The following is a 55,475-nucleotide window of genomic DNA, read 5'->3' as shown; positions in this document are numbered from 1 at the left end:
CGCCCGGTATCACCCACTTCCTCGTTGACGACGATCTTACGAATATTCTTCGCCCAAAAGATATCATCCCGATTGATTAGGTTGTGATGCCAGTAGCGGAAGAACATGATGATGAACGACGCGAACATCACCACCCCAACAAACGGGTGCAGAATACGCGCTAACTGCGGCGTACCCAGAATGTGCATCAGCCAGTTAAAGGACGGGAAGAAAAAGCCCAGCCCGCTCACCGCCGCCAGCACGAAGCAGAAGGCGGTGACCCAATGGTTGATGCGTTCCGGCGCCGTGTAGCGCACGATGGTGTCACGTCTTTTCATTTGCGCACCTCGTCTTTTTCTTCATGCAGATTGTCGTCTTCTTCCTCTGCGCGGTTTGGACCGACACCGACGTAGTGGAAGATACTGGCTGCAAATGTCGCTGCAAAACCCACAGCGGCCAGCGGCTTCCAGATACCTTTCCAGAACTTCACGGTTGCGCTGATTTCCGGGTTTTCCGGCAGGCCGTGATACAGATTCGGCTTGTCGGCATGGTGCAGTACGTACATGACGTGTGTACCACCAACGCCGGCCGGATCGTACAGGCCCGCATTGTCATAACCCCGAGTTTTCAGCTCCGCCACGCGTTCGCCTGCCAGCGTTTTCATATCCTCTTTGCTACCAAAGTGGATAGCGCCGGTCGGGCACGTTTTCACGCAGGCCGGTTCCTGACCGACGGTAACGCGGTCTACGCACAGCGTACATTTGTAGACGCGGTTGTCTTCCGGGTTCAGGCGCGGCACGTTGAACGGGCAGCCTGCAATGCAGTAGCCGCAGCCAATACACTGTTCAGACTGGAAGTCGACAATCCCGTTGGCATACTGAATGATAGCCCCTTCTGAGGGACATGCCTTCAGACAACCCGGATCGGCACAGTGCATGCAGCCGTCTTTGCGGATAAGCCATTCCAGTTTGTCGTTCTGCTCCACTTCGGAAAAACGCATAACTGTCCATGACTTAGCGGTCAGGTCAGCCGGGTTATCGTAAACCCCGACGTTATGTCCCACTTCATCACGAATATCGTTCCACTCCGAGCAGGCTACCTGACAGGCTTTACACCCAATACAGGTGGTGACGTCGATAAGCTTCGCCACCTCCTGCTGGTGATCCCGCGCCTGTGGCGCGGGGGTAAAACCGTTAGTGGCGGAACGACGGATAATATCTTGAGATTGGTAAGCCATAATTCGTCTCCGCTATACCTTTTCCACATTCACCAGGAAGGCCTTAAACTCCGGCGTCTGGGTGTTTGCGTCACCGACAAACGGGGTAAGGGTGTTCGCGATAAAGCCTTTCTTCGCCACGCCTTCATAACCCCAGTGAATGGGAATACCGATGGTATCCACCTCTTTGCCGTGTACGTTCAGCGTGCGAATACGCTTGGTCACCACAGCCTTGGCTTTGATATAGCCGCGGTTGGAGGAGACTTTCACGGTATCGCCCTGGACGATCCCCAGCTTGCCCGCCAGCTTTTCACCGATTTCCACAAACTGCTCCGGCTGTGCGATCGCGTTCAGCAATGCGTGCTTGGTCCAGTAGTGGAAGTGTTCGGTCAGGCGGTAAGTGGTGCCGACATACGGGAATTTATCCGCTTTACCCATCGCGGCCATGTCGTCTTTAAAGACGCGCGCGGCCGGGTTAGAGACCACATTCGGGTGCAGCGGGTTAGTGCCCAGCGGTGTTTCAAACGGCTCGTAATGTTCCGGGAACGGCCCTTCCGCCATCTTATCGATAGCGAACAGGCGGCCCATCCCTTCCGGCTGCATGATAAACGGCCCCACATCGCTGCCCGGTGCTGCAGTGCTGTAGTCCGGGATATCCGCGCCGCCCCATTTCGCGCCGTCCCATTTCAGGATCTGGCGTTTCGGATCCCACGGTTTACCCTGCGGGTCAGCGGAGGCGCGGTTATACAGGATGCGACGGTTAAGCGGCCACGCCCATGCCCAGCCGAGCGTATTGCCAAGGCCTGACGGGTCGGCATTATCGCGTTTGGCCATCTGGTTGCCGTCCGGCGTCCAGCTACCGGCGAAAATCCAGCAGCCGCTGGAGGTGGTACCGTCGTCACGTAACTGGGCGAACGAACTGAGCTGCTGACCTTTTTTCACGAGGACCGTATTGGTAACCGGATCGATAATATCCGCCAGCGCCTTGCCGTTACTCTCCATTGCCACCTCTTCCGAAGCCGGTTCGTGTGGTGTGGAGTAGTTCCAGGTCATGCTTAGCACCTGTTCAGGGTTAGCACCGCCCTCTTCGGCGTACATTTTGCGCAGGCGCAGGAAGATGCCTGCCAGAATCTCACCGTCGGTGACCGCTTCCCCCGGTGCATCCTGACCTTTCCAGTGCCATTGCAGCCAGCGGCCGGAGTTCACGATGGAGCCGTTCTCTTCGGCAAAGCAGGTGCAGGGCAGGCGGAACACTTCGGTCTGGATTTTCGATGAATCAACATCGTTCGACTCGCCGTGGTTCTGCCAGAACGTGGAGGTTTCCGTGTTCAGCGGGTCGATGGTCACCAGGAATTTCAGTTTCGACAGTGCCGCCACAACTTTGTTTTTGTTCGGGAACGATGCGACCGGGTTGAAACCCTGGCAGATATAACCGTTCACCTGACCTTTAAACATCATGTCGAAATACTGCAGGACGTCGTAACTCTTATCCCACTTCGGCAGCAAGTCGAAGCCCCAACTGTTTTCTTTCGTCGCTTTTTCGCCATAGAAGGCTTTCATCATTGAGACGAAGAATTTCGAGTAGTTGCCCCAGTAGTTCACCTGACCCTGCAACAACGGTTTTGGCGTGTTTGCCGTCAGGTAGGTTTGCAGATCCGTCTGTTTCTCGCTTGGCAGCGTCATATAACCCGGCAGGCTTTGCGACAGCAGGCCTAAGTCGGTCAGCCCCTGAATATTGGAGTGGCCGCGCAGGGCGTTAACACCGCCGCCCGCCATCCCCATATTGCCGAGCAGCAATTGGATCATCGCCATGGTACGGATGTTCTGCGCACCAACAGAGTGTTGCGTCCAGCCCAGCGCGTACAGGAAGGACGCAGTTTTGTCGTGTGCACTCGTTTCCGCGATGTATTCACAGACTTTCAGGAAGTCCGCTTTTGGCGTACCGCAGATGTTTTCCACGACCTCTGGCGTATAGCGAGAAACGTGTTGTTTCAGTAAATTCCACACGCAGCGTGGATGGGTAAGGGTGGTATCGCGCTTAGCGAAGCCCTGTTCATCCAGCTCATAGTTCCAGCTTGAACGGTCATATTTGCGTTTTTCCGCGTCATAGCCGGTAAACAGGCCATCTTCGAAGCCGAAGTCCTCACGCACGATCAGGCTGGCGTTGGTGTAGGCTTCGGTGTATTCGCGGTTGTATTTTTCATTTGTCAGCAGATACAGCAGAACCCCGGAGAGGAAAGCGATATCCGTCCCGGAACGAATGGGCGTGTAAAAGTCCGCGACCGAAGCGGTACGCGTAAATCGAGGATCGATAACGATTAATTTGGCGCCATTATGGATTTTTGCTTCCATCGCCCAGCGGAATCCCACCGGATGCGCTTCAGCAGCGTTCCCTCCCATCACGATGATGAGATTGGCGTTTTTCATATCTACCCAGTGGTTGGTCATCGCACCGCGACCAAATGTTGGAGCAAGACTTGCTACCGTTGGTCCGTGTCAGACACGCGCCTGGTTATCCACGGCGAGCATGCCGAGGGCGCGGGTAAATTTCTGGGTTAAATAACCGGTTTCGTTACTGGATGCGGAGGCGCACAGCATACCGGTGGAGAGCCAACGGTTGACGGTGGTGCCTTCGGCGTTTTGCGCGATGTAGTTGGCATCGCGGTCTTTTTTGATCAGTTTTGCGATGCGATCAAACGCGTCATCCCAGGTGATTTGTTGCCATTTGTCGGAGCCTGGCGCACGGTATTCTGGATATTTCAGGCGGCTTTCTGAATGAATAAAATCCACCAGACCTGCACCTTTCGGGCAGAGCGCGCCACGGTTGACTGGGTGATCCGGGTCGCCTTCGATATGGAAAATAGATGCTTTGGCGTTTTTCGCGCCGTCGCCGAGGCTATACATTAAAAGCCCACAGCCGACAGAACAGTATGTGCAGGTATTTCGCGTTTCACGGGTGCGCAGTAATTTGTATTGCCGCGTCTCCGCCAGTGCTACGCTTGGGGCAAAGCCCAGCGCCGCTGCCGTTGTACCTGCCATACCGCCAGCGCAGATCTTAAAGAACTGCCTTCTGCTGACCTGCATGGTTTGCTCCTTGTTTCGACATTGTCACGAGGTTTTTTTTACTTTGCGGTCGTCGCCGCAAAGGTACAAAATTGCTGAAAATCCCCTGGCCCAAAAGGGGTATGACTCAGAATACCACATTGCGGTTACGCCTGTTTTAATTCGGTTAATACAACGTGAACAAAATCCATACTGAACAATACGAAGTTGCTACTCAGATCACAGGTTCCCGCCAGGTCGCACTCTGGAAGCGAGATGATCTGCAACATTCTCATCCCGATGTGTTAGCGGAGGAAGTGCCCGTTGCGCTGGTTTATAACGGCATTTCTCATGTGGTGATGATGGCCTCCCCCAAAGACCTGGAGTGGTTTGCCGTCGGTTTTTCCCTTTCCGAAGGGATTATCGAAACCCGCCAGGAAATTTTTGGTATGGAGGTGGTGCCGTCCTGCAATGGTCTGGAAGTGCAGATTGAGCTTTCCAGCCGTCGGTTTATAGGTCTAAAAGAGCGTCGTCGCGCGCTGGCCGGGCGGACAGGGTGTGGCGTGTGCGGCGTTGAGCAACTGAACGACATTGGCAAACCCGTCGCACCACTGCCGTTTACGCAGACATTTGATCTGGCAAATTTGGACCAGGCGCTGGCGCATCTCACCGATTTCCAGCCGATTGGCAAACTTACGGGCTGTACCCATGCGGCCGCCTGGATGCTACCTTCCGGGCAACTTGTGGGTGGGCATGAGGACGTGGGGCGTCACGTGGCGCTGGATAAGCTGCTTGGTCATCGCGCCCATGAAGGGGCGTCCTGGCAGACGGGAGCGGCGCTGGTCTCCAGCCGCGCGAGCTATGAAATGGTGCAGAAATCCGCCATGTGCGGCGTGGAAATTCTGTTTGCCGTTTCCGCTGCGACCACGTTGGCCGTTGAGGTTGCTGAGCGCTGCAACCTCACGCTGGTGGGTTTTTGCAAGCCGGGAAGGGCAACGATTTATACCCATCCGCAGCGTTTGATTGCGGGTTAAGATATAAATCAGTTTTTTTGAATGTTGAGAGCAAATTCTTCCGCTTTTTGTTGATGAGGTTCAGGTCTAGTATTTATTTCATCGAGGCACAACGCCTCACCTCAACAAACATTCAGAAGGGTTTATATCATGAAAAGCATCAAAACTTTTGTCGCAGTTATCGCTCTGGCTTCTTCTTTCGGTTCATTCGCTGCACAGACAGTGACCGCAACCTCCTCCACAATGGACGGTGCAGAAGCGAAAATCGCCGCTCAGGCTCAGCAGGCTGGTGCCTCTTCTTACCACATCACCGAAGCTTTCACCGGTGACCGCGTGCACATGACCGCAGAACTGACCAAATAAGCGTAACACTGTCGAAAGAGCGCCTACGGGCGCTTTTTTCGTTTCTGGTGTTTTATTGCACGTCAGGCATCAATTGTTTTCAACGTATTGATGATGTCAGGTTGTTGTTCGAGCAGGCGTAACATTTTTAACGCAATGCCCGAGGGAAACCTGCGTTGCTGCTCCCAACTGCGCACAAGATCCACGCTCAAACCAATTGTATTGGCAAATTCCGCTTGTTTCATTCCAGCGTTTTTACGAATTGCTTTCACGTCAGGTAATGGATGACGATGGACGTGCTCAGGCGCAGGAGTACGGCGGCCTTCCTCTATCTCGACCATCTCCTGTAAGCTGTTAACCAATTGGGTAAACAATGCTTTATCCATAAACCTCTCCTCTTAAGGTTAATGACAAATTGTTATGACCACTGCTGAGACAATGTTTTTAAAAGGATTTTCTCTGACTCAGTAAGGTCATCTTTGACATTTTTCGGGTAAATGAGAACCAGATAGACTCTACCGCTGGCGAGCTTGATGTAGTAAATCACTCTAACACCACCTCGTTTTCCCATGCCCTGCCGACTCCAGCGGATCTTTTTGCATCCGCCAGTGTGGCTGATAGTGTCGCCATATTCATGGTTGTCGAGTAGAAAGCTTTGCAGCTCCTGAAATTCATCATCATCCATAAGTGCCCGACGGGCCTTACTGAATGTCGGCGTCTCAATAAACTCCATGTACTCCATTTGTTGCCTCCCTGGCGCTCGCCCCTTTATTTTATTCGTACCGCGTACTAAAAACCATTTTTATTGGTACCTGGTACTTTTTTTGTAAACGCTGCTGCATATTTTCTGGTGTTACCCGCCCACCGCCATACCTCTCTTTAGCCGCCAGTACGAAACCAATGTACTCAGCATAAACGTGCCTTCCATGACTATCGCCATGGGTGAACCTGCCAGAACATTATTGATAAGCCAGCACAGGCTGCCGCCCAGGGTGATCAGCCGTAACCCCGCTGCCGTTGGCTGAAATGCGGCAATCGTCATGAGTAAACTGCCTGCTAGCGGGAAGATATCTGTCGGATGTTGCCAGGTCAGTCCGCTGCATAGCACCGACGCACAGAGAAATCCCCCTTTCACTCTTTGGCTTGTGGTGACGATTGCCAGCAGGTATCGGCTGGCGGCCAGCGCCATCAACCCACAGGCACTGCTTTCACCGAGCAACCAAAAATGGAACGCCAGCAGGCTGGTAGAACAGGCGAGCGTCAACAGAGAACACTGTCGACGGATAAACTGAAAGGCCAGCAAATCCAGGCCAAACGACAGGCCCGCCAGGATCTGTGAGAGGAAAAATGGGGTCATCGCATTGCCCGCAGAGAGAACGAGGGGGCAGCATAAGACGGGCGGGCGTGTCGGTCGTTAACCTTTGTTAAGACGTGCGCGAATTCGCGACAAACTCACCGGGGAGATGCCAATGTAACTGGCGAGATCTTTTTGCGTGAGCTGTTGCTCCCAGTCCGGAAAATTGGCCTGCACGTATTGCCAGCGCTGTTCGGGATTATTGAGCAAAAACATCTGCTCTTTCTTTTCTTTGTAGATCACCTGTTGGCTGAGCAGAGCCAACCGCGCAGTAAGGTGCTCGGGTTTATCGAGCAGACGCAGCGGGATTTCACAAAGCCTGCCTGGGGTCAGCATTTGCAGGCTGTAATCCGCCACCGATCCGGTAAGCCAGCTCAGGTAGAGAAAACAGCATTCACCGGCGAAATAGAACTCTTTCACTTTTTCCTGGCCCTGTGCGGAGTGATATACCGCCCGGGCAGTCCCTTCCTGTAACCAAAACAGACTGTGTTGTGGCTCCCCTTGCCGTTGCAGAGTCTCCATTGTCGACATGCTGCGCATGCGTCCAAATTGCTGCAAGGCGGTGAGCCAGTCTGTGGTCATTTTCCTCTCTCTTTTCATGTTCAGATAATTTGAAAGATAAATGCAAATCATTCCGCTGTCTGTTGATGGGGTTAAAGTCTATTATTTATTTCATCGAGGTGAAGCGCCTCATCCCAACAAACATTCAGAAGGGTTTATATCATGAAAAGCATCAAAACTTTTGTCGCAGTTATCGCTCTGGCTTCTTCTTTCGGTTCTTTTGCTGCTCAGACAGTAACCGCAACTGACTCTACACTGTCTGGTGCAGAAGCGAAAATTGCCGCTCAGGCACAACAGGCTGGCGCCTCTTCATACCAGATTACCGAAGCTTTCAGCGGTAACCAGGTTCATATGACCGCTGAACTGACAAAATAAGTTTTCCCGCATTGCCGCTGTCCCTGACTCTTCGGAGCGGGGACAGGTTATTTCCCTGCTGTTTTTGCTCTCCCTTTTCTGAATCTTCCTCCCGTATGCCTCTTTTACGTTAAAAAATGAGGTTGCAATCACAAAATTACCATCCTTCTAAAAGCCTTAATGGCAGCTTTATTTCTCCGAAATATTTCAAATCGCTTTCTTTTATAACTTAATGATTGGAAAGGAATTAATAAAAATACTGTGAGTTGAATCTCACTGTGTTTTTGTGATTAAAGTCGCAAATAAAAGCCATTTAACATATGTGTCAATGGTTGGTTGACGGAAAATTATCGATAAAATGTGACTTTCATTGCAAATATACCTCTTGAAGTCAGGGAAAAATATTCCCACGGGAAGTCAACGGGGAATTTGCGATGAGAATCGGTGTAGTCATTAGCGGTGGTGATGTATCGGGAATAAATAACTTTATTTTCCAGATCGCAAGACTGATGCAGGCAGACATTACTCTGTTCAATGGCGGAATACCTGGTTTACTTGAAAAGAAGCATAACGAAATCGCCTGGCGCGATTTGGTGGATTTCTCTATTGCCTCAATCCCCATTATTACCTCGGGTCGTACAACCCGAAAATTAGTACGAAGCGAATATGAAATAATTGCAAAAAAGTTAAGGTCGCTACGTATTGATGTACTGGTTATGGCGGGCGGTGATGGATCGCTGCAATTTTTGAATACGCTGAGCGAATTTGATGTGAATTGCTTTGGTGTCGGCATGACAATTGATAACGATGTCTATGGCAGTGATTATTCCATTGGATTTTCTACCGCCTGCGAACAAATTATTAAGGAAGTTTCCCGACTCAGGAATACCGGTCGGGCGTTACCCGGCCGTGTCTTTATGGTAGAGGTCCTGGGAGGATACTGTGGGGAGCTGACGCTGCAATCAGCGATAAAAAGCAATGCGGATATTGCCCTTATACCGGAGTGCCAGATCCCAATTGATGAGTTATCTCAACGCATTACAGACCGTCTTGCCAGCCAGAACAGTGTCGTTATTTTATGTTCAGAAGGTTATACCAGAGAGTACACGCCGGGCTTTCAGGGCGCTATCGACACCATGATCAAGCAGCTCGAACCGCGAATTGGCGTGCGTATTCGTAAAACGATTATTGGTTATGGTTTACGTAACGGTGACCCTACCTGCGAGGAGATTTATCAGGGCACTATCATGGCCAGTGAAGTGGTTCGTTGTATTCAATCTGGTATGAAGAATAAAGCCATTATTATCAATTCGAGTAATAAACCTATCCCTATTGATCTTATTAGTATGAAAAAACGTCTGGTAGACACAGAAGGACATCATTACAAACTGGCCAAACAACTCAATATTATTTGAGGAGATTTACATGCTTAAAGTTCTTTGCGTATGTGGCTGCGGCCTCGGCTCCAGCTTTGCGATCGAAATGAGCGCAAAAGCAGTGCTGAAAAAATTAGAAATTCCGGCAAAAGTTGAACACACAACCGTTTCTGAAGCTGGTGCATTTAAGTCCGATATGATTTTGACGCAAAAAGTCTTTGCCGACATTTTAACGGCGGATGCCAGTGAAGAAGAAATCAGCCGTGTCGTTGTACTTAATAAATTGACCGATAAAGAGGAAATCGAGCAGAAGATTATCGCATTCTTAAAAATGCATAACATGAAGGTAACTGACCATGAATAGCTTCATTGAATTTATCGTCAAAGATCTACTCGGGCAGGCGTCAATATTAATTGCCTTTATCGCCATGCTCGGTTTGATCTTACAAAAGAAATCACCGGGAAAAATTGCCGAGGGGACATTTAAAACGCTGCTCGGTTTCTTAATCATGATGGCCGGTATCAATATCATCGTCGCCACATTGACCTTCCTGAATGATATTTTCACCCACAGTTTTGGGATGAAAGGCTACATCACCGATGTGGCGGCCATCGCCGGGCTGGCGAACCGCGAACTGGGTTCAGAAGTGGCGCTGACGCTGATGGTCATTTTCGCAGTCAATATCATCATTGCCCGCCTGACACCGCTGAAATACATCTTCCTCACCGGACAAGCATTGCTATGGATGGCAACTATCGGGGCGGTTATTGGCTATAAAGCCGGTCTGACCGGGCTGCCGCTGATCCTCACGGGCGGTATTTTTGGCGGCGCGATGGCGGTACTGATGCCTGCGCTGGCACAACCGGTGGTCAGACGCATTACCGGTTCTGATGATGTGGCGCTGGGACACTTCTGTACCATCGGCTACCTGGTGCAGGCAGCAGTGGCGAAAGTGGTCGGTAAAGGCTCCCGCTCAACGGAAGATCTGCAACTGCCGGATAACTTTAAATTCCTGCAGGATACCTATCTGGCCATGGCGGTGGTGATGGTACCAATGTACCTGATCCCGGCCGTGGCTGCGGGGCCGGAATACATCTCTCAGTTCTCCCATGGCGTGAACTTCCTGATGTACGCCTTCATGCAATCCATCCAGTTTGTTGCCGGGGTATTCGTTCTTTACAGCGGTGTTCGTCTGCTGTTGAACGAACTGGTGCCCGCTTTCCGTGGTATCGCCATGCGCATCGTCCCGGACGCCAAACCGGCGCTCGATTGCCCGGTGCTGTTTCCCTACGCCCCGAACGCGGTCATTGTCGGTTTCCTGGCCACCACCGTCGGTTCGATTATTGGCATGTTGGTCTTTCCGATGTTTGGTCTGGCGATGATTCTGCCAGGACTGCTGACCAACTTCTTTGCGGGCGGCACGGCGGGCGTCTTTGGTAACGCACTGGGTGGCCGTCGTGGCGCGGTTATCGGCGGCGTTGTCCATGGTTTGTTTATTACCTTCCTGCCCGCCATCCTGGTGCCAATGCTGGAAAGTTACGGTTTCACCGGGGTGACGTTCAGTGACTCTGATGTCATCAGTTCTGGTCTGGTGCTGGGGCATGCCTTCCAGAATAACTGGCTGTTTGTCGGTCTGTTTATTGTCTTTGTCGCGTTCCTTGCCTGGTTCGTTAATGGCAACTCAGCTAAACCAAAAGGGGAGAAAGTTCATGAGTCTGCATAATTTCACTGCGTTGTTAGAAATTGCCAAAGCACGTCAATTTAAAGCTGTCGGTTCCTTTAATTTACACTGTCTGGAAATGCTGCCTGCTTTTTTTAAAGCGGCAAAGCAAACGAACAGCCCGTTAATGATTCAGATATCAACCGGAACGGCGCAATATCTGGGATATCAATTACTGGTTGATTCCGTGCGCTCATTATCAGCAAGTGAAAATGTGCCTACCTGTTTGCACCTGGATCACTGTTCGGATATTAACGCGATTCAAACGGCGATTGATGCCGGATTCAGTTCAATAATGTATGACGGTTCGCATCTGGATATTGATGAGAATATTGCCAGGACCCGTATTGTGGTGGAGATGGCGCGACCACGTGATATTTCGGTCGAAGCCGAATTAGGCGCAATTGGCGGTTCGGAAGACGGTAAAGCCGTTGCCGAAGAGGATATCTGCTTCACCACCGTGGAAGACGCGAAGCGTTTTGTCGAGGAAACCCACGTGGACATGCTGGCGGTTTCGGTCGGCACGGTGCATGGGCTATATACCGGTAAGGCGCAGATCCAGCATCAGCGTTTGCAGGAGATAAGCGCCGCCACAGGGACGCCGCTGGTGCTGCATGGCGGGACCGGTGTGAGCGACGAGGATATGCGCAAAGCCGTAACCGAAGGGATCAATAAAGTGAATGTCGGCACGGAGATGAATGTGCAGTGGGTTGGCCAGTGCAAATCGACCTTTGAAAAAGGAAAGGTGAATGACAGCGTGCGGAAGTTTTTGATTCCGGCAAACGACGCCGTCACCCAGGTGCTGGTCGAGAAAATGAATTTATTTAAATAATCCTCCATTACCACGTTAATTTTATTCCATAACCCTGGTGCTCCGGCACACGTCGGGGCGGGAGTGAGCCATGTTTGAATCATTGAAGTCGTTGTGGAAAAAAGATGATACGACGCTGGAAGAATATGACAAGCAGGCACAATTGCTGGCTGTCGATATAAAATCACTCGAAGGTAATCTGGCGGAGGATCCGCGAAATAGCGATGTCCAAAAACAATTAATGCTGCTATATAACCGGGCATTAAATGTCTTTGTTAAAAGTAAACAATATCGCCATGAAGTGGATTCTCTCTTTATTCGTATCGACGAGTTGCGCAATATTATTCGGCGTAATATTTAGGGAGAACAGATGACGATTAAAGATCTTCTTATCGAAGCGGATGCGATTCAGGTTGGCGTAACGGAAAAAGACTGGCGGCAGGTGATTCGGCTTGCCGCCCGCCCGCTGATTGACGGGGGCTATCTGGAGGCACGCTACGGCGAGGCAGTGATCGACAGCACGCTGGAGCATGGCGCGTATTATGTCTTTGATGAGGGCATCGCCATGCCGCATGCTCGTCCGGAATGCGGCGTGAAACGGGACTGCTTTAGCCTGGTATTGTTGCAGGAACCGATTCGCTTTGGCGAAAGTGAAGCGGCGGATATTGTTATTATGTTCGGGGCGCGCGACAGCAATGCGCACATTGAAGAAGGTATTCGCGCCATTGTGCATCTGCTGGACAGTGATGACACGATGGCGGCGCTCCGGGCGGCACGGACAAGGGAGGAGGTGGTAGCGCTGCTATGACTACGCAAATAAAAACGGTCGTACTGGTCAACGGTGTACCGGCATCGGGCAAAACCACGGTAACACGTCAGTTGTCGGAACGGTTTTCGCTGCCGGTTCTGACCATCGATGGCATCAAAGAGCCATTTATGGCGCAGTTTAGTGAAATAGACCGGGCGTTTAACCGCAAGCTGGGCTGCGCGGCCTATGACGTCATCTGGTCAATTATTCGTAATGCGCCAGCAGGCTGCCCGTTTCTTGTCGACGCCTGGTTTGGTTTTCAGCCGAAGGAGAAGCTGGTTGAGTATCTGGAGAAGGCCGGGGTGACACGGATCCTCGAAGTCTGGAACGCGGTCGCCCCTGACGTGGCCGTCGCGCGTTATGCACAGCGTCTTGGCGAGCGTCGGGTTGGTCATCCTGGCGAAGAGTACCTGCCGGAGCTGTCGGTACTGGCCGCCAAAGCCGAACCGATGGCGCTCGGCCCGGTGTTTCGCTTTGAACAGGGAAGTGAAGAGGGGTACACCCGCCTGTTTGCCTGGATGGGCGAGCATTTGCGGGCCTGAGGGGAAAATAACCGCTACCGTCGAAAGAGCGCCATCTGGCGCTTTTTTTGTGTCTTTCCGTTTTTAATGTATTGAAAATAATCATAAAAAATTGGTGGCGTGATTATTGCAGCGGCTTAGACAGATAAAAAGGAGCCATAGCATGCCGTTACACTATCAAAACCCTGTTATTCACGCCGATTACGCCGATCCTGATGTTATTCGGGTAGAAAATGATTTCTGGATGGTTTCATCCAGCTTTAATCAGCTCCCCGCTTTACCGATACTCCACTCACGCGACCTGATTCACTGGCGCATCGTTAACCATGCCGTTAAGCGGCTCCCGTCACCAGAATATGATGCTGTCCAGCACGGGAAGGGGGTCTGGGCACCGTCAATTCGCTATCACGATGGGCAGTTCTGGATTTTCTACAGCCTGCCGGATGACGGTATTTTTGTTACCCATACCCGTGACCCGCTTGGCGAATGGAGCACGCCGCGCTGCCTGAAAAAAGCGCCTGGCTGGATTGATCCCTGCCCGTTCTGGGACGACGATGGAAGGGCGTGGCTGGTGCATGCTTTTGCGTATAGTCGCTGCGGCATTAAAAATAAGCTGCAACTGATTGAAATGGCTCCGGATGCTTCCCGCCTGCTTGATGACGGACGGATTATTTTCGATGGCACGCCCTCACACCCGACGCTGGAAGGGCCAAAGCTCTATAAACATGCCAATGAATACTGGATTTTTGCGCCCGCGGGCGGCGTTAAACGCGGCTGGCAAACGGTATTACGCGCCGCACAGCTTTCGGGTCCGTGGCAGCACCGGGATGTGTTGCATCAGGGCGATACGGCGATTAATGGCCCACACCAGGGGGCATGGGTAGCGCTGGAGAATGGGGAACACTGGTTTTTCCATTTTCAGGACAAGGGCGTCTATGGCCGGGTCGTGCATTTGCAGCCCCTGCGCTGGCAGGAAGATGGCTGGCCCGCCATCGGTGAACCGCTGGGTAATGCGGGCAAAGGGCAGCCCGTCATCCTTCATCCCCGGCCTTCCTTACCGGTAATGCCTTGCTCACCACAAACCAGCGATGACTTCCCCGAAGGTAAGCCGGGCCTGCAATGGCAGTGGCAGGCTAACCCTCAGTCGCAGTGGCTTGAGGCCAGCACAGCGGGCCTGGCGCTGCGCTGTGCGCCCCATACCGGTAGCCTCTATACCTTGCCGCAGATGCTGTTGCAAAAATTTCCCGCTGAACGCTTTGTGGTTACCCTTTCACTGGAGAGCCGGTTCAGCCAGTTGGGGGATGAAGCGGGCCTGATTATCTATGGCGAGCGCTTTGCCGCGCTGTGCCTGGTGCGCGAAGCCTCTGGCGTGCGGTTACTGTTGCGCCATGGCTGGAACAGCGATAGGGGGGAACTGAGTGAATCCGTGTTGCCCATTTGCGACGACATGTCAGGGAACCCTGAACTAGGTTTCCATGTTGATTACGATGGTATCAGCCGTTTTTGCTACCGCGTTGCCGGTGAAGCGTGGCGGGAAGTAACTCCGGGTTTCTCTGCAGGGGCGGGGAAATGGGTTGGGGCCAGATTTGGCCTTTATGCCTGTGGGCAGGGGAGTGAGACGCAGGGGATGGCGCTGTTTTCGCACGTTGTGGTGCGCGAGGCATAAAAAACCGGGGCAGCACGCCTGCCCCGGCGGATAATGCGTTTAGTTGATGTAATAGCGGATACCGATACGGAATCGAACCTGGTCGTCATGGTTCTGATCCTGGTCCAGCCAGGCCACTTCGGCGTACGGCATCCAGTTTTTATCCAGCCGATAGCGCGCCACAATGCTCGGTTCCCAGTGGGTTTTCTGTCCGTTTGAGGCGTTGAAATCGTTGGCGTTGACGAAAAACTCCGGGTTTAACTGTAACCAGAGTTTATCCGTGGCCTGGTAGTTGAAGAACAGGTCAAACTGATGGCTATCGTTGTAGTTCATGTTGCCGTTGTAATCATGCTCTTTGTGGGTCATGTGGTTATAACGGTAGCGACTGCCAATACTGAAAACTTTGCTGACTTTATAATCCAGGCCTAAATACGGGGCGATTTTTGTGCCGTTACTGTCGATATCGGACAGTCCACCCGGCGTGAGCGTCCATTTATCGTTCAACGGAACAGGATACCACCCTTCATATTCCTGAAAGGTACTGCGCATCTGATCAAAATTTTGACCTAAATCGTACATCGCCGAAACCAGAATACCGGCACCGTTATCAAAAATATGTCCTGCGCCAATTTTATACTGATTTTTCTCAGAGGCAGTGGTATGCGCGTAACGATTATCTACCCAGGTAGCGGCAGAGAAAGCGTTCATGGTAAATAAGGTCAGCGGTAAGGCAATGGTAAAATAAGTTGATTTTTTCATGGTTTATCCATTTATTTATTAACAAGCATGGTTTTAACGCGCATTTGTAGCGTTTTTTTTGAATTTAAAATACGGGTGCGGCGTGAGTCGTTATTATTTATCTGTGCCTCGATTGTGTTGATGGTTGCAAAGATAAGTGCAAGCCACGTGCCAAATATTAACATCATGAAATTTCAACAATTTATTTGCGTGCTTTCATTAGCATTCGACACAATAAAGAATGTTGGAAATTGCTAAACACTAGTTTTGACCGTGTTCACATAAATTAAGGTTATTTTTATGCGTGTTGGAAATTAAAATATTACCCGATGCTGTAGCGGTTCATTGTCCATCCAGCGTTTAAATTCAGCGATAATAAGATCGCCAAGCCTGCGCGTTTCATTATTTAGTGCGCCAGCAATATGGCTGGTCAGTAGAATATTGGGTAGCTGATAGAGCGGTGAGTTGAAAGCCGGTGGCTCCGGGGACGTCACATCCAGTAAGGCTGTCAGATCGGGGCGTTGCTGCATGACGGTGATAAGCTCTGCCTCGTTAACCTGCATCCCTCTGCCGGTATTAATAAACACCGCGCCGGGGCGCATTCGGCGAAATAAATCGCCATTGAGAATGTGTTTGTTGTCATCGCGATTGGGTAAATGGTTACTTACCACCAGCGCGGTTTCAAAGGCGGCTTCCAGACTTAAGGTTCGCTTCCCGGCGCGCGAAGGAACAGTGATCACCTCCAGTGCAAAGGGGTGAAGAAGTTGGGCCAGCGTCTGTGAAATAGCCCCTGCACCAATTAATGCGACACGCTCATCATAGACACCGGGCGCGGGGTGCTGATAGTGTAACGGCGTAAAATCTGCGGGTGTCTGGTATTCTCGCTGATTACGAAAATACCCTTTGCAGGCCAGTAAGATCTGTGCGAGACAAAATTCCGCCACCGGTACGGCATTAGCGCGCCAGGCGCTGACGACGATAATGCCGCGTTTAATAAGCGTGCTGGCGAAAGCATCCGTTTTCCCGGCGGCATAAAACAGAATTTTTAAATTTGGCAAGGCATCAAGCTGGGATTCATTAAGGGGAAACATGCCCCAGCTCGAAAATATCACCTCAGTTTTTGCAAGCTCAGGAAGTCGTGCTGAAATATTTTGCTCGGTGATCGTCTGCGGATAAAACTGACACCAGTTGGAGAGTTGTTGTAAGCGCCCTGCGGAGAAAACCTGATTAAATTTTTCTGGTTGGTTGGTAAAACAGGCGGCGTATAACGTCATTATCAGTCCTGTTATGCCCCTCTTTTCTCAAGAGGGGCACGTAAATTAAATAATGCCGATACCTGCGGCAGCGAAGCCAAATATAATCAGGAATATAAGAATCTTATTTGGGCTGACCTTTTTATTGAGCATACGCAGGCACACCAGTACCAACAGCAGGGGAATAAGCCCAACGCAAATTTTGTCGAGAATATCCTGCAGCACGAAGGGCTGCCCGGCGATGGTCGTTTTAAAGGTGGTGGTAAATTTCACCATGCTGGCGCTCATTGCCCCGACCATCATTAGCCCCATTATCGCCGAGGCTTTGGTGACGCAACTTAACAACCCAGACTGTGTCGCTTCGGCAATATATTTCGACCCCAGCCGGTAGCCCATCACCCCGCCGTAATAGCGAATCAGGTAGCTTGGAATGTTATAAATCAGCAGGAACAGCAATGGCCCGAGCGGGTTGCCCTGAGACGCCAGGCCGATGGCGATACCGGTGGCGATAATGCGCAGAACGCCATAAAAGAAGGAGTCACCCACGCCTGCAAACGGCCCCATCAAGGCGACTTTGATACCGTTAATGCTGGACGTATCAAAGTTAGGGTTCGCCGCGTTCTCTTTTTCCATCGACAGCGTCAGGCCCATGATAAACGGTGCCAGATGCTGGTTGGTGTTGAAGAACTGGCTGTTGCGTTTTAACGCTTCCATATAGCGGTGCGGATCCGGATAAATCTTTTTCAGCATCGGCGCCAGTGCCCAGCCGTAGCTCAGCCCTTCCATACGGGTAAAGTTCATCGTGCCCAACAGGGGGAACTGGCGAATAAAGAGCTGACGAAACAGCTTTTTCTCGCTTTTATCATCATCGCGGGCGGCGACGTTTTTCATGTGAATATCAGTCATTGAAGAACCCATCCTTATCATCAACAGACGCGGGCGCGGTGGTCGCGGCTTTCTGTTTGTTGGCTTTTAGCTGATTGAACTCGTTCAGGCACAGGTACACGGCAACGGAGGCGGCAATAATGGCGATGCCGATGATCGGCAGCTTGAGGTACGCGGTCATTGCGAAGCCGATAAAGAAGAATGCGGCAATATTGCGGTTCCACAGAGCCTTGAGCAGGATGGCGAAACCCAGCGCAGGCAGCACGCCGCCCACCGCCGTCATGCCGCGCATAACAGTATCGGGAATGCTTTCCACCAGGCTGCGGATTACATCGGTGCCGAAAAGCACGCCAAAGAAGGCGATCACGGCGAAGGGTACGCCATAGAAGAAGGTCATACCGAGCACCAGTCCCAGCGCGGCGCGATCGCGCCCCTCTTCCAGCAGCGCATCATATTTTTCCACCAGACCGGTGTAGACTAGCTTGAGAACCTGGTAGACAAAAACGGCCAACAGGCTGATCGGCAGTGCGAGCGCGACGGCGACAGGCGGCTCGGCTTTGGTGAGGATAGTGAAAGCGGTTGCCAGAACGGAACCGACCGCCAGATCGGCAGGCACAGAGCCGCCAATCGTGATGGTACCCAGGAAAATCAGTTCCAGAGTGGCACCAATGATGATCCCCTGCTGAAAATCCCCCAACACCAGCCCCACCAGCGCACCGCAAATCAGTGGGCGTTCCACAAGCGGCTGGCCGAGGGTATGGTCGGCGGTCTTGGCGAAGAACATAACAAGGGCAACGAGTATGGCTGACGTTAACATAGCGGCCTCTCTTAACCGACGTGGTTCAGCATTTCAATCAGGTTTTTGACCGGATGAGACGGTAAAACCTGGTAGTCCACCTGCACACCGCGTTCGGCGATGGCGTGGAAATCCGCGACATCTTCCGGGGTGACGTAGACGGTATCGCTGATGCGGGTTTTCGCCGCCAGGTTGTCGGTGATGCGCCCATAATTGGCAACGTTAAGCGCTTTGATCGCCGGTACCTGCTCGATCAGACGGCGGGCATCAGCGGCGTTATTTACGATAACCATAATTTTCATCGCCTCTGAACGTGGGTCATTCAGAACATCACCTGCATCGCTCACCGCCATGATGGCGCATTTCGCCGTATCCGGTGCGGCCATGCGCAGGGACATCTTCTGGACTTCGTTATTCACAATCTGATCGTTGGCAACCAGAATGCGGTTAACACCCAGATGCTTGGTCCAGACAACCGCGACCTGGCCGTGGATTAATCGGTCATCAATTCTTATTAGCGAAATCATTACGTACTCCTGTTTTTGTTTTACCAGTAGGGTGTCCAGACGCGGGAAAGGCGTACCAGGGCTTCAAACCAGAAGTAGTCGCCCCAAAGATTCGGTACGTTGATGCCCATATCACGGCCAAAGTTGTAAACGCCTTCGCGCAAGAGGCCGTCTTCGTTATGCGCAAAGTAATGAGCCTGAAGGTGACGCATCATCAGGCTGATAGCATTGAGGTAAGCCGGACGCAGCGAATCGGTCAGCGGCAGGTGTTTAAGCAGTTCCGCCATACCGCAAACGGCAATCGCAGCGGCTGAGGTGTCCCGGTACGCGTGGTCCTGGGCGGTGAAGATTAAATCCCAGTAGCACACACCATCTTCCGGCAGACGATTAAGGAAATAATGCGTCAGCTTGCGGGAGAGCTCTGGCAGCGCAGGGTTGCCCGTGTGCTGAAAACCCAGCGCAAAACCGTAGATGCCCCACGCCTGGCCGCGTGCCCAGCATGAACTGTCGCTGAACCCCTGATGGGTATCGCCGCGCAGCGGTTCGCCGTTCGAGATATCCATGTAGAACGTATGGAACGTCGAAGCATCTTCGCGTACCAGATAACGGGCTGCCTGGGTCAGGTGGCGTGTGGCCGCGTCGCGCCAGTCGGTATTTCCGGTTTCATTAGCGGCCCAAAAGAGCAGGGGAACGTTGAGATTACAGTCGATAATCATTCGCCCCTGGCGCGCCGGGTCGTTTAAATCCCCCCACGCCTGAATAACGCCCGCCGTGCTGTTGAAACGCCGATAAAGCAGGTCCGCCGCTCGCAGCGCCAGGGCGCGTGCTCGGGTGTTACCGGTGAGCCGCCAGCTATTCACACAGGAAAGCAGATACAAAAAACCGAGGTCGTGGGTATCGACTTTAATCTGCTTATCCAGGCGCTCTTCAAAGTTATCGAGAAAGCCCTCTGCGACGCGACGGTATTTCTCTTCTCCCGTGACTTCCCAGGCGAGCCACAACAGGCCAGTCCAGAAGCCTTCCGTCCAGTCCACTTTCTCAACGGGGGGATAGAAGCCGCCTTGAGCGTTGGCCGCCGGGAACGTCTGGCTAAAGCGCGGCAGCATGGCATCGATGCTGCTGAGCACATCAGCGATTGCGTCATTGAGCCAGGCTTTGTCCAGCGCGGGCTGTGGTGTGAGGTAGCGGCAGTCCAGCCTTTCCAGGGTGACGCTCATAGGTTGCTCTCCGTCGCAAAGAAATCGTCCGCATCGTCCCGGTGAGCGGCAAGCGTCGCCTGGCGCGCCGCCATGATCTCTGGCACAACGTTCATGTATTGCATGGCGTCCGTTGCCGCCCGAATCGCATCCTGCAGGCGGTCTTCTGTCCGCGCATGTTCTGACATACAAAATTCCATCAGCATGATCAGGTTCGCGCCGCTGATGACATGCATATGCGGATATTTCACCATCAGTTGCACCGCAGTATTGTTGACGCTGCCGCCCTGCATATCGGTAAACAGCACCAGCTCATTGCCGCGGCGTGCGGCTTCGCTGGCGATAGTCTCAAAATGGTGGCCAAGTTCTGCTGTTGACCCAATCTCCCCGCAATAGGCGCAAATGGGGATGACGCCGTGGTCTTCGCCAATTAATAAATTCAGGCCGGAAATAATGCCTTCGGCATAGCGGCCATGACTTGCGATATAAATCTCTCGCATCAGGTATTCCTTCATTTTTTCTGGGTGCGGGGAATATTTTGCAAGCGGTGTGCCAGAAATTTAATTTATTGTTTTAAATGGTTTTTTAATAATTTTTGGACGCTGGAATTACTGTTGAAAGCAGTGTTTTTGGCTAGCGTCGAAAGGGAAAATGCGCGTGTCGCCCGGGTGCTTTGCTTATCCGGGCGACGAACTGACCTAAACGGCGTCGGTGGTGATCCACGGCTCCATAATTTCATAAATCATCAGCACTTCGGTGAGCGGCACGGCGAGATGGTATTTACGGTTCAGGGCCTGGAAGAAGGTGTCGTGTACGGCAACAAACGCTTGTTGCTCCAGCGCTAATTCGGCGTCATCCCGATGACGCATGCCGGTATTCACCATCACGCGCTCAATCATCAGGGCGATGTGCATAAAGAGATTGATGCGCAGATAACTCTCGAAATGGATTTTATAAAAGGACTCGTATTGCTTAATGACCGATTCAACTTCGTCGATAATGATCACCGGGTTGAGGAAATTCAGACGGCTGGCAACGCCTTCGACGGTAAACAGTTTCACCACTTCTTCCACCATCGGTTCGAGGCTGTCTTCTACTACCAGGTCCGTAAAATAGTCGCGGCGTAGCACCTGCGTTTTTTCTTTAATTAGCTGTTCGACACTCAGCAGCGGAATATAGCCTGCCTCCAGATCGGTAGTGGTGATGATAAGTCTTGTGCCGTTCAGGGCCGGGTCAGCTCGGGCAATTTTCCATTTCAGATCGTCGTATTCCATGGTGACGATGTCGATCTCTTCCCGGGCCAGGTAGCGGCTTAAAATATCTTTCAGCTTGCGCGATATCCCTTCCCCCGAGATGCAGGAAATGATGATTTTATTGCCGGGAAGTACGCCTGCGTAATAGCGGGTCTCGATTTCATAGGCCCCTTTTACGCCCTCGATAATTTCTTCCATCGGCAGTTGGCTTTGTATTTTCCCGGCGATATCCAGCGCCATGGCCGTGCTGACGTTATTAATGACCAGCAGCTCGCCGTGCAGATGGAGTTTGATCTCTTCATAGATCTCTTTTAGCGAGCCCATATCGACCAGAATAATGAGCCCCGCCCCTTGTTTCAGGGCCGCCAGATGGGCAATCAGCAAATCAATAATGTCGCGCGTTGACGTGGCCCATGGCATATCAAACGCGTTGAAGTAATACCCACCGGTCAACTGGTTGGCGATACCGGCGATGCTGGAAGCGGTTGAACGCCCGTGCGACACGATAACGCCCTGAATGGCATCGTCTTCGCCCGCTAACTTGTTAAGAGCACAGCTCAGTAGCGGCAAAAGAATGGGCAGAGGGCTGTCGGTCACGTGTTTGTTGAGCAGAGTGACGCAGCTTTCCGCCAGTAGACGCGCCTTGCAGGAGACATAGTCTGTGGCAGCCTGCAACTCTGCGGTTTGCGCTTCATCGTGCGTGACGTGTAGCGCCCAGATCAGGCAAAGCCAGATGGCCTTGCGAAGTTCCTGGCCACACTCCACGCCAGTCTGCGTTTCCAGTTCGTTGATGGCATGCATCGTATTTTGCCAGATATAGCCCGTAAACATGCTGTCCTGAGCGATGACGCCATGCACGGTAGTCAGCAATTGCTCCAGTTTACGGTTTAACAGCATCACATTGCCGCTGTGGCAAAACTCGCGAAAGATAACGTCATCGCGCATCGCTTTAGGGAGCAGGGTGGCGATATCCAGCGCTGCGGATTTTCCTTTCGCCGCAATCACCAGCACCTCACCGCTGGGGCGCGACGTATGCAAGGTAATAAAAGGGCTTTGCTGCTGCTCGCTCCAGGCGCTGGCGGCCATCACTTTGATCTGATTCTTTAACTCGCCAATATTGCCGCGCACCGGGGACATCACCAGTTGGTGCATTAACTGCGTATCCAGGTGGATATCGCGACTCAGGCTGGCTGCTTCTGCTTGCAGGAAATGTTCGACCTGCGCCACGCGCTCGGTGAGTGGGCGGGAAATGTAGTTGGGTAACGTAACGCGTACGGGGATGCGCCGCCGGAAGGTGTTTAATAACACGGTGTCGATATTTTCAGTGGTGGCGAAGATAAAGCGCAGCGTGGCAGGGTGGCGCGTGCGGTTATCGCCAAGACGGTAAAAGTAGCCCTTATCCATAAACAGAAAGAGCTTCTCCTGATTTTCTGCTGAGAGACGATGCACCTCATCCAGAAATAAAAAGCCGCCGTCTGCTTCATCAAACGCGCCACGCTTTTCCCGGTCTGCGCCGGTAAAAGCCCCGCGCGTGTAACCGAACAGCGTGGCTGACAGCAGTTCCGGGTTATTGGCGTAATCCGCGCAGTTGAGTTCAATAAATGGCTTATCAGTAGAAATCACGCCGCGCTCCAGTGCGTACTGCCAGATAAGCGACGCCAGATGGCTTTTGCCGACACCACTCTCACCGGAAAGCAAAATGGGTAGACCGCTTGTGGGGTAATCCACTGCCGAACGACACAACGACACGATCTCTTCGAGACTTCCCTGTGCGCCAATCAGTCGACTGAAGGCATCACTGCTTTTCGACACTGGAATCGGACGATGGGGTTGGGCGGCGGCTGCATCGTTCACAAAAAAGCGTACCGGGCGGGTATTATCTTTCTGTAATTTCCCGTCGTCACACAGCCGATTGAGGTAGTGGCTGATGACGCTGCGATTCACGTGCATGAAGTCAGCACAGTCCTGAGCGGTAAATCCCGCCGTATGATTCGCATAGTGCGTTAAAATATTCTGGAAGAGTTTTTCTTTGGCAGACAGTGCCATCTCAGCGCCCCACAAATGCCAGCAGCGCCCAGTGTCGATTTATTTTCGACACTAGACACTAATAAAGTGATTGAACACTGTTTACTTTCTACCGGCATGCAGGAAAATGAAACTCTGTTTTAATCAGAGTGTGACGGGACTCGCAACGGTTTTTTATGCCACTCCTGCCAGGCGCAACAGCGCGGTGACCACGGCGGCAGAGAGTATCACCACAATAAGCGGCATTTTGCGCCAGGCGAGAAACAGGGCAAACATCACTCCCAGCACGCGGGCCATACCGGCGAAATGTTCGCCTTCATATAGCGTTGCCGCCAGCGCCACGGCAAAAAGTAACGTGGTCGCCGCATCGGATAACAGTGCCTGGGCGCGTTCTGACAGCGCCAGTTTATTGCCAAGCCGGGCGCCGCCAAAACGCATCAGGTAAGTACCCACCGACAGCACTGCAATACCGATAATGACCAGCATGGTATTCGCCATTATTTCTTCCTCGTCAGTAGGCCAAATAAAGAAATCAGCACCGGCAAGCCCACGGGGGCAAAAGGCACGGCGGTAAGGGAGAGAACGGCTCCGCTGGCAGCGCGAATCAGTGTGGTTTTCTTTTTCAGTGCGGGCAGTACCAGCGCCAGCAGAATAGCCGGGAAGACCGCATCCAGCCCGATGGTTTCCGGGGCGGGTAGCAGTTTTCCAACCCCTGCGCCAACAATAACGCCAAGCGGCCAAAGCAGGGCAACGCCCGTCCCACACAGCCAGTAGGCGGCTTTACGCTGTTCCGGCGTCGGTTGTGCCAGGCCAAACACGACACTTTCATCATTCATAATGTGACAGCCGAAGAAAGCCTTCGCCCGCGTGCCCACCAGGTCGCGCACCGTGACGCCAAAGGGAAGATGGCGGGCATTCACCAGCAACCCGGCAAGCGCCGCCGCCAGCGGATTGCCGCCGCTGGCGACAATGCCGATAAACATGAATTCGGAGGCGCCAGCCAAAACCAGCGTGGAAAGGGCAAGGGGAACCCACAGTGGGAAACCGTAGGCCATCGCCAGTGAACCGTAGGAGATGCCGACCACGCCAACCGCCAGACAGACCAGCAAGATGGCTCTGATCGTATCGCCTGTAAGATTTGAGAAGTTGTGTTTGAACATACAATTTTTTGGCTATATCGAACGAATATTCATTATAATGAACACATCGGGTTCGTTTTTCAAGAAGAACGATTCGTTCATTTTATAGAACACTGGAGCCGTGTAATGACACAGCCTATTAGCGTGATCGCCAAAAGTCTGGTGCGAGAACGTCTGCGAACCGGGCTTTCACTGGCGGAAATTGCCCGCCGTGCCGGAATTGCCAAATCCACACTTTCCCAGCTTGAGGCCGGCAACGGCAACCCGAGTATTGAGACCCTGTGGTCTCTGTGCGTGGCGCTGGATATCCCCTTTGCCCGTCTTCTGGAGCCGCAGGCCGCCAAAACACAGGTCATTCGCCGTGGCGAGGGGACGAAAGTGGTCGCCGAACTGGCGCATTACCAGGCGACACTGCTTGCAACCTGCCCGCCGGGGGCGCGACGCGATATCTATTTTCTTGATACTCAACCCGGGGCTGACCGTATTTCGCAGCCGCATCCGCCCGGTTCAGTTGAGCACATTATCGTGACCCGTGGCCGGGCGATGGTGGGGCTGACGGAAGCGCCAGAAGAATTAAGTGAAGGCGACTACATCTGTTACCCGGCGGATCTGCCACATATTTTTAAGGCGCTGGAGCCGGATACCCAGGCTATTCTGGTGGCGGAACAGAATTAAGTTATCCCTGCGTGTTTTGCTGACACGCAGGTCATTTATCGCCTGCTTCTCTCTAATTCACCCTCATTAATAGTACGAATAACGCCTGCAAATACAGCTTTCCGCTTTTTATCCTGCCATTTTTGTTTGGTTCCGTTTTGCCTGGAAACATGAGATTGATGTCACTCTTCAAACGGTATGCGGTTCGTATACTTCTATTGTGATTTCGGGGTTTATTATGTTTCTTGAAGAACGAAGACATCGTATCTGGCAATATTTGAATGAAAATGAACGTGGGAATGTTAATTATTTTTCCACGCTTTATGGCGTGTCTAAAGAAACGATACGCAGTGATTTAAATATTTTAGCGGAAATGGGGCTGGTGAAACGGTGCCACGGCGGGGCAATTATTTTGCGGCGAAGTTTGCAGGCAGAATTGATCTCCGAGACAGGGCCGGGATTTGAAGTTTTACTCCAGCAAATAGACCACCGTAAACCGCAGAACGATCATCAACAAAAAGGAAAAACCATGCAGGGTAAGGTCTGTGTTTTCGGTTCATTTAATGTCGATATTGTTGCGCGAGTGGAGCGCTTCCCACGCGGTGGCGAGTCCTTGCTGGCCCTGGCCAGCAGCCTGGGGCCGGGCGGTAAAGGCGCCAATCAGGCCACGGCGGCAAGTAAGGCCGGGGCAAAAGTGCATTTTGCGGCGAAAGTGGGTAAAGACCAGTTTAGCCAACTTGCTGCCGACCATTTAAATGCGTCCGAAATTCACTCTTATACCTTGTATCAATCCGACAGTGAGCCTACCGGTAATGCAATTATTTATGTCTCGCAGGAAAATGGCGAGAATATGATTGCCATTTATTCGGGCGCCAATAAAACCATTACGCACAGTGAAGTTCAGGCTATTTCTTCTGAATTATCTTCATCGGATGTACTGTTGGTGCAACTGGAAAATAACCTTGATGCTACTGTGGCATTAATTCAAATTGCCCATGAGCTTGGTAAGACAGTCATTCTTAATCCGGCGCCGTGCTCTGATGAGATAATTTCATGCTTGCCGTTTGTTGATGTCATTACTCCTAATGAAACCGAGGCGTCTTTATTATCCGGCGTTGAGGTTCGCGATATCGATACCGCAAAAGAAGCGGCATTAATTATTGCCGGAATGGGGGTGAAAAAAGTCCTCATTACGATGGGATCACGCGGCGCATTGTTACTGGATAACAAACAATTTAGCCATATTCGCGCTTTCCCTGCCGTTACCGTCGATACCACCGGTGCCGGCGATGCGTTTAATGGCGCGCTGGCAGCGTCACTTGCCGCCGGAAACAGTCTGGTTCAGGCCGCGACCTGGGCCTCTGCATTTGCCTCTCTCGCCGTTGAGCTGGAGGGCGCATCCAATATGCCTGACTTCGAACAGGCAACAACACGACTCCGTACTCACAACTAATTCAGGACGAGAAAATGAAAACCATTAACGGTATTGTTCCGGTCATGTTGACCCCTTTCACGGCCGATGAGCAGATTGACTACCCGGCGCTGGCGAAACTGATCGACTGGTATCTGGAGAAAGGCGTCGACGCGCTGTTTGCCGTTTGCCAGTCCAGCGAAATGCAGTTCCTTTCCTTGCAAGAGCGTGTAGAGCTCGCCCGCTTTGTGGTGCAGCACGTTGATGGACGTATTCCGGTGATCGCCTCCGGCCATATCAGCGATGATATCGCCGCGCAAAAAGAAGAGTTGCTGGCGATGGCGCAGACCAACATTGATGCGCTGGTACTGGTCACTAACCATCTTGATCCGCGCAACGAGGGGAGCGAGACCTTTTTTGCCACCCTGAATACGCTGCTCGACGCCCTGCCAAAAGAACTGCCGCTGGGGCTTTATGAATGCCCGGCGCCGTATCGTCGTCTGCTGACGGATGATGAATTTAGCTGGTGCGCCAACAGTGGTCGTTTTGTGGTGCTGAAAGATGTGAGCTGCGATCTGCCGACTGTCGAACGCCGCGTCAAACTGGCGCAGGGCACCCCGCTGAATGTTATCAATGCCAATGCCGCCATCGCCTGGCCTGCCATTCTGGCGGGTTCGCAGGGGTTCAGCGGTGTGTTCACTAACTTCCATCCAGAGCTGTATAGCTGGCTGTGGCATAACGGCAAAACGCAGCGCGCACTTGCCGACGAACTGGCGATTTTCCTCTCGCTGGGCGCCGTAACCGAGACCCTTGGCTACCCCAAAAACGCCAAAATCTATCACCAGCGTCTGGGGACGTTTGACGATGTGACCTGCCGGGTAAACAAAGATGATGTGCTGGCGAAATTCTGGGGGCTGACGGTGATCCTCGATCAAATCCGTGCAGGCACTGAGCTTTGGCAGACGCGCCTTGCGCGCTAATGCGGAGAGACTGTCATGATTGTGACCAGCCTTCAGACCTGGCCTGCCCAGGCCAGTGCGTATCATCCGGTCTTTCGCCGGGCGCTGGAATTTATCGCGCAGCACGATTTTCGGCATGAGAAGCCGGGGAAAATCGACATTATTCCGGGAAAACTTTTCTGCCTGTTGCAGGAGATGGACAGCGTGCCATTCAGCGATGCACGTCCGGAATCACACCGCCAGTTTATCGATATTCAGTACCTCATTTCCGGCCATGAAGTGATGGGGGTCAGCTCGGTGAGTAGCGGTAAACATAGCGTCGTGGAAGACCGTACGCCTGAACAGGACATTCTTTTCTGGCAGGTTAATGAGGATGAAAACCCGGTGACGCTGACCCCGGGTATGTTTGCCATTTTTTTCCCTGATGACATCCACCGCCCGTGCGCCCACCAGCCAGGCGATGCGCCATGCCATCTGCGTAAAGCGGTTATCAAAATTCACCGTGAACTTCTGGAGGAAACGGTATGAGTACTGTGCAATCTCCCGCTGAATCCGTTGTTAAGGCACCTGAACTTTCGCGTCGCCGCTGGGGCATCATCTTTATTCTGTTGCTGGCGGCGGTGGTGAACTATCTGGATCGCGCCAACCTCAGTATCGCCAACACGACGATTTCACAAGAGTTTGGTTTTTCTGCGACCCAAATGGGGCTGCTGCTCTCTGCGTTTTTGTGGCCATACGCGCTGGCAAATCTGCCTGCCGGTTGGCTGGTTGACCGCTTTGGTCCGAAAAAGATGTTTACCGGCGCGCTGGGGATGTGGTCGGCAGTGACCTTCCTGATGGGGTTTGTTAATACTTACAGCTTCTTCTATGGCCTGCGTATGCTGCTGGGAATTGCGGAATCACCGTTCTTCACCTCCGGCATTAAAATTACCCAGAGCTGGTTCTCGGAAAAAGAGCGTGGGCTGCCTACCTCTATCATCAACACCGGTTCGCAAATTGCGAATGCGATTGCACCGCCACTGCTGACCATACTGCTGCTGTGGGTGGGCTGGCGAGGCATGTTTATTGCCGTAGGGCTGTTAGGTCTGCCGTTGATTCTGGCCTGGTTGAAATTTTATCGCGATCCTGATGCGCGTGAAGCGATGCAGATCCACACCGGCCAGGTGACTACCGCCGCATCGGACGAACCAAAAGGGAACTGGGGTACGTTATTTCGCAACAAGACGACCTGGTGCATGATTGCCGGTAACTTCTGCATTATGTTCACCATTTGGGTCTACCTGACCTGGTTGCCGGGATACCTGGAAAAATCCCTTGGCTTTAGCCTGAAACAAACTGGCCTGATCGCCTCGGTACCTTTCTTCGCCGGCATTCTCGGGGTGTTATGTGGCGGTACGCTGTCTGACCGTCTGGTGCGCAGAGGCGTTTCTGCGGTGACGGCGCGTAAGGTTCCGATCGTATTAGGGGCCGGGATGGCGGCCTGCTTCGTGATGCCGATTCCGTTCGTGAGCGATACCACAACCGCGATTACATTGCTGACGTTGGGCTATTTCTGTTCACAAATGCCTTCCGGTGTTATCTGGACGCTGGCGACGGATATGGCGCCGAAAGGGCAGGTGGCTTCGTTAGGGGCTATTCAGAACTTTGGTGGTTTCCTCGGAGCCGCGCTGGCACCGATCGTCACCGGTATCATTCTGGATGTGACCGGTCAGTTCACCAATGTCTTTATTCTTGGCGGTTGTCTGTTGTTTATGGGCGCCTGTTTCTACGGCTTCTTTGTGCGTAAACCGATTCGTTAATCACAGTTGATACCGTAAAAATAAGAAGCCCGACGGACAGCCGCCGGGCTTTTTTTATTCGCCTGACCCTTCCTGAACGCGTTTGCCGGATGGCGGCGCAAGCGCCTTATCCGACCTACAAAACGACGGTTTCGCATAATAGCTCCCCCTGCGGGGAGCTATCACGTTTTACGCCAGGTAAAACACCTCTTTCAGCTCTGCGCTTACCGGGCTGTTGTCCGGGTTGGAGGGCATCACATCGCGCATGTGCTTCCACCAGCGCTGGCACACCTCGGTGTTGGCCACCGCGTTCCAGCGCTCTTCGGACTCAATTTCTACCGTCGCGAATAATAAGTTACGTTCTTTATCGAGATAAATCGCGTAATGGTGCGCGCCATGCGCTTTCAGCACCGCCTCCAGCTCGGGCCAGATAGGGCTATGGCGACGTTCATACTCTTCGTGTGCATCGGGGTTAACCTGCATCACAAAGGCCTTGCGGATCATAATGCCTCCAGGTAGAGCTCGCGGACTTCGTCGCGGCTTGCGGTGCGTGGGTTGCACGGCGCGCAGGGGTCTGCCAGCGCTTTGTCCAGCCAGCCTTCGATATCCTCTTTGGTGACGCCCAGTTTACTGAAACCAGACGGAATACCCACGCGCGCGCTGAGATCGCGAATCGCCTGAATCGCCGCCATGCTCGCCGCTTCGTCGCTCATGCCACGGGTATCAACCCCCATTGCCTGCGCGACGCGCGCGAAACGTGCCACGGCATTCGGGCGGTTAAAGTTTTCGATGATCGGCAGCAGGATGGCGTTACAGACGCCGTGCGGCAGGTTGTGAGTTGCACCCGGCTGGTGGGCGAGGGCATGCACCAGGCCAAGACCGGCACTGTTAAATGCCATCCCCGCCAGGTACTGGCCTAAGGCCATTTGTTCGCGTGCTTCCAGGTTGTGGCCATCATCGACGGCTTTCGGTAGCCACAGGTTGATCAGGCGAATGGCTTCCAGCGCATTGGCGTCGGTCAGTGGATGGGCGCCAATGGAGACAAAGGCTTCAACCGCGTGGGTCAGGGCGTCCATACCGGTTGCGGCAGTGACAGAGGCCGGGATTTCCAGCATCACGCTGGCATCGTCCACGGCAATATCCGGGATGATATTCGGGTCGATGATGACCTCTTTCACCTGGCGGGCGGAGTCGATGATAACCGCGTTGCTGGTCATCTCAGCGGCGGTTCCGGCGGTGGTGTTGATAGCAACCAGGGGGACGCCCGCGTTTTTCACTTTGCCCACGCCGGAATAGGCGGTGGACGGGCCTGGGTTGGCGGTGAGGATTTTCACGGCTTTCGCGGTGTCGATCGGGCTACCGCCGCCGAAGGCGATAACGTAATCGCAGCCCGCGGCTTTGTACGCCGCATAGCCTTTTTGCACCAGCTCTTCGGTCGGGTTCGGGAAAACCTCATCGAACAGGTGATACGCCATCTGGTGCGCTTTCAGCGCCGCAAACAGGCTATCGAGCAGGCCGAGTTTGACCAGTTGACCGTCGGTGACAATCAGCGCTTTACCCCACTGTTTGCCTGCGACCAGGTTGACCATATCGCCGATTGCGCCCGCGCCATGCAGGCTGATTTTGGGAAGGGCTAACATAAAGCTCATCATATTCTCCTTAACATTGATTTTGGTAAATCCTGTTCCCCTCACCCTAACCCTCTCCCCAAAGGGGCGAGGGGACTGTCCGGTGCGGCCCCGTGCACGGGAGCCAAACAACGGCTCAGCGCGGTTTTCACCCTCTCCCCTTTGGGGAGAGGGCAGGGGTGAGGGGCAAATTAAATGCGCCTGCGCTGCATAATCCGGCGGTAAATAATCGGCAGTGAAATCACCACGATCAGCATCGCGCCGACGATAATCGACATCACAATCCCCGGTACATTGAGCAGGCTCAGACCAAAGGTCACCAGCCCCATCAGGAAGGCGGCAATCACTACGCCCACCATGCTGCCGGAACCACCAAGAATATTGACGCCGCCCAGCACCGCCATCGTTACTACCGCCAGTTCCCAGCCCATGGCAATCGTCGGGCGGGTACTGCCCAAACGCGAAGTGAGCAGCACAGACGCCAGACCTGCCATCAGGCCCACCAGCGCGAACAGAATCAGGTTGTGGCGTTTCACATTGATACCGGAATACCACGCGCCGGTTGGGTTATTGCCGATGGCGTAAGTGCGGCGACCAAAGTTGGTACGGTGCAAGACAAAGGCGAAGACTGCGGCAAGCACAATAAACAGCGCAAACTCGAAGGACAGCGCGCCGAAGACATAGCCCTGGCCGAACCAGGCGAAGCTCTCCGGATACGCATTGAGCGCCTGATCGCCGAGCAGGATGTAAGTGATGCCGCGGTACAGACTCATGGTGCCGATGGTGATAACGATGGAGGAGAGGTTAAAACGCGTCACCAGGAAGCCATTGAACAAGCCGCACAGCAACCCCACGCCCAGCCCCACGCAGACCAGCAGTGCGGTATCCATACCTGCGGCGGCGCAAAAGCCCATTACCGTTGAGCTGAGCGCCATGGTGGAGGCCACCGACAGGTCAATCTCACGGGCGATAATCAGCATCGCCATTGGCAACACGATGATCGCTTTTTCCGTGAAGTTGAAGGTCGCGTCGGACAAGTTCCAGATATTAAGGAAATAGGGTGACGCCAGGGCGTTAGCGATAAACACCGCGAGGGTCACCGCCAGCAAAAAGCCTTCCCAGCACATCAGACGCTGCCAGAACGGGGTGGCGGCGGGAACGCTTTTCATGGCGTCGGAAGTCAGCATTTTTGTCATGATTTCACCGCCAGTTTTTGTCGGGCCAGGGCCGCATCGCGCAGGATTAAACGCCCTTTACGCTTGTTGCCACGTTCATTGAGCAGAACCGCAATGACAATCACCGAACCGGAAATCGCCATCTGCCAGAAGGGGGAAATACCGATGACCGGTAGCGCATTGTTGATAACGCCAAGGAACAGCGCGCCCAACAAACATCCCAGCACGCGGCCTGTGCCACCCATGGTGCTGATGCCGCCAATCACACAGGCTGCCACGACCTGCAGTTCAAAACCGTTAGCCACATCGACATACGCCACGGCGAAGCGGGAAATCCACAAATAACCACAGAACCCCGCCAGCGCGCCGGACAGACAGAAACTGACGAACTGCATTTTCCCGGCGTTGATCCCGGTGTAATACGCCGCCGTGGCGTTGCCGCCTGCGGTGTAGAGTGCGCGCCCTGTTCGGCTGTAGCGCAGGAAGTAACCCACCACAAACAGCGCGGCGATGGCGCACCAGCTCAATAACGGCAACCCGAGCAGCGACGAGCGTGGCAGACCGAGGAAATCGGCGCTCATCTGGTGGGAGTTAATCCAGCCGCCGTCAGAGAGCAAAAAGATGATGCCGCGATAGATGCTCATCGTGCCGAGCGTCACCACAATCGCCGGAATCCCCATCTTCCAGACCAGCAGGCCGTTGATGATGCCCATCACCAGACCGAGCGCGGTGGCCAGAATTAGCAGCGCCCAGACCGGAATATCCGGATGGTGGAAGTTGAGCAGCGCGACGATCATCCCGGTCAGCGCGAGGTTGGCTGCCATCGACAAATCAATGCCTTTGGTCAGCAGAACCATCATCTGGCCAAGCGCAAGGATGATAAGAATAGAGGTGTCGTTAAACATCTCCACCAGGTTGCCGGGGCCGATAAATGACGGCACGCGGCTGCCGATGGCGAGCACCATCAGTACGATAACCCCGCCCAGCAGGCCCTCGCGGTGTTTCAGGAGTTGTTGCCACATTATGCTGCCTCCTTACCGGCGCCGCTGGCAGCGCTGACGATGGTTTCCGCCGTGGCTTCGCCGGCCTGATATTCAGCGACCATGAGCCCTTCGTGCATCACGATGATCCGGTCGGCCATGCCCATCACTTCCGGCAGTTCCGAGGAGACCATAATCACCGCCAGCCCATGGGAGACCAGTTCGGACATAAACTGATGCACCGCCGCTTTCGAGCCGATATCGATGCCTTTGGTCGGTTCGTCGAGGATAATCACGTCCGGGTGGGTGGCGAGCCATTTGCCGATCACCACCTTCTGTTGGTTACCGCCAGAGAGGGTTTCGACCGCCTGTTTCCAGCTAAAGGCTTTCACCTGCAGTCGTTTGGCGTATTCGTCCGCCAGCGCCCACTCTTTGGCGTCGTTGAGCACGCCATTGGGGTTGAGTTTGCTAAGCTGCGGCAGGCTGATGTTCTGGGCGATAGGCAATTCAATAATCGCCCCCTGCTTTTGCCGCTCTTCCGGCACACAGACAATCCCGGCCTGAATGGCATCGGCGGGCTGCTTGAAATGGACCGCTTTGCCGTTAAGGACTATCTCGCCCGAAGACGGGCGCGAGACGCCGGAAAGCGCCTGCATCAGTTCGGTACGACCGGCGCCCACCAGACCGTAGAAGCCGAGGATCTCCCCTTTACGCAAAGAGAAATCAATATGGGCAAATTCGGTCGGGTGGCATAGGTCTTTGACTTCCAGCACCGTTTCGCCCATCTCGCAGGCCACTTTCGGGTAGGTCTGGGTAATGGAACGCCCTACCATCATCGCCACCATCCGTTCTTCGGTGATCTCCTGCATGGCGCCGGAGCCGATCCATACGCCGTCGCGCAGAATGGTGTAGTGATCCGCCAGTTCGAAGATTTCATCAAACTTGTGCGAGATAAACAGAATGGCTTTGCCCTCTTGTTTTAAGCGCTCAACGATTTGATAAAACTCCAGAATCTCGTGCTGTGAGAGGGCGGCGGTCGGTTCGTCGAGGATGACCACCTGCGCTTCAAACGACAGCGCACGGGCAATCGCCACCATATGGCGCTGGGCGATACTCAGCGTCTTGAGCGTGGCGCGCGGATCAATCTGCACTTCCAGGCGGGTCAGAATATCCCGCGCTTTCTGGTGCATGGCAGGCCAGTCGAGCTTTTTCAGCAGGCCTTTATAGATGTACTGACCAACGAAAATATTCTCCGTGACGGACAGTTCGTCGAACAGCACGGTTTCCTGGTGTATGGCGGTAATCCCCACCTTATGCGCTGATTCCGGGGTCGGAAGCTGGATGGGAATAGCTTTGTAGAGAATTTCGCCCTCTTCAGGCTGGTAAATACCGGTCATGACTTTGACCAGCGTGGACTTGCCCGCGCCATTTTCACCGATAAGCGCGGTGACTTTGCCGGGCCAGAGGTCGAGCTGTACGTTCTCAAGGGCACGGACACCAGGGAAAACCTTGGTGATGCCTTTGAGCGACAGCAGGGGTGTGGATGCCGTCATGATGTTCTCCATAAAATTCCCCCTCACCCTAACCCTCTCCCCAAAGGGGCGAGGGGACAAACACCCCCTCTCCCTTTCAGGGAGAGGGCCGGGGTGAGGGTATTGGGATTAGAAAATTTTCGAGAACTTATCAATGTTGCTGGCGTCGTAGACGAACGGCTCTGCCATTGCGCCGTTGCCGTCAGCATCCAGCTTCACTTTGCCGAGCTTGCCCATATTGGCCTCGGTTTTCGTCGCTGTCCCTTTCACCAGATCGTCTGCCAGATAAGTAGCGGCATAGCCCAGATCGATCGGGTTCCAGATAGCGAAGCTTTTCGTTGCCCCGGATTTGACTGCACCCGCCATTTCAGACGGCAGGCCCAGACCCGTTACGTACACTTTGCCGATTTTGCCCTGGTCTTTCACCGCCTGCGCGGCGGCCACGATGCCCACAGATGACGGGGAGACAATCACTTTCAGATCCGGGTACGATTTCAGCAGACCCACCGCTTCGCGGTAGCTCTTATCAGACAGATCGTCGCCATAGGCAACGGTCACCAGATTGACGGACGGGTACTTCGGCAGCACCTTTTTCATCTCTTCAATCCAGATATTCTGGTTGGTAGAGGTCGGGGTGGCGCTCAGAATAGCCACATCCCCTTTCTCCACATTCAGCGCTTTTAACGCATCAACGGCCAGCTTGACGTTGGTTTCACCAATCAGGGCGTTATTGGACGGGTTCAGGTGGATCTGACGACCCGCTTTCGCCACGCCGGAATCCCAGGAAACCACTTTGATGCCACGCTGCATGGCTTTTTTCAGTACCGGCACCACGGCATCGGGATCGTTGGCGGAAATCGCGATCGCGTCCACGCCCTGAGCGATCAGGCCGTTAAGCACTTCGATCTGTGCTTCTGCGGTGGTGGTGGTTGGGCCGGTATAGATGACTTTTACATCGCCTAACTCTTTGGCGGCTTCCTGCGCGCCTGTGTTTGCTGCTTCAAAAAAACCATTTCCCAATGATTTCGCCACGAGAGCGATTTTGACTTCTGCTAATGCGGAACCGGACAACGCCAGGGCGGCAACGGTGAGGATCAAGCTTGCTTTAATTTTCATTGCTTTTACTCCACTGAGTTAGATTCCCGTCGTCTTTCACATTGCAGGTGCGTTGGCGTTCTCACGAACCCCAGTCACTTACTCTTGTAAGCTCCTGGGGATTCGCTGCGACGCCGCCTTCCTGCACTGCGAAATCCATAGGGAATAGATTGTTTGCAGGTAACAGAGTTTCCCCTTCGGATCGTTGCCCGAAGGGGTTATTAGACGTTCTTATTGGTACAGCTCTAATGCACTTGCCAGCGGAGTGACGCCAAAGCGTTTACCCAGGGCAATCAGTTCTTCACGGGTGATGGTCTGCTTCATACCGCCCATCGAATAGACTTTCACCAGTACTTCTGCCGACTTCTCGGCGGTGTCGATCAGACCAAACGCTTCGTCCAGTGTCGGGCCACTGCCAAAGACGCCGTGGAATGGCCACAGCACCAGCGAATGCTTGCTCATCTCTTTTGCGGTGGCCTGGCCGATTTCATCGGTACCCGGCACCATCCATGGCAGAATGCCGACGCCATCCGGGAAGACCACCAGACACTCGGTACTGCCTTCCCAAAGCTTGCGGGTAATAAGATCGGTTGTGTTTTCCAGTACATAGGTCAGCGCGATCAGGTTCGTGGCATGGCAATGCATGATGACACGATCTTTGCCGTTGGTAGCTTTGATGCGTTCACAGTGTGACAGGAAGTGCGCCGGCAGCTCAGAGGTTGGCACCGCGTCGTTCGTCAGCCCCCACAGGATGTGGTAGCCCGCGCCGTCGCTGTCCACTTTGACCACGCCGAGGTTAGCGGCCGGGTCGAGCTGGACGTTACGGAAGAATTTACCGGAACCGGTGACGATAAACGCGGTGTTCGCCAGTAACGGCATTGGCTGACTGAGCGCGATATAGCGCGGTTCGGCGTGGAAATCGGCTTCGTACGGGGCAATATCAGCCGCGTCCAGACGCAGCGTCAGGTTGCCGCCGTTGCGTTCGTCCCAGCCTTTCAGCCAGGCATCGCTGGTGGCTTTGATCATGCCCTGAGTGAACCAGGCGTTAATAATGTTCTGCATAGTGTTTTGGTTCCTGTTATCGCGGTGAGGGCGGTCTTACCCGCGTAGACTCAATACATCTTTCTCATACGCCCGCACGCTCTCCAGCCACTGGCTACCGGCCGGGGTGTCGTGACGCTGACAATACATTTCCCACACGGCCTGCCACGGTAAGCATTTCTGCTCTTCCAGCAGCGCCAGACGGGCGGTGTAATCGCCATCGGCTTCCAGTTGACGCAACTGTTCGGTCGGCTCCAGCAGGGCGCGCAGCAGGGCTTTTTTCATGTTGCGGGTGCCGATAACCCATGCGGCGATACGGTTGATAGAGGCGTCGAAGAAATCCAGGCCGATGTGCACGCGGTCAAACAGGTTGTGGCGAATAATCTCGCTGGCGATGGCCTGCGTTTCATCATCCAGCAGCACCACATGGTCGCTGTCCCAGCGCACCGGGCGGCTGACGTGCAGCAGCAGGCGCGGCACATACAGCATGGCGGCGGAAATCTTGTCGGAAATGACTTCGGTCGGGTGGAAGTGCCCCGCATCCAGACACAGAGCCGTCTGGCGGCTGGTGGCGTAACCCATATAGAACTCGTTTGAACCCACGGTGTAGCTTTCAGCGCCGATGCCGAACAGTTTGCTTTCAACGGCGTCGATGTGATGCGCCAGATCGAACTTCTCGCTCAGCGCTTCATCCAGCGCATCCATCAGACGTTCGCGCGGCGCCAGGCGATCAACGGTGACATCTTTCATGCCGTCCGGTACCCAGATATTCATTACCGATGGCGTACCCAGTTGCTCGCCAAAGTACGCCGAGATGCGGCGGCTGGCTTTCACGTGGTCAATCCAGAACTGGCGAATGTCATCGTTCGCGTGAGAGAGGGTGAAACCGTCTGCGCTCATCGGGTGTGAAAAACAGGACGGATTGAAATCCAGCCCCAGTTTGTTGGCTTTTGCCCACTCAACCCAGTTTTTGAAGTGCTCAGGCTTGATCGCGTCACGACTGACCGATGGACCCGCTTCGTGGTACATCGCGTGCAAGTTAAGGCGCTTCGGACCGGGGATGAGGCTCAGGGCCTGCTCCAGATCGGCGCGCAACTCCTGAGGGTTACGTGCCTTGCCCGGATAGTTGCCGGTCGCCTGGATACCGCCGGTGAGGGCGCCTTCCGGGTTTTCAAAACCGGCGACATCATCGCCCTGCCAGCAGTGCATGGAAACCGGCAGCCTGTCGAGCTGGCGCAGGGCCTCTTCGACATCAATGCCTACAGCGGCAAAGCGCTGTTTAGCGAGTTCCCAGGCGTGTTCAAGTTGAGTGGTCATGCGCAAAGCTCCTTTGTCTGTCGTTTCTGCTGAAACCGCACGACGTTGCGGGCAATTTCATTGTCAGGATTGGGTGTAAAGGTGGTCAGCGCGTAACTCGCGGCAACCACGTCACGGAAAGTGTCGACACTGCTCAGTTCGTTCAGCGTCATGAGTTGTACGCCGATATTGCCCAGCGTGGAGGCTTCAATCGGGCCCGCGATGACGGGCAGGCCGCAGGCATCGGCACAGAGCTGGTTTAAGAGCTGGTTCTGGCAGCCGCCGCCAACGATATGCAACTGGGTAAAGGGTTGACCACGCAGGTCCGCCAGTTCACCGAGAATGTCTGCATACAGCAGCGCCAGGCTGTCGAAAATGCAGCGGGCCAGTTCGGCGTCGCTCTGCGGTACCGGCTGGTTGCTTTCCCGGCAGGCGGTCTGGATCTCTTCGCACATGTTCTGCGGATTGATAAAACGCTCGTCGTTTGGGTTAATCACGAAACGACAGGAGGGCAGCGCGCGAGCCCCGGCGATCAGAGCGGGCAAATCGGTGATGTCGCGCTCTTTCAGAACGCGTTGCAGCAGCCACAGCCCCATGATGTTTTTCAACACGCGATAGCGCCCTTCCGCACCGCCCTCGTTGGTGATATTGGCGGCCAGCGCCTCGTCGCTGGTGTAGGGCGTGGTACTTTCAAAGCCCATCAGCGACCAGGTGCCGGAAGAGAGATAGGCGGCACTGGCATTTTTCAGCGGTGAAGCGATGACCGCGCTGGCGGTATCGTGGCTGGCGACAGCAACCACCGGAATATCGGTGCCCTGCGGGCTTTGCCAGTGGCCAATCACATTGCCCGGATGGGTCGGTGTACCGAACCAGGAGGCGGGCACGCCCGCCCAGTTGAGCAGCGTGGTATCCCAGTTATCGCTGTCGATGTTCACCAGTTGCGTGGTGGTGGCGTTGGTGTATTCCCAGTTCAGATTGCCGGTCAGACGAAAACTGAAATAGTCGGGTATCAGCAGCGCATGGTCGGCAGCGGCCACGATTTCCGGCTGTTGCTGGGCCAGCGCGCGCAACTGATAGAGCGTGTTAAAGGGTAAAAACTGAATGCCGCTGCGACGGTAAATATCGGCTTTGCCTGGCTGCTCAAAGGCAGTGGCCATGATGCCATCCGTGCGATGGTCGCGGTAAGAGACCGGTAAGCCAACACGCTTACCCTGTTTGTCGATCAAAACATAATCCACACCCCAGGTGTCGATACCGATACTGTCGATGGTGACACCCTGCGCACAGGCTTTTTCCAGACCCAGGCGAATTTCATCTTCCAGGGTATCGATATCCCAGCAGTCGAAACCGTTGTTTTTTTCCAGGTAGTTGGCGAAGCGATGAACTTCACGCAGCGTGAGCGTTCGCTGTTCTGTCGCGTAGCAGGCCAGCATTACACGCCCGCTGGAGGCGCCTAAATCAACGGCGACACAATGGCGAAATGTCATGATGGGGTCCTTGTGAGAGTTATTGCCCCCAGTCTAAAAAAAGGACCTCGCGGTAACCTTCTTGTTAATGACATCCCCTGGAAGTGGCTGGCAAGAAAGCAAAGATGAAAGTGAGGAAGTTCACAGTTTCTGATAAACCCGTGTGGTTTGCGGGGTGTGACCAGGGCGACAATTCCTGAACTTTCCGACCCTTTCTTGAAAATCTGACAGGCTTTACCCGTTTTGCGGTCAAAAATTCAAGGTGCGAATTGCCGTGCTTAATTACTATTTTGAGAACACTTCTCATTGGTATGTGAGGCAATCATGACCGTATTACACAGCGTGGATTTCTTTCCTTCTGGCACAACGCCTGTCGCTATTGAGCCGCGTCTGCCACAGGCTGCGTTTCCGGAACATCATCATGATTTTCACGAAATTGTGATTGTTGAACACGGGACCGGCATCCATGTTTTTAATGGGCAGTCCTATACCATCAGTGGGGGAACTGTCTGCTTTGTCCGCGACCACGACAGACACCTATATGAACATACTGACAATCTGTGCCTGACCAATGTGCTCTATCGTTCGCCAGATGCGTTTACGTTTCTGGCGGGGTTGAACGCGCTGCTGCCGCAGGAGCAAGACGGGCACTATCCGTCGCACTGGCGCGTCAACCAGTGCGTACTGCAACAGGTACGTGAGATCATCGGCCAGATGGAAGCAGTGGGTGAGGAGATGGACATGGCGACCGCAGCCAACCGTGAAATCCTGTTTATGCAGTTGCTGGTTCTGCTGCGTAAAAGCAGCCTGGCGGAAGGAGCGATGAGTAATGATGCACGCCTCAATCAGCTGATCTCCTGGCTTGAAGATCACTTTGCCGAAGAGGTCTGCTGGGAGTCGCTGGCGGATCAGTTCACCCTGTCGCTGCGCACATTGCACCGTCAACTAAAGCAATATACCGGCCTGACGCCGCAGCGTTATCTCAACCGGCTGCGTCTGATTAAGGCGCGCCATATGCTGCGCCACAGCGATGATAGCGTTACAGATATCGCTTTTCGCTGCGGTTTCGGCGACAGTAACCACTTTTCTACCCTGTTTCGCCGGGAATTCGACTGGTCCCCGCGCGATATTCGCCAGGGGCGCGATGTGCAACTGCAATAGCGGTAACGAGAAGGCTATCACCGATTTTTCGCCGAAAATCAGCTAATAGTTATCGGTTGTCTTCGGCCGAGGTGATGTTGTGGGAAGCCAGTTAATTCTTCGTAAAGCGGATTTTTTCCCCCGGACGGGGCAGGCGGTGGCGGTGGCGGACCGCTATCCGCAAAATGTATTTGCCGAACATACTCACGAGTTTTGCGAACTGGTGCTGGTCTGGCGCGGCAACGGTTTGCATATCCTCAATGACCGTCCCTACCGCATTACCCGTGGCGATCTGTTTTATATCCGCGCGGAAGACAAACACTCCTACGCCTCCGTCAACGATTTGGTGCTGCAAAATATCATCTACTGTCCGGACCGTCTGACCCTTAATCTCGATTGGGCGGGGCATATTCCAGGGCTGAGCGGCGAAGAGTGGACGCCGCACTGGCGTCTGGGGAGCACCGGCATGGCCCAGGCAAGACAGGTCATCACCCAACTGGAGCAAGAGAGCACCAAAGCCGATGCGCTGGCAAACAATATGGCCGAGGTGCTCTTCGCCCAACTGGTGATGACGCTCACACGCCATCGTTTTGCGGTCGACAACCTGGCCGCCACCCATAGCGAAGCCCTGCTCGATAAGTTGATTACCGCGCTTACGGGAAGTCTTAATCGCACTTTTATGCTGGAGCGCTTCTGCGATCAGGAGCAGTGCAGTGAGCGTGCGCTGCGCCAACAATTTCGCGCGCAAACCGGAATGACCATCAATAATTACCTGCGTCAGTTGCGTATTTGCCATGCACAGTATCTGTTGCAGCACACGGAATTGCTGATTGGTGAAGTGTCTACGCGCTGCGGCTTTGAAGACAGTAACTATTTCTCGGTCGTTTTTACCCGCGAAACCGGCATGACGCCCAGCCAGTGGCGACAGCGTCGTAACGAAGCGGCTTAGGAAGGGCCTGTTCTGCGATAACACAGGACACGTACACCGGCCTATTGCCAGCCACTGATCCCCCGCTTTGATGCTCCACCGTTTTTATGATGGCCAGTTAACCAGTCACTTCATTTGTGTGTAGCGTTGGGCGATCTTTTTTCGTCAGTCGCTGCGCTATGCCTCTCGTCGGCACGGGTTCATAACAGAATGTTATAACCATATTAAAACTACGGCATTGATAAACATTTTCAATATCATTTAACTAACTATAATGAACCAACTGATTACGCGGCGTTAACATACCTGCCGCCCGACAATAATGGAGATTAGTATGAGCTATACACTGCCATCCCTGCCTTACGCGTACGATGCACTTGAACCTCATTTCGACAAGCAGACGATGGAAATCCATCACACTAAACACCACCAGACTTATGTAAACAATGCGAACGCAGCGCTGGAAAGCCTGCCAGAATTCGCCAGTCTGTCTGCTGAAGAGCTGATCACCAAACTGGACCAACTGCCGGCTGACAAAAAAACCGTACTGCGTAACAACGCGGGCGGCCATGCTAACCACAGCTTCTTCTGGAAAGGCCTGAAAAAAGGCACCACCCTGCAGGGCGACCTGAAAGCGGCTATCGAACGTGACTTCGGTTTCGTTGACAACTTCAAAGCTGAATTCGAAAAAGCAGCGGCTACCCGCTTTGGTTCTGGCTGGGCGTGGCTGGTGCTGAAAGGCGACAAACTGGCTGTGGTGTCTACTGCTAACCAGGACTCCCCGCTGATGGGTGAAGCGATTTCCGGCGCATCCGGCTTCCCGATCGTGGGCCTGGACGTGTGGGAACACGCTTACTACCTGAAATTCCAGAACCGCCGCCCGGACTACATCAAAGAGTTCTGGAACGTGGTGAACTGGGATGAAGCGGCGGCACGTTTTGCTGCGAAGAAATAATTTCATTTAGCCCGTTCTTACGGGCAAACCAGGCCCCTGCTGGCATCGTCAGCGGGGGCTTTTTTATGTCTGTTGGTCAGTCCCTGAAATCAAAAGAAACATATATCCAATAAAAATGAAATATTGTTTTGATTTTGTATGGGGGATCACTTTTCTGAGTGTGACGACGCTCTAACATTTTGCCATCAGCGCTGGAAACGCCCGCTCAAAGGGGCGTGATGGCGCACAAAACTCACTGTTTTTACAGGTGGCGATATGCAAATCAAACGTGCAATTGAAAAAATCCCGGGTGGGATGATGCTGGTTCCTCTGTTTCTTGGGGCGCTGTGCCATACGTTTTCACCGGGGGCCGGGAAGTACTTTGGCTCCTTCACGAATGGCATGATCACCGGCACCGTACCGATTCTGGCGGTGTGGTTTTTCTGCATGGGCGCGTCGATTAAGCTCAGCGCGACCGGGACGGTGCTGCGTAAGTCGGGCACGCTGGTGGTGACCAAAATCGCGGTGGCCTGGGTGGTTGCGGCGGTAACCTCGCATTTGATTCCTGCTCACGGTGTAGAGGCGGGCTTCTTTGCCGGGCTGTCGACGCTGGCGCTGGTGGCCTCGATGGACATGACCAATGGCGGTCTGTACGCCTCCATCATGCAACAGTACGGCACCAAGGAAGAGGCCGGGGCGTTTGTGTTGATGTCCCTTGAGTCTGGCCCGCTGATGACGATGGTGATTCTGGGAACGGCGGGTATCGCTTCTTTTGAACCGCACGTATTTGTCGGCGCGGTGCTGCCCTTCCTGATTGGCTTCGGGTTGGGTAACCTCGACCCCGAATTACGGGAATTTTTTACCCGCGCGGTGCAGACGCTGATCCCCTTCTTTGCCTTTGCGCTTGGGAACACTATCGATCTCAGCGTTATCGCCCAGACCGGCCTGCTCGGAATTCTGCTTGGGCTGGCGGTGATTGTGATTACCGGCATCCCATTGATTATTGCCGATAAAGTGCTGGGTGGCGGGGACGGTACCGCTGGGCTTGCTGCCTCCAGCTCCGCCGGTGCGGCGGTGGCCACACCGGTATTGATTGCCGAGATGGTGCCAGAGTTTAAAGCAATGGCGCCTGCCGCGACCGCGCTGGTGGCGACATCGGTGATTGTGACCTCTATACTGGTGCCGATTCTGACTTCTCTCTGGTCACGAAAAGTAAAAGGGCATGCCGCGGTAGCGGATTTGCGCGGTGCGGTAAAATAGCGCTGCGGTTTAAAAGAGAAACCGGCCTTTTCAGGCCGGTTTTTTAATGGCCGATACCGAAAACCTCATCAACCTTCGCACATTGCGCTGGCGTGAGTTCGCCGCCAAAATTGCGGGACGTTGCGCCGCAATAGCCAAATTTCCGTGCCACTACGGTTTTGATAGTGGTAACGAAATCCTCGCCAATCGTGTAAATCGACATGAATTTGCCTGTCTCGCGCTGGGCTTCATGTAGCGTAGCCAAATCGTTTTGCTTCCACGCATCCCGGGCCCTGACAAACAGTTCCGGCATTACGTTATTGAGGCCAGAGATAACCCCCGCGCCGCCTGCGAGAAGATTGGGGATGAAGTATTCGTCATACCCCGACAGCACGGCGAAATCATCACGGATTTTCTCGGTTGCCAGAATGATGTTGCGCGTATGCGACTGGCAATCGACTGTGTCTTTTATGCCAGCGAAGTGTGGGAACTCCGCTGCCAGGGTGGCGACGATTTCCGGCGTCAGATCGCAGCCGGTCCTGGCCGGGAAATTATAGGCAAACCATTTGCCGTTCAGCCGTTGCCCCAGGTGGCGGAAGTAGCTCAGCAGTTGTGCAGACGTTTGCCCATAGTAATAAGGGGGCAGCACCATAACGGCATCGTAGCCCGTGCGGAAGGCTTCATCGGCCATCCACTCCACATCATTCAGGCATGTCGAGGAAACGTTCGCGACCAGGGTGCCGGGGGTCATACCGCGCACTTCGCGGATAAGCATGAGCCGTTCATCAAGGGTGAAAGAGGCAAATTCGCCGATACTGCCCATCAGCAACACCACGTCAATTCTGGCGTCGGTCAGGCGTGAAATATGCTGTTCCAATCCGTTCAGGTCGATTTTACCGGCAGGTGTCATGGGCGTAATGGACGGGCACCAGACGCCATAAAATTCATTTTTCTTCTTCACGTCACTGTCTCCTTGAATATGAAATTGCGTTTCACTTCTGTTAATTCATAGCACGTTCATATAAAACACAGGCGTATCGGTGTCGCATTTCTGCACGATTTATTGCTAAAAAGTGTGGTCTAATACGCCGATGATGGGTGAGCCCGGGAGAGAGGAAATGCAGCATCCGGTGAATATTTTTACAGGAAAAATAAAGGATTATAAGGACAGCAGACCCAGCGCAATTGCCAAGTTGCAGGTGGAAGGCGAGTTGATGTTAACGGAGCTGGGGTTAGTCGGTGATGAGCAGGCGGAGACGTCCTACCACGGCGGCCCGGACCGGGCACTTTGTCATTATCCCCGCGAACACTACGATCACTGGAAGACGACGTTTCCCGAACAGGAGGCGCTTTTCTTCGCCCCGGCATTTGGCGAGAACCTCTCGACCGAAGGGCTGACGGAAAGAAATGTCTTTATTGGTGATATTTTTCGTTGGGGAAATGCGCTCATTCAGGTGACGCAGCCGCGCTCGCCCTGTTTCAAACTTAACTTTCACTTCTCCATCAGCGACATGTCTTCGCAGATGCAGGCGAGTGGGCGTGTTGGCTGGCTTTATCGGGTTATTACCGGCGGTAAAGTGAGCGCCGATACGCCGCTGGAACTGGTATCACGTAACAGCGATGTGAGTGTCCTGGATGCCGCTGCAATCGCCTGGCATATGCCGTTTGATGATGAGCAATATCGGCGGCTGATGTCCGCTGCCGGGCTTTCGGCCAGTTGGACAAGAACGATGCAAAATCGGCGAAGTAGCGGGAAAATCGAAGACAACGCACGGCGTTTGCGGGGTAAGTAGCAGTTTCCCCCCGCCCGGTAAGGCGAGGGGAAATGCTCAGGAACGTTTATACAGCGGGATCCATAACGTCAAGCGTAAACCGCCGAGCGGGCTGTCGTCGGCTTTCACCCAACCGCGATGCTGCTGCATAGCGGTTTCAACAATTGCCAGCCCTAAACCTGTCCCGCCGGATGCGCGATCACGCGCTTCATCGGTACGGTAGAACGGGCGGAAGATTTGCTCGCGGTCTTCCGGGCTGACGCCCGGGCCGTCATCGTCCACGTTAATGGTGATGCCGTCTTTATCGACCGAGAAACTCACTTCAATTTTGGTGTGCGAATAACGCAGGGCGTTACGGACGATATTTTCCAGCGCGCTTTCCAGTGCATTCGGGTTGCCGTACAGCGGCCACGGGCCAGGCGGGAAATTCACCGTCAGGGATTTACCCATCTGTTCCGCTTCGAACGCGGCGTTATCGAGCACCTCATTCCACAACTGATTGGCTTTGACCGTTTCACTGACCAGCGCGTTTTTCTGCTGATTACGCGACATGACTAACAGGTCGTTGATCATACTGTCCAGCCGCTGTGCTTCCGTTTCGATACGTTCCAGCTCTTTGCTCTCGCCGCTGCGACGACGCAACAGCGCGGTGCCGAGCTGTAGCCGCGTTAACGGTGTCCGTAGTTCGTGGGAAATATCGGACAGGAGCCGTTGCTGGGCGGTCATCATGCGCTCCAGCGCCATGACCATCTGGTTAAAACTGGTGCCCGCAGCGAGGAATTCTTGCGGCCCGGCTTCCAGCTCAGGATGCTGTCGCAAGTTGCCCTGTGCCACTTCATCTGCCGCGTTTTTCAGCTTACGCGCGGGTTTTGCCAGGCTCCACGCCAGCCACAGCAGCAGCGGCGAGCTGATAAGCATTGTGACAATCAGCAACAGGAGGGGGCGGTCAAACAGCAGGTTGATAAAGTCAGACTGAGAACTACTGGCAGGTCGAATAAGATAGAGCTGGTAATTGTCCTCACCGTCGCGAACGGAAAAAGGCCCTACCAGCTCTACCCGACCATATTTTTTCTTTTGCGGGTGATCTGAGTTATCCGCCTGACCAATAAAGTTGCGGATAATTTGCATTTCATTGCGTTCGGCGCCAATCACGCGCCCTTCGCTGGTCACCAGCAACAAACGTTGCCCCGGAGGGGCCCATTTGTCGATTGCGCGAAACAGCCTGCGCCACCACATCAAATCGTTGGGTGGATCATTGGCCAGTTCCGCTTCAACGTGCTGTTCAATCATCACGCCCTGACGTTGTTCGCTATCAAGCAACTCCGTCATCTGGCGGGAATCAAGCTTTGGAACCATCAGGACCAGCATCAGCACCAGTGCCAGCGTTAACCAGAAAATGGCGAAGATGCGGGCGGTCAAACTTCCTATCATGAAGCGGATACCATCAAGTAGCCCCGGCCTCGTAAGGTTTTAAACCACGGATGACCATCTTTGCGGTCCGGTAACTTACGGCGCAGGTTAGAGATGTGCATATCAATCGCGCGGTCAAACGGCGTTAAGCGTTTACCCAGCACTTCCTGGCTTAAATGTTCACGGGAAACCACCTGGCCCAAATGCTGTGCCAGCAGATAGAGCAGGGTGAATTCGGTACCGGTCAGCTCCAGCGATTGACCATCGAAACTGGCTTCCTGACGACCTGGGTTGAGGCTCAGGCCGTCGACTTCAAGCGTCGGCGAACCGTTGTCCGTATTTTGCTGCTGTTCGCTCCAGTGGGAACGGCGCAAAATCGCACGGATACGCGCGACCAGTTCGCGGTCGTTAAACGGTTTTGGCAGATAGTCGTCCGCGCCCAGCTCAAGGCCGAGTACGCGATCCAGTTCGCTGCCGCGTGCAGTCAACATAATGACGGGAGTCTGGTGTGTCTGGCGTAGCTCTTTAAGGGTATCAATACCGTTTTTCTTCGGCATCATGACGTCGAGCAAAAGCAAATCGATGCTGTCATCAAGGAGGTTGAGCGCCTGTTCCCCGTCGTGGGCAACCAGCACGTTAAAACCTTCCATGTCGAGCAGCTCTTTTAACAGGGATGTAAGCTCTCGGTCATCATCTACTAAAAGAATTTTATTCATTGTTTAAATACCTCCGAGGCAGAAATTACGTCATCAAGGCTCGCTAATCCATGACTTTACGTTGTTTTACACCCCCTGACGCATGTTTGCAGCCTGAATCGTAGACTCATTATCGTTGATTCGCGACATAGAAAGTTCTTGGGAGCAAATGATGCGCAAAGTTACCGCTGCCGTCATGGCCTCAACACTGGCGCTAAGTGCTTTTAGCCAGGCTGCTGAAGTCGTAACAGGCGATAACTGGCACCCGACTGAGGGATTCGCGCAGCGTTCCAGTCAGAGCCATATGTTCGACGGCATACATTTAACCGAACATCAGCGTCAACAGATGCGAGATCTGATGCAGCAGGCAAGGCACGACAAGCCCCCTGTTAATGTTAGCGAAATGGAGACAATGCATCGCCTTGTCACCGCAGAAAATTTTGATGAAAACGCTGTGCGCGTTCAGGCCGAGAAAATGGCGCAGGAGCAGATAAGTCGTCAGGTTGAAATGGCGAAAGTCCGCAACCAGATGTATCACCTGCTCACTCCTGATCAGCAAGCGGTTTTGAACCAGAAACATCAGCAACGAATGATTCAACTGCGTGAAATGACGCAGATGCAGCAAAGTTCACCGTTGAGAGTATTGAGTAGTAGCACCCAGCGTTCCCAGTAGTTAGTAGTAATGAACCCTGTTTTCCTTGCCATAGACACCATCCCTGTCTTCCCCCACATGATGTGGGGGTTTTTTTTGCTCCGAATTCAGCCACCTGATTTTCCTCCGATTAAGTTGCCTTTCGTTATACTACGCACAGAACAGCGTGGGAGCATTTATGATTGAATCTTATGGGCGCCTGGTCAGTCGCGCAGCTATCGCTGCGACGATCATGGCGTCGTCATTATTAGTCATTAAAATTTTTGCATGGTGGTACACCGGGTCGGTTAGTATCCTGGCTGCACTGGTGGACTCGCTGGTGGATATTGCCGCATCGCTGACTAATTTGCTGGTGGTGCGCTACTCGCTGCAGCCTGCGGACGACGAGCATACTTTTGGACACGGGAAAGCGGAATCGCTGGCGGCGCTGGCACAAAGCATGTTTATTTCAGGTTCAGCATTATTCCTGTTTTTAACCGGTATTCAGCATCTGGCGAACCCTGAACCGATGCGTGCGCCCGGTATTGGGGTTGTGGTGACGGTGATCGCGTTGGTCTGTACTGTGATACTCGTCACTTTTCAGCGTTGGGTTGTGCGAAAAACTCAAAGCCAGGCGGTGCGGGCAGATATGCTTCATTATCAGTCTGATGTTATGATGAACGGTGCAATTCTCATCGCCCTGGGGCTGTCATGGTACGGCTGGCATCGGGCGGATGCCCTCTTCGCACTGGGGATTGGCGGATATATTTTGTACAGCGCGCTGCATATGGGTTATGACGCGGTTCAGTCTTTACTGGATCGGGCATTACCCGATGCCGAACGGCAGGAAATTTTCGATATTGTCACTTCCTGGCCAGGCGTAAGCGGCGCGCACGATCTTCGCACGCGGCAGTCAGGGCCGACCCGCTTTATTCAAATACATTTGGAAATGGACGATAACCTTCCACTGGTTCAGGCGCATATTGTGGCTGAACATGTGGAGCAGGCCATTCTCCAGCGTTTTCCGGGATCGGATGTGATTATTCACCAAGATCCCTGCTCAGTAGTACCTCAAGGACGATAAGCGGATTAAGGCTGTCGTATTTCGTTGTAAAAGAAGTGAGTCAGACCCGATTTTTGTGTATAAATTACCGCCATATGGTCTGACCTGAATCAATTCAGCAAGCGGCAGTTGATATAATATTGCAGCATAGATGTTTACTCCCTCGCGGAGTTTTTTGGCCAACAGAACATTATTTTTGCATTCCTAAGTTCAGAGGTAGTCATGATTAAGAAAATCGGTGTGTTGACAAGTGGCGGTGATGCGCCGGGCATGAACGCAGCAATTCGTGGCGTGGTCCGTGCAGCATTGACTGAAGGTCTGGAAGTAGCGGGTATTTACGATGGTTATCTCGGCCTGTACGAAGACCGCATGATTCAACTCGACCGCTATAGCGTGTCTGACATGATTAACCGTGGCGGTACATTCCTTGGTTCTGCCCGTTTCCCGGAATTCCGTGAAGAACATGTCCGCGCCGTGGCTATTGAGAACATGAAAAAGCGCGGCATTGATGCGCTGGTCGTTATCGGCGGTGACGGTTCCTATATGGGTGCGAAACGTCTGACAGAAATGGGCTTTCCATGCATCGGCCTGCCAGGCACTATCGACAACGATGTTGCCGGTACTGACTACACCATCGGTTACTTCACCGCGCTGCATACCGTGGTAGAAGCTATCGACCGTCTGCGTGACACCTCTTCTTCTCACCAGCGTATTTCCATCGTTGAAGTGATGGGCCGCTACTGTGGCGACCTGACGCTGGCGGCGGCTATTGCTGGTGGTTGCGAATTTATCGTTCTGCCGGAAGTTGAATTCAGCCGTGAAGATCTGGTCGCTGAAATCAAAGCGGGCATCGCGAAAGGTAAAAAACACGCGATCGTGGCTATCACCGAGCACATCTGTGATATCGATGAGCTGGCAAAATATATCGAAGCCGAAACGCAGCGCGAAACCCGTGCGACCGTTCTAGGTCATATTCAACGCGGCGGTTCCCCGGTTCCTTACGACCGTATTCTCGCTTCCCGCATGGGCGCATACGCAATTGAACTGCTGCTGCAGGGCCACGGTGGCCGTTGTGTCGGTATCCAGAACGAGAAGATGGTTCATCATGACATCATCGACGCTATCGAGAATATGAAGCGTCCGTTCAAAGGCGACTGGCTGGACTGCGCTAAGAAACTGTACTGATTACCTTAAACGCCCTCCCGTGAGAGGGCGTTTCTTTGCCTTCTGTTATTTCCTACAGTTATAGCCAATCTTTTTTTATTCTTTAATCATTGGTCTGCTTTCTGGCAGGCTGAGCACATCAAAATAGATAACCTGAGAGAGTGGGCGATGAATAAATGGGGCGTGGGGTTAACTTTGCTGCTGGCATCCGGCAGCGTTCTGGCAAAGGATATTCAGTTATTAAACGTTTCGTACGATCCAACGCGTGAATTGTACGAGCAATACAACAAAGCGTTCAGCGCCCACTGGAAACAGGAAACGGGCGATAACGTCACGATTCGTCAGTCACACGGCGGCTCAGGCAAACAGGCAACCTCGGTTATCAACGGTCTTGATGCCGATGTCGTGACCCTGGCGCTGGCGTATGATGTTGATGCGATTGCCGAGCGTGGCAGCATCGACAAAAACTGGATCAAACGCCTGCCGGATAACTCCGCACCTTACACCTCCACCATCGTTTTCCTGGTGCGTAAAGGCAACCCAAAACAGATTCATGACTGGAATGATTTAATCAAACCGGGCGTGTCGGTCATTACCCCGAACCCGAAAAGCTCTGGCGGCGCACGCTGGAACTACCTGGCTGCGTGGGGTTATGCCCTGCATCAGAACGGTGGCGATCAGGCTAAAGCGCAGGAGTTCGTGAAAGCGCTGTATAAAAACGTCGAAGTGCTGGACTCCGGTGCTCGCGGCGCGACCAATACCTTCGTAGAACGTGGTATCGGCGATGTGCTGATTGCCTGGGAAAACGAAGCGCTGCTGGCAACGAACGAGCTGGGCAAAGATAAGTTTGAAATCGTGACGCCAAGTGAATCCATTCTTGCGGAGCCAACCGTGTCTGTTGTCGATAAAGTTGTCGAGAAGAAAGGCACGCAGAAAGTGGCAGAAGCTTACCTGAAATATCTCTACTCCCCGGAAGGGCAGGAGATAGCGGCGAAGAACTTCTACCGTCCGCGTGACAAAGACGTGGCGGCAAAATACGCAAACGAATTCCCGAAACTGAAATTGTTCACCATTGACGATGTCTTTGGCGGCTGGACGAAAGCGCAGAAAGAGCACTTCTCCAACGGCGGCAAGTTCGACGAAATCAGCAAACGCTAACCTTACTCTTCCAGCGGCCCTTAACAGGGCCGTTTTCGTTTTATCCCAACCGATCTCTGCGCTATGCTTCCTGTTCCTCCCTGTAAGGAGAGATCGATGAAAACAGTGCGCCTGTTTGGCATAGCGTTGTTGATTGCGGTGGCTGCGGCCGTGGTGGGTGGCGAATACTGGTGGAACAGCAGTAAACGTGACGTATTGCGTCATATCGTGCTTGAGCAGTGTGTGCCGAATCAGCGGAACAACCATCTACCCGCGCCCTGTGCGCAGGTTAATCTCGACAGTGGTTACGTGTTGCTTAAAGACCGCAACGGACCATTACAGTATCTGCTGATGCCAACGTACCGTATCAATGGTATTGAAAGCCCGCTGTTATTAAAATCCCACACACCCAATTTTCTCTGGCAGGCCTGGCAATCGCGCGGCGTGCTGGGTAAAACGCGGGGAACCCCACTCCCGGATAATGCCCTGTCGCTGACAATTAACTCTCGCGTCGGCCGTACCCAGAACCATTTCCATATCCATATTTCTTGCCTGCGCGAAGACGTGCGTGTGAAGCTTGATCAGCAAGCCTCGCGTATCAGCAGTCAGTGGCTGGCCTTTCCGGGCGGCATTCTTGGGCATCCTTATCTGGCGCGCCGCGTAACGGAAGCTGAACTGGTACAGCGAAGCCCGTTTTTAATGCTGGCGGAAGAGGTGCCGACAGCGCGTGAACATATGGGGCGCTACGGCATGGCGATGATACAGCAGGCTGATGGCTCCTTTGTGCTGCTGGCGACAGAGCGTAATCTGCTCGCCTTTAACCGTGGTTCCGCCGAGGAAATTCAGGATCATCAATGTAATATCCTGAAATAGCCCCACCAGTTTTGGCGTTTACCAGGCAAGCCTGTCGCCGTAGACTTGCCGACAAATTCTACAGGAGACAGGTATGTCGCTCTGGTTTACTCACCCTCTGTTTCTGCCTTCCATTATTATTGGTCTCACTATCGTGCTGTGGGCTACCTCGCTGCTGCCGGAATTCATCACGGCGCTGCTGTTTTTTGCCGCCGCGATGGTGGCGAAGATTGCACCGCCGGACGTCATTTTTGGCGGTTTTGCCTCCTCCGCTTTCTGGCTGGTATTTAGCGGTTTTGTCCTGGGGGTCGCCATTCGGAAAACGGGCCTGGCCGACCGGGCCGCGCGGGCGCTGTCGGCCCGGCTAACCGATTCGTGGTTGCAAATGGTCGCAAGCGTTGTATTGCTGAGCTATGCGCTGGCGTTTGTTATGCCGTCGAACATGGGACGTATTGCTCTGCTGATGCCGATTGTGGCGGCGATGGCGGCGCGTGCGGGCATCAACGAAGGAACGCGCTCCTGGTATGGCCTTGCGCTGGCGGTGGGGTTTGGCACCTTCCAGTTGTCGGCGACGATTTTACCCGCCAATGTGCCCAATCTGGTGATGAGCGGGGCGGCGGAAGGATCCTACGGTATTCATCTCAACTATCTGCCGTATCTGCTGCTGCATACGCCGGTGCTGGGCATTCTGAAAGGCCTCATCCTGATTGGTCTTATCTGCTGGCTTTTCCCCGGGCAGCCGCATGCGCCAAAAGACCTTACGCCGCCGGAACCCATGAGCCGGGAGGAAAAGCGCCTTGCCTGGCTGCTGGCGGTGGTCTTAACGATGTGGGTCACGGAGAGCTGGCACGGCATTGGCCCGGCCTGGACGGGGCTGGCTGCCGCCTGTATTACTCTGCTGCCGCGCGTTGGGTTTATTAATGGTGATGAGTTTTCCAGTGGGGTAAATATCCGCACCTGTATTTATGTCGCCGGGATCCTTGGGCTGGCCATTACGGTCACGCAAACGGGGATTGGGGCGGCGGTAGGGAATGCGCTGCTGCACATCATGCCGCTGGATCCGGCGCATCCTTTTACCAGCTTCCTGGCGCTCACCGGCACCACGACCGCGCTCAACTTCATTATGACGGCGAATGGTGTACCTGCGCTTTTTACCACGCTGGCGCAGAGTTTTTCCGATGCAACGGGCTTCCCGCTACTGTCGGTGATTATGATTCAGGTGTTGGGATATTCCACTCCACTGCTGCCGTATCAGGCGTCACCGATCGTAGTGGCCATGGCATTAGGCAAAGTGCCGGCACGGGCGGGGATGTTGTTGTGTATTGCGCTGGCGGTGGCAACGTATCTGGTGCTGCTGCCGCTGGATTATGCGTGGTTTAGTGTGCTGGGGAAATTGTAGTTCTGGCGCGATCTGCCCCTCACACTGGCCTTTGTGGGGGGCTACCAAGTCTGTACAAAGACGAGGTGATTACGGCAGTGCGTTTATGATTTTGTGTAATACCGTTCTTAGCCAGTTCAGCGGCATATCGTTATCACAGCATTTATGCCACAGCAGCGAGAGGGCAATTTCCGGCGTCTCAACCGGAACGGGGCTACAGCGTAAACCGTAATAGGAAATCCAGTCGGCAGCCAGCCCGGAGGGGACAGTCGCTAAAGCGGGTATGCGTTTCAGCAGCGGCGGCAGAGAAGAAAAATGCGGCGTAACGTAACGCACCCTTCGTGATCTCCCCTGCAATGCTAACTGTTCGTCGACGGCGCTCCATGCCGCACCGCGATAGGAAACCAGTACGTGGTCATGCTCCACGTAATCACTTACCGTCAGCGGTGCTTCCAGCGAAAGCTGATCGGGGTGCCAGAACGTACAAAAGTTGAGTGAACGGAGATGTTCACGCCTCAACGTGGCGGCGGTGCTCTGACCAACCGAAATCGCCAGGTCTATCTCCCTTTGGATCACTTGCTCACCATCCCGGAACGGATCGCTGGCTGCCACCTGCAAGGTGATTCCCGGCGCTTCGTGTGTCATGTATGCCTGTAATTCCGGCATCAGCCAGCGCTCCACCCAGTCGCTCATCCCCAGACGAAACACATGGCTTGCCTTCGCCGGGGTAAATGACGGTGGTTGAAAAAGAACATACTGCATCTGTTCCATCAGGGGGCCGAGTGAGGCAATAAGCGCTTCGGCACGCGGCGTCGGTACCATGCCTCCTGCGGTACGCACAAACAGGGGATCGTCGAACATGTCACGCAACCTGGCCAGCGCATTACTGACCGCCGGTTGCCCCAGATGCAGTTTTTCAGCGGTACGTGACACGCTGCCTTCCCGCTGCAGGACTAACAGTACCGTCAACAAATTCAGATCGATACGATGAAAATCATTTTCTCTGATAGTGAACATTATATTAATCAATTTGAGTGATACTGGTTTGCTGAGGATACTGCTGAGCACGCTTAAATGACACTGTGATGAGGCAATTTTATGAAAATGATACTGGCGCTGGTGGCGACACTTCTCTTTTCCAGCCAGCTTCTGGCCGCCGGGCAGACGAGTGCGCTGGATGAACAGGCTCCCGGTTACTATCGCATGAAACTGGGCAAGCTGCGGGTTACCGCCGTATCCGACGGCACGGTGACGGTCCCCTTGAATAAGCTGCTGACGAACATCTCACCGGAAAAATTACGCCAGGCGATGGCTGGCGAAGCAATGACGCCGCAGGCAGAAACCTCGATTAACGCCTATGTCATCGACGATGGCAAAAAACGTATTTTAGTGGATACCGGCGCCGGTGAGCTATTCGGTAGTCAGGGCGGGCATCTGCTGGAAAACCTTGCCGCAGCAGGGTATCCGGCTGAATCCATTGATGATGTATTGCTGACCCATATTCATGCCGATCACTCTGGCGGTGTGTCACGTGCCGGCAAACCTGCCTTTGCGAATGCTGACGTGTATGTGGACAAACGCGA

The 55,475-nt window shown here is 53.7% G+C and carries 58 protein-coding genes (2 of these 58 cut by a window edge); 28 read left to right on the top strand and 30 right to left on the bottom strand.

Annotated features, from left to right (window positions below; all coding sequences use genetic code 11):
* The 3 genes in view from fdoI to fdnG are tightly spaced (at most 12 nt apart) and all read right to left on the bottom strand, a layout consistent with a single transcriptional unit that may run on beyond the window.
* Positions 1-317, bottom strand: partial view of a formate dehydrogenase cytochrome b556 subunit gene (gene fdoI / locus ABIB59_RS23940; protein ID WP_039077361.1) — the start only. Its footprint begins 319 nt before the window's first position; 317 of the gene's 636 nt are visible here — the first part of the coding sequence; it begins with the start codon at positions 315-317; its stop codon lies beyond the left edge, outside the window.
* Positions 314-1,216, bottom strand: a complete 903-nt coding sequence (fdxH, locus tag ABIB59_RS23935; RefSeq protein ID WP_039077360.1) for a formate dehydrogenase subunit beta — start codon at positions 1,214-1,216, stop codon at positions 314-316. The genes fdoI and fdxH overlap by 4 nt, the downstream gene beginning before the upstream one ends.
* Before the next feature lie 12 nt (positions 1,217-1,228).
* Positions 1,229-4,279: a formate dehydrogenase-N subunit alpha gene (gene fdnG, locus ABIB59_RS23930; protein WP_155525427.1), complete on the bottom strand. Its 3,051-nt coding sequence runs from the start codon at positions 4,277-4,279 to the stop codon at positions 1,229-1,231.
* A 155-nt stretch (positions 4,280-4,434) separates the two neighbouring features.
* Between fdnG and fdhD the strand changes: the two genes are divergently transcribed.
* Together fdhD and ABIB59_RS23920 are read left to right on the top strand one after the other, a co-directional pair.
* Positions 4,435-5,271 carry a formate dehydrogenase accessory sulfurtransferase FdhD gene (gene fdhD / locus ABIB59_RS23925; RefSeq protein ID WP_354037285.1) on the top strand — a complete coding sequence of 279 codons (837 nt, stop codon included), beginning with the start codon at positions 4,435-4,437 and terminating at the stop codon, positions 5,269-5,271.
* 129 nt (positions 5,272-5,400) lie between these two features.
* A complete protein-coding gene (locus ABIB59_RS23920) occupies positions 5,401-5,613 on the top strand; it encodes a YdgH/BhsA/McbA-like domain containing protein (RefSeq protein ID WP_039077357.1) in 213 nt (70 codons plus the stop codon).
* 62 nt (positions 5,614-5,675) lie between these two features.
* On the opposite strand, the gene nadS is transcribed toward ABIB59_RS23920, so the two are convergent.
* The 4 genes from nadS to ABIB59_RS23900 form a co-directional block, all read right to left on the bottom strand.
* Entirely contained in the window at positions 5,676-5,978 is a 303-nt protein-coding gene (gene nadS, locus ABIB59_RS23915; protein ID WP_107223617.1) for a NadS family protein, read from the bottom strand.
* 32 nt (positions 5,979-6,010) lie between these two features.
* Positions 6,011-6,334: a type II toxin-antitoxin system RelE/ParE family toxin gene (locus ABIB59_RS23910; RefSeq protein WP_039077355.1), complete on the bottom strand. Its 324-nt coding sequence runs from the start codon at positions 6,332-6,334 to the stop codon at positions 6,011-6,013.
* A 111-nt stretch (positions 6,335-6,445) separates the two neighbouring features.
* The gene (locus tag ABIB59_RS23905) at positions 6,446-6,949 is read right to left on the bottom strand and encodes a YgjV family protein (RefSeq protein ID WP_107223616.1); all 504 of its coding nucleotides are present in this window, start codon (positions 6,947-6,949) and stop codon (positions 6,446-6,448) included.
* Between the two features lie 57 nt (positions 6,950-7,006).
* Positions 7,007-7,528, bottom strand: coding sequence for a Crp/Fnr family transcriptional regulator (locus ABIB59_RS23900; protein WP_107223615.1), 522 nt, complete (start codon positions 7,526-7,528; stop codon positions 7,007-7,009).
* A gap of 141 nt (positions 7,529-7,669) precedes the next feature.
* Between ABIB59_RS23900 and ABIB59_RS23895 the strand changes: the two genes are divergently transcribed.
* From ABIB59_RS23895 to ABIB59_RS23855, 9 genes are all read left to right on the top strand, one after another.
* On the top strand, positions 7,670-7,882 hold the full coding sequence (locus ABIB59_RS23895; RefSeq protein ID WP_039077353.1) for a YdgH/BhsA/McbA-like domain containing protein: 213 nt from the start codon (positions 7,670-7,672) through the stop codon (positions 7,880-7,882).
* Positions 7,883-8,295: 413 nt separating this feature from the next.
* Positions 8,296-9,276, top strand: a complete 981-nt coding sequence (locus ABIB59_RS23890) for a 6-phosphofructokinase (protein WP_039077352.1) — start codon at positions 8,296-8,298, stop codon at positions 9,274-9,276.
* A 10-nt stretch (positions 9,277-9,286) separates the two neighbouring features.
* The gene (locus ABIB59_RS23885) at positions 9,287-9,601 is read left to right on the top strand and encodes a PTS sugar transporter subunit IIB (protein ID WP_071194780.1); all 315 of its coding nucleotides are present in this window, start codon (positions 9,287-9,289) and stop codon (positions 9,599-9,601) included.
* Positions 9,594-10,961, top strand: a complete 1,368-nt coding sequence (locus tag ABIB59_RS23880; protein WP_354037281.1) for a PTS sugar transporter subunit IIC — start codon at positions 9,594-9,596, stop codon at positions 10,959-10,961. The genes ABIB59_RS23885 and ABIB59_RS23880 overlap by 8 nt, the downstream gene beginning before the upstream one ends.
* Positions 10,948-11,790 carry a class II fructose-bisphosphate aldolase gene (locus ABIB59_RS23875; RefSeq protein WP_039077349.1) on the top strand — a complete coding sequence of 281 codons (843 nt, stop codon included), beginning with the start codon at positions 10,948-10,950 and terminating at the stop codon, positions 11,788-11,790. The genes ABIB59_RS23880 and ABIB59_RS23875 overlap by 14 nt, the downstream gene beginning before the upstream one ends.
* A gap of 70 nt (positions 11,791-11,860) precedes the next feature.
* Complete coding sequence (locus ABIB59_RS23870) at positions 11,861-12,130, top strand: hypothetical protein (RefSeq protein ID WP_039077348.1); 270 nt, start codon at positions 11,861-11,863, stop codon at positions 12,128-12,130.
* A gap of 9 nt (positions 12,131-12,139) precedes the next feature.
* Positions 12,140-12,577 (top strand): PTS sugar transporter subunit IIA, encoded by a 438-nt coding sequence (locus ABIB59_RS23865; RefSeq protein ID WP_039077347.1) that lies wholly within the window; start codon positions 12,140-12,142, stop codon positions 12,575-12,577.
* Positions 12,574-13,119, top strand: coding sequence for a P-loop nucleotide/nucleoside kinase family protein (locus ABIB59_RS23860; RefSeq protein WP_354037278.1), 546 nt, complete (start codon positions 12,574-12,576; stop codon positions 13,117-13,119). The genes ABIB59_RS23865 and ABIB59_RS23860 overlap by 4 nt, the downstream gene beginning before the upstream one ends.
* Before the next feature lie 142 nt (positions 13,120-13,261).
* A complete protein-coding gene (locus ABIB59_RS23855) occupies positions 13,262-14,764 on the top strand; it encodes a glycoside hydrolase family 43 protein (protein WP_125125595.1) in 1,503 nt (500 codons plus the stop codon).
* A gap of 39 nt (positions 14,765-14,803) precedes the next feature.
* On the opposite strand, the gene ABIB59_RS23850 is transcribed toward ABIB59_RS23855, so the two are convergent.
* The 10 genes from ABIB59_RS23850 to ABIB59_RS23805 form a co-directional block, all read right to left on the bottom strand.
* Positions 14,804-15,502, bottom strand: coding sequence for an oligogalacturonate-specific porin KdgM family protein (locus ABIB59_RS23850; protein WP_039077345.1), 699 nt, complete (start codon positions 15,500-15,502; stop codon positions 14,804-14,806).
* 293 nt (positions 15,503-15,795) lie between these two features.
* On the bottom strand, positions 15,796-16,755 hold the full coding sequence (locus ABIB59_RS23845; RefSeq protein WP_165159455.1) for a hydroxyacid dehydrogenase: 960 nt from the start codon (positions 16,753-16,755) through the stop codon (positions 15,796-15,798).
* Positions 16,756-16,800: 45 nt separating this feature from the next.
* Positions 16,801-17,640: a PTS system mannose/fructose/sorbose family transporter subunit IID gene (locus ABIB59_RS23840; RefSeq protein WP_052249191.1), complete on the bottom strand. Its 840-nt coding sequence runs from the start codon at positions 17,638-17,640 to the stop codon at positions 16,801-16,803.
* Positions 17,633-18,436, bottom strand: coding sequence for a PTS mannose/fructose/sorbose/N-acetylgalactosamine transporter subunit IIC (locus tag ABIB59_RS23835; RefSeq protein ID WP_039077343.1), 804 nt, complete (start codon positions 18,434-18,436; stop codon positions 17,633-17,635). Before ABIB59_RS23835 ends, ABIB59_RS23840 begins: the two co-directional genes overlap by 8 nt.
* Positions 18,437-18,447: 11 nt before the next feature.
* A complete protein-coding gene (locus ABIB59_RS23830; protein ID WP_039077342.1) occupies positions 18,448-18,942 on the bottom strand; it encodes a PTS sugar transporter subunit IIB in 495 nt (164 codons plus the stop codon).
* A gap of 20 nt (positions 18,943-18,962) precedes the next feature.
* Positions 18,963-20,138, bottom strand: a complete 1,176-nt coding sequence (locus tag ABIB59_RS23825) for a glycoside hydrolase family 88 protein (RefSeq protein WP_222556697.1) — start codon at positions 20,136-20,138, stop codon at positions 18,963-18,965.
* Entirely contained in the window at positions 20,135-20,617 is a 483-nt protein-coding gene (locus ABIB59_RS23820; protein ID WP_039077340.1) for a PTS sugar transporter subunit IIA, read from the bottom strand. Before ABIB59_RS23820 ends, ABIB59_RS23825 begins: the two co-directional genes overlap by 4 nt.
* A gap of 198 nt (positions 20,618-20,815) precedes the next feature.
* Positions 20,816-23,416, bottom strand: a complete 2,601-nt coding sequence (locus ABIB59_RS23815; RefSeq protein ID WP_354037275.1) for a sigma 54-interacting transcriptional regulator — start codon at positions 23,414-23,416, stop codon at positions 20,816-20,818.
* A 153-nt stretch (positions 23,417-23,569) separates the two neighbouring features.
* Entirely contained in the window at positions 23,570-23,893 is a 324-nt protein-coding gene (locus ABIB59_RS23810) for an AzlD domain-containing protein (protein ID WP_079498435.1), read from the bottom strand.
* On the bottom strand, positions 23,893-24,555 hold the full coding sequence (locus tag ABIB59_RS23805; protein WP_354037273.1) for an AzlC family ABC transporter permease: 663 nt from the start codon (positions 24,553-24,555) through the stop codon (positions 23,893-23,895). The genes ABIB59_RS23810 and ABIB59_RS23805 overlap by 1 nt, the downstream gene beginning before the upstream one ends.
* A 105-nt stretch (positions 24,556-24,660) precedes the next feature.
* Between ABIB59_RS23805 and ABIB59_RS23800 the strand changes: the two genes are divergently transcribed.
* From ABIB59_RS23800 to ABIB59_RS23780, 5 genes are all read left to right on the top strand, one after another.
* On the top strand, positions 24,661-25,209 hold the full coding sequence (locus ABIB59_RS23800; protein ID WP_039077336.1) for a helix-turn-helix domain-containing protein: 549 nt from the start codon (positions 24,661-24,663) through the stop codon (positions 25,207-25,209).
* 217 nt (positions 25,210-25,426) lie between these two features.
* Entirely contained in the window at positions 25,427-26,641 is a 1,215-nt protein-coding gene (locus ABIB59_RS23795; protein WP_107223610.1) for a PfkB family carbohydrate kinase, read from the top strand.
* 14 nt (positions 26,642-26,655) lie between these two features.
* Positions 26,656-27,579, top strand: a complete 924-nt coding sequence (locus ABIB59_RS23790) for a dihydrodipicolinate synthase family protein (protein ID WP_039077334.1) — start codon at positions 26,656-26,658, stop codon at positions 27,577-27,579.
* A 15-nt stretch (positions 27,580-27,594) separates the two neighbouring features.
* On the top strand, positions 27,595-28,086 hold the full coding sequence (locus tag ABIB59_RS23785) for a NanQ anomerase/TabA/YiaL family protein (RefSeq protein WP_125125592.1): 492 nt from the start codon (positions 27,595-27,597) through the stop codon (positions 28,084-28,086).
* Entirely contained in the window at positions 28,083-29,357 is a 1,275-nt protein-coding gene (locus ABIB59_RS23780; RefSeq protein ID WP_039077332.1) for an MFS transporter, read from the top strand. Before ABIB59_RS23785 ends, ABIB59_RS23780 begins: the two co-directional genes overlap by 4 nt.
* 168 nt (positions 29,358-29,525) lie before the next feature.
* On the opposite strand, the gene rhaM is transcribed toward ABIB59_RS23780, so the two are convergent.
* From rhaM to rhaB, 9 genes are all read right to left on the bottom strand, one after another.
* Positions 29,526-29,840, bottom strand: a complete 315-nt coding sequence (rhaM, locus tag ABIB59_RS23775) for an L-rhamnose mutarotase (protein ID WP_039077331.1) — start codon at positions 29,838-29,840, stop codon at positions 29,526-29,528.
* A complete protein-coding gene (gene fucO / locus ABIB59_RS23770) occupies positions 29,837-30,985 on the bottom strand; it encodes a lactaldehyde reductase (protein ID WP_354037297.1) in 1,149 nt (382 codons plus the stop codon). Before fucO ends, rhaM begins: the two co-directional genes overlap by 4 nt.
* 170 nt (positions 30,986-31,155) lie before the next feature.
* A complete protein-coding gene (locus tag ABIB59_RS23765) occupies positions 31,156-32,160 on the bottom strand; it encodes an ABC transporter permease (protein WP_107223608.1) in 1,005 nt (334 codons plus the stop codon).
* Entirely contained in the window at positions 32,157-33,161 is a 1,005-nt protein-coding gene (locus ABIB59_RS23760; RefSeq protein WP_354037269.1) for an ABC transporter permease, read from the bottom strand. The genes ABIB59_RS23765 and ABIB59_RS23760 overlap by 4 nt, the downstream gene beginning before the upstream one ends.
* The gene (locus tag ABIB59_RS23755) at positions 33,161-34,672 is read right to left on the bottom strand and encodes a sugar ABC transporter ATP-binding protein (RefSeq protein WP_039077385.1); all 1,512 of its coding nucleotides are present in this window, start codon (positions 34,670-34,672) and stop codon (positions 33,161-33,163) included. Before ABIB59_RS23755 ends, ABIB59_RS23760 begins: the two co-directional genes overlap by 1 nt.
* A gap of 108 nt (positions 34,673-34,780) precedes the next feature.
* A complete protein-coding gene (rhaS, locus tag ABIB59_RS23750) occupies positions 34,781-35,767 on the bottom strand; it encodes a rhamnose ABC transporter substrate-binding protein (protein ID WP_071194790.1) in 987 nt (328 codons plus the stop codon).
* 210 nt (positions 35,768-35,977) lie between these two features.
* Positions 35,978-36,808: a rhamnulose-1-phosphate aldolase gene (gene rhaD / locus ABIB59_RS23745; RefSeq protein ID WP_039077326.1), complete on the bottom strand. Its 831-nt coding sequence runs from the start codon at positions 36,806-36,808 to the stop codon at positions 35,978-35,980.
* 36 nt (positions 36,809-36,844) lie between these two features.
* Positions 36,845-38,104 (bottom strand): L-rhamnose isomerase, encoded by a 1,260-nt coding sequence (locus ABIB59_RS23740; protein ID WP_354037266.1) that lies wholly within the window; start codon positions 38,102-38,104, stop codon positions 36,845-36,847.
* Positions 38,101-39,570: a rhamnulokinase gene (gene rhaB, locus ABIB59_RS23735; protein WP_071194791.1), complete on the bottom strand. Its 1,470-nt coding sequence runs from the start codon at positions 39,568-39,570 to the stop codon at positions 38,101-38,103. Before rhaB ends, ABIB59_RS23740 begins: the two co-directional genes overlap by 4 nt.
* Before the next feature lie 303 nt (positions 39,571-39,873).
* On the opposite strand from rhaB, the gene rhaS (ABIB59_RS23730) reads away from it, so the two are divergent.
* The 4 genes from rhaS (ABIB59_RS23730) to kdgT all read left to right on the top strand — a co-directional run bounded on the left by rhaS (ABIB59_RS23730) (position 39,874) and on the right by kdgT (position 43,811).
* The gene (gene rhaS / locus ABIB59_RS23730) at positions 39,874-40,710 is read left to right on the top strand and encodes an HTH-type transcriptional activator RhaS (RefSeq protein WP_039077323.1); all 837 of its coding nucleotides are present in this window, start codon (positions 39,874-39,876) and stop codon (positions 40,708-40,710) included.
* Positions 40,711-40,789: 79 nt separating this feature from the next.
* Complete coding sequence (rhaR, locus tag ABIB59_RS23725; protein ID WP_354037264.1) at positions 40,790-41,638, top strand: HTH-type transcriptional activator RhaR; 849 nt, start codon at positions 40,790-40,792, stop codon at positions 41,636-41,638.
* A gap of 313 nt (positions 41,639-41,951) precedes the next feature.
* Entirely contained in the window at positions 41,952-42,572 is a 621-nt protein-coding gene (gene sodA / locus ABIB59_RS23720) for a superoxide dismutase [Mn] (RefSeq protein ID WP_354037262.1), read from the top strand.
* Positions 42,573-42,827: 255 nt separating this feature from the next.
* The gene (gene kdgT, locus ABIB59_RS23715) at positions 42,828-43,811 is read left to right on the top strand and encodes a 2-keto-3-deoxygluconate transporter (protein WP_039077320.1); all 984 of its coding nucleotides are present in this window, start codon (positions 42,828-42,830) and stop codon (positions 43,809-43,811) included.
* A 43-nt stretch (positions 43,812-43,854) separates the two neighbouring features.
* On the opposite strand, the gene ABIB59_RS23710 is transcribed toward kdgT, so the two are convergent.
* Positions 43,855-44,751, bottom strand: a complete 897-nt coding sequence (locus ABIB59_RS23710; protein ID WP_039077319.1) for a dihydrodipicolinate synthase family protein — start codon at positions 44,749-44,751, stop codon at positions 43,855-43,857.
* A gap of 157 nt (positions 44,752-44,908) precedes the next feature.
* On the opposite strand from ABIB59_RS23710, the gene yiiM reads away from it, so the two are divergent.
* Entirely contained in the window at positions 44,909-45,583 is a 675-nt protein-coding gene (gene yiiM, locus ABIB59_RS23705; RefSeq protein ID WP_354037260.1) for a 6-hydroxyaminopurine reductase, read from the top strand.
* Positions 45,584-45,619: 36 nt separating this feature from the next.
* Here the strand turns inward: yiiM and cpxA are convergent, their stop codons facing one another.
* Both cpxA and cpxR read right to left on the bottom strand, forming a co-directional pair.
* A complete protein-coding gene (gene cpxA / locus ABIB59_RS23700) occupies positions 45,620-46,993 on the bottom strand; it encodes an envelope stress sensor histidine kinase CpxA (protein WP_354037258.1) in 1,374 nt (457 codons plus the stop codon).
* Entirely contained in the window at positions 46,990-47,688 is a 699-nt protein-coding gene (gene cpxR / locus ABIB59_RS23695) for an envelope stress response regulator transcription factor CpxR (RefSeq protein ID WP_039077316.1), read from the bottom strand. Before cpxR ends, cpxA begins: the two co-directional genes overlap by 4 nt.
* Positions 47,689-47,839: 151 nt before the next feature.
* On the opposite strand from cpxR, the gene cpxP reads away from it, so the two are divergent.
* The 6 genes from cpxP (at position 47,840) to ABIB59_RS23665 (ending at position 53,913) form a co-directional block, all read left to right on the top strand.
* On the top strand, positions 47,840-48,340 hold the full coding sequence (cpxP, locus tag ABIB59_RS23690; protein WP_039077384.1) for a cell-envelope stress modulator CpxP: 501 nt from the start codon (positions 47,840-47,842) through the stop codon (positions 48,338-48,340).
* A 157-nt stretch (positions 48,341-48,497) separates the two neighbouring features.
* Positions 48,498-49,382: a CDF family cation-efflux transporter FieF gene (gene fieF / locus ABIB59_RS23685; protein ID WP_039077315.1), complete on the top strand. Its 885-nt coding sequence runs from the start codon at positions 48,498-48,500 to the stop codon at positions 49,380-49,382.
* 201 nt (positions 49,383-49,583) lie between these two features.
* Positions 49,584-50,546, top strand: a complete 963-nt coding sequence (pfkA, locus tag ABIB59_RS23680; protein WP_039077314.1) for a 6-phosphofructokinase — start codon at positions 49,584-49,586, stop codon at positions 50,544-50,546.
* 147 nt (positions 50,547-50,693) lie between these two features.
* Positions 50,694-51,683 carry a sulfate ABC transporter substrate-binding protein gene (locus ABIB59_RS23675; protein WP_039077313.1) on the top strand — a complete coding sequence of 330 codons (990 nt, stop codon included), beginning with the start codon at positions 50,694-50,696 and terminating at the stop codon, positions 51,681-51,683.
* Between the two features lie 96 nt (positions 51,684-51,779).
* Positions 51,780-52,535, top strand: a complete 756-nt coding sequence (cdh, locus tag ABIB59_RS23670; protein WP_071194793.1) for a CDP-diacylglycerol diphosphatase — start codon at positions 51,780-51,782, stop codon at positions 52,533-52,535.
* Between the two features lie 73 nt (positions 52,536-52,608).
* Positions 52,609-53,913, top strand: a complete 1,305-nt coding sequence (locus ABIB59_RS23665) for an SLC13 family permease (RefSeq protein ID WP_079498453.1) — start codon at positions 52,609-52,611, stop codon at positions 53,911-53,913.
* Positions 53,914-53,982: 69 nt separating this feature from the next.
* Here ABIB59_RS23665 and ABIB59_RS23660 read toward each other — a convergent pair whose 3' ends face one another.
* Positions 53,983-54,909, bottom strand: coding sequence for a LysR family transcriptional regulator (locus ABIB59_RS23660; RefSeq protein WP_354037254.1), 927 nt, complete (start codon positions 54,907-54,909; stop codon positions 53,983-53,985).
* Between the two features lie 81 nt (positions 54,910-54,990).
* Here ABIB59_RS23660 and ABIB59_RS23655 point away from each other — a divergent pair, with 81 nt between their 5' ends.
* Positions 54,991-55,475: the 5' portion of an MBL fold metallo-hydrolase gene (locus ABIB59_RS23655; protein WP_079498456.1), read on the top strand. It continues 469 nt past the right edge of the window; only the first 485 of its 954 coding nucleotides appear in the window; the start codon lies at positions 54,991-54,993; its stop codon lies off the right edge, out of view.

This window comes from Citrobacter sp. UYEF32 (genome assembly GCF_040546205.1).
Classification (GTDB): Bacteria; Pseudomonadota; Gammaproteobacteria; order Enterobacterales; family Enterobacteriaceae; genus Phytobacter; species Phytobacter diazotrophicus.
Note: the sequence above shows the minus strand (reverse complement) of the source record. Positions and strands in the feature narration are given on the sequence as shown.

What these genes read in the sequence shown, in the direction of transcription:
- ABIB59_RS23755 (WP_039077385.1), bottom strand. Translation starts at nt 34,672, where the DNA reads ATGACGGCATCCACACCCCTGCTGTCGCTCAAAGGCATCACCAAGGTT.
- ABIB59_RS23760 (WP_354037269.1), bottom strand. Translation starts at nt 33,161, where the DNA reads ATGTGGCAACAACTCCTGAAACACCGCGAGGGCCTGCTGGGCGGGGTT.
- ABIB59_RS23780 (WP_039077332.1), top strand. Translation starts at nt 28,083, where the DNA reads ATGAGTACTGTGCAATCTCCCGCTGAATCCGTTGTTAAGGCACCTGAA.
- yiiM (WP_354037260.1), top strand. Translation starts at nt 44,909, where the DNA reads ATGCAGCATCCGGTGAATATTTTTACAGGAAAAATAAAGGATTATAAG.
- ABIB59_RS23660 (WP_354037254.1), bottom strand. Translation starts at nt 54,909, where the DNA reads ATGTTCACTATCAGAGAAAATGATTTTCATCGTATCGATCTGAATTTG.
- rhaB (WP_071194791.1), bottom strand. Translation starts at nt 39,570, where the DNA reads ATGACATTTCGCCATTGTGTCGCCGTTGATTTAGGCGCCTCCAGCGGG.
- cpxA (WP_354037258.1), bottom strand. Translation starts at nt 46,993, where the DNA reads ATGATAGGAAGTTTGACCGCCCGCATCTTCGCCATTTTCTGGTTAACG.
- nadS (WP_107223617.1), bottom strand. Translation starts at nt 5,978, where the DNA reads ATGGATAAAGCATTGTTTACCCAATTGGTTAACAGCTTACAGGAGATG.
- rhaM (WP_039077331.1), bottom strand. Translation starts at nt 29,840, where the DNA reads ATGATCCGCAAGGCCTTTGTGATGCAGGTTAACCCCGATGCACACGAA.
- ABIB59_RS23865 (WP_039077347.1), top strand. Translation starts at nt 12,140, where the DNA reads ATGACGATTAAAGATCTTCTTATCGAAGCGGATGCGATTCAGGTTGGC.
- pfkA (WP_039077314.1), top strand. Translation starts at nt 49,584, where the DNA reads ATGATTAAGAAAATCGGTGTGTTGACAAGTGGCGGTGATGCGCCGGGC.
- ABIB59_RS23845 (WP_165159455.1), bottom strand. Translation starts at nt 16,755, where the DNA reads ATGACGTTATACGCCGCCTGTTTTACCAACCAACCAGAAAAATTTAAT.
- ABIB59_RS23835 (WP_039077343.1), bottom strand. Translation starts at nt 18,436, where the DNA reads ATGTTAACGTCAGCCATACTCGTTGCCCTTGTTATGTTCTTCGCCAAG.
- ABIB59_RS23790 (WP_039077334.1), top strand. Translation starts at nt 26,656, where the DNA reads ATGAAAACCATTAACGGTATTGTTCCGGTCATGTTGACCCCTTTCACG.
- ABIB59_RS23805 (WP_354037273.1), bottom strand. Translation starts at nt 24,555, where the DNA reads ATGTTCAAACACAACTTCTCAAATCTTACAGGCGATACGATCAGAGCC.
- ABIB59_RS23840 (WP_052249191.1), bottom strand. Translation starts at nt 17,640, where the DNA reads ATGACTGATATTCACATGAAAAACGTCGCCGCCCGCGATGATGATAAA.
- ABIB59_RS23765 (WP_107223608.1), bottom strand. Translation starts at nt 32,160, where the DNA reads ATGACAAAAATGCTGACTTCCGACGCCATGAAAAGCGTTCCCGCCGCC.
- ABIB59_RS23665 (WP_079498453.1), top strand. Translation starts at nt 52,609, where the DNA reads ATGTCGCTCTGGTTTACTCACCCTCTGTTTCTGCCTTCCATTATTATT.
- ABIB59_RS23910 (WP_039077355.1), bottom strand. Translation starts at nt 6,334, where the DNA reads ATGGAGTACATGGAGTTTATTGAGACGCCGACATTCAGTAAGGCCCGT.
- ABIB59_RS23815 (WP_354037275.1), bottom strand. Translation starts at nt 23,416, where the DNA reads ATGGCACTGTCTGCCAAAGAAAAACTCTTCCAGAATATTTTAACGCAC.
- ABIB59_RS23855 (WP_125125595.1), top strand. Translation starts at nt 13,262, where the DNA reads ATGCCGTTACACTATCAAAACCCTGTTATTCACGCCGATTACGCCGAT.
- ABIB59_RS23825 (WP_222556697.1), bottom strand. Translation starts at nt 20,138, where the DNA reads ATGAGCGTCACCCTGGAAAGGCTGGACTGCCGCTACCTCACACCACAG.
- rhaS (WP_071194790.1), bottom strand. Translation starts at nt 35,767, where the DNA reads ATGAAAATTAAAGCAAGCTTGATCCTCACCGTTGCCGCCCTGGCGTTG.
- fdxH (WP_039077360.1), bottom strand. Translation starts at nt 1,216, where the DNA reads ATGGCTTACCAATCTCAAGATATTATCCGTCGTTCCGCCACTAACGGT.
- cpxR (WP_039077316.1), bottom strand. Translation starts at nt 47,688, where the DNA reads ATGAATAAAATTCTTTTAGTAGATGATGACCGAGAGCTTACATCCCTG.
- ABIB59_RS23905 (WP_107223616.1), bottom strand. Translation starts at nt 6,949, where the DNA reads ATGACCCCATTTTTCCTCTCACAGATCCTGGCGGGCCTGTCGTTTGGC.
- sodA (WP_354037262.1), top strand. Translation starts at nt 41,952, where the DNA reads ATGAGCTATACACTGCCATCCCTGCCTTACGCGTACGATGCACTTGAA.
- ABIB59_RS23870 (WP_039077348.1), top strand. Translation starts at nt 11,861, where the DNA reads ATGTTTGAATCATTGAAGTCGTTGTGGAAAAAAGATGATACGACGCTG.
- kdgT (WP_039077320.1), top strand. Translation starts at nt 42,828, where the DNA reads ATGCAAATCAAACGTGCAATTGAAAAAATCCCGGGTGGGATGATGCTG.
- ABIB59_RS23830 (WP_039077342.1), bottom strand. Translation starts at nt 18,942, where the DNA reads ATGATTTCGCTAATAAGAATTGATGACCGATTAATCCACGGCCAGGTC.
- cpxP (WP_039077384.1), top strand. Translation starts at nt 47,840, where the DNA reads ATGCGCAAAGTTACCGCTGCCGTCATGGCCTCAACACTGGCGCTAAGT.
- ABIB59_RS23675 (WP_039077313.1), top strand. Translation starts at nt 50,694, where the DNA reads ATGAATAAATGGGGCGTGGGGTTAACTTTGCTGCTGGCATCCGGCAGC.
- ABIB59_RS23850 (WP_039077345.1), bottom strand. Translation starts at nt 15,502, where the DNA reads ATGAAAAAATCAACTTATTTTACCATTGCCTTACCGCTGACCTTATTT.
- fieF (WP_039077315.1), top strand. Translation starts at nt 48,498, where the DNA reads ATGATTGAATCTTATGGGCGCCTGGTCAGTCGCGCAGCTATCGCTGCG.
- fucO (WP_354037297.1), bottom strand. Translation starts at nt 30,985, where the DNA reads ATGAGCTTTATGTTAGCCCTTCCCAAAATCAGCCTGCATGGCGCGGGC.
- ABIB59_RS23875 (WP_039077349.1), top strand. Translation starts at nt 10,948, where the DNA reads ATGAGTCTGCATAATTTCACTGCGTTGTTAGAAATTGCCAAAGCACGT.
- rhaD (WP_039077326.1), bottom strand. Translation starts at nt 36,808, where the DNA reads ATGCAGAACATTATTAACGCCTGGTTCACTCAGGGCATGATCAAAGCC.
- ABIB59_RS23785 (WP_125125592.1), top strand. Translation starts at nt 27,595, where the DNA reads ATGATTGTGACCAGCCTTCAGACCTGGCCTGCCCAGGCCAGTGCGTAT.
- ABIB59_RS23890 (WP_039077352.1), top strand. Translation starts at nt 8,296, where the DNA reads ATGAGAATCGGTGTAGTCATTAGCGGTGGTGATGTATCGGGAATAAAT.
- ABIB59_RS23900 (WP_107223615.1), bottom strand. Translation starts at nt 7,528, where the DNA reads ATGACCACAGACTGGCTCACCGCCTTGCAGCAATTTGGACGCATGCGC.
- ABIB59_RS23795 (WP_107223610.1), top strand. Translation starts at nt 25,427, where the DNA reads ATGTTTCTTGAAGAACGAAGACATCGTATCTGGCAATATTTGAATGAA.
- ABIB59_RS23895 (WP_039077353.1), top strand. Translation starts at nt 7,670, where the DNA reads ATGAAAAGCATCAAAACTTTTGTCGCAGTTATCGCTCTGGCTTCTTCT.
- rhaS (WP_039077323.1), top strand. Translation starts at nt 39,874, where the DNA reads ATGACCGTATTACACAGCGTGGATTTCTTTCCTTCTGGCACAACGCCT.
- cdh (WP_071194793.1), top strand. Translation starts at nt 51,780, where the DNA reads ATGAAAACAGTGCGCCTGTTTGGCATAGCGTTGTTGATTGCGGTGGCT.
- ABIB59_RS23800 (WP_039077336.1), top strand. Translation starts at nt 24,661, where the DNA reads ATGACACAGCCTATTAGCGTGATCGCCAAAAGTCTGGTGCGAGAACGT.
- ABIB59_RS23810 (WP_079498435.1), bottom strand. Translation starts at nt 23,893, where the DNA reads ATGGCGAATACCATGCTGGTCATTATCGGTATTGCAGTGCTGTCGGTG.
- ABIB59_RS23885 (WP_071194780.1), top strand. Translation starts at nt 9,287, where the DNA reads ATGCTTAAAGTTCTTTGCGTATGTGGCTGCGGCCTCGGCTCCAGCTTT.
- ABIB59_RS23860 (WP_354037278.1), top strand. Translation starts at nt 12,574, where the DNA reads ATGACTACGCAAATAAAAACGGTCGTACTGGTCAACGGTGTACCGGCA.
- ABIB59_RS23880 (WP_354037281.1), top strand. Translation starts at nt 9,594, where the DNA reads ATGAATAGCTTCATTGAATTTATCGTCAAAGATCTACTCGGGCAGGCG.
- ABIB59_RS23740 (WP_354037266.1), bottom strand. Translation starts at nt 38,104, where the DNA reads ATGACCACTCAACTTGAACACGCCTGGGAACTCGCTAAACAGCGCTTT.
- ABIB59_RS23920 (WP_039077357.1), top strand. Translation starts at nt 5,401, where the DNA reads ATGAAAAGCATCAAAACTTTTGTCGCAGTTATCGCTCTGGCTTCTTCT.
- ABIB59_RS23820 (WP_039077340.1), bottom strand. Translation starts at nt 20,617, where the DNA reads ATGCGAGAGATTTATATCGCAAGTCATGGCCGCTATGCCGAAGGCATT.